This is a genomic window from Streptomyces sp. NPDC058751, from assembly GCF_042746485.1.
In the GTDB taxonomy this organism is placed as follows: domain Bacteria; phylum Actinomycetota; class Actinomycetes; order Streptomycetales; family Streptomycetaceae; genus Streptomyces.
Genome location: NZ_JBHYPZ010000017.1, coordinates 1 through 41,712 on the forward strand (window position 1 = coordinate 1; position 41,712 = coordinate 41,712).

Here is a 41,712-nt window from a genome sequence, read left to right on the forward strand (position 1 = left end):
GGGGCCGTGCCGGTACATCACATGCCCGTCGCCACCGACGGTCACCTCTCCGTCCGACGGCGACGGGCGGATGTACCGGCACGGCCCCGCCCCACCCACCGAACAGATGCCGCACCCGGCACCCCCGCCCGGAGGGCTACGCGGGGATGACAGCCGACACCCGGAACCCACCCGCATCGGTCGGCCCCGACACGAACACACCCCCCAGAGCGGCCACCCGCTCCTTCATCCCCAGCAGCCCGTTCCCCCCACTGGGCAACCCGACGGACGACCCCACCCCCACCTCGGGCGGACACTCGTTCTCCACCTGCATCGCGATCTCGGACACCCGATGCGCCAGCCGCACGTAGGTCTTGGCCCCCGCCGCGTGCTTGTGGACGTTCGTCAACGCCTCCTGCACCACCCGGTACGCCGTCTGCTCGATCTCACGGGCGTACGCCCGCATGTCCCCCTCGACCGACAGCGCCACGACCATCCCCGCCGCCGCCGACTGCCCGATCAGCTCGTCCAGCTCGGCCAGCCTCGGCCCCTCACCGGCACCGGAGGAGTCACCCGCCGCCCGCGAAGCCGCCGCGGCCGCGGCGGCCCCCACCGCCGCCAGCGGCACCGAAGGCACCCGCGCCCGCCCCCCGTCCCCCGTGCGCAGCACCCCCAGCATCTCCCTCAGCTCCGTGAGCGCCTGCCGCCCCATGTCCCCCACCAGGGCGGCGTTCTTCACTGCCTTCTCGGGATCCTTCCGGGCCACGGCCTGGAGCGCCGCCGCGTGCACCACCATCAGGGAGACCCGGTGCGCGACCACGTCGTGCATCTCCCGCGCGATCCGGGTGCGCTCCTCGTTGCGCGCCCACTCCGCCCGCTCCTCCGCCCGCTCCGCGAGGAGCTGCAGCTCCCGCTCCAGCGAGTCCGCCCGCTCCCGCAGGCTCTCCATCAGCCGCCGCCTGGCCCCCATGTACAGCCCCAGCAGCACCGGCGGCGCGGTCATCCCGATCGCCGTCGTGATCGAGGCGAAGGGGACCAGCCAGTTCCCCATCGGCACGTCCCCGTCCACCACGCTCTGGTGCGCCCGGACGAACGTGACGATCAGCATGCCGGCGAAGGACATCCCGGCCAGCGCGGCGGTGATGCGGCGCGGCAGCTCGGACGCGGCGAGCGTGTAGAGCCCGACGAGTCCCATCAGGAAGCCCATCTGGGCGGGCGCGATCGCGATGGACACCAGGACGACCGCGATCGGCCACCTGCGCCGCACCAGCAGCACGGACCCGGCCACCGCCCCGAACACGACGCCCACCGGAGCGGGCAGTCCCGCGTCGTGCGCGAAGCGGACCCCCTCGGTGCCGCACTCGAACGCGGACGCCAGGGCGAGCCCCGCGTCCAGTGCCGCACCGCGCCATCCGACCCACCACCACGGCCCGGTCCCGGCCGCGGTGTGCTCTTCCCCCGTCGTGGTCATGACTCCAGCCTACGGTCGCCCCCCGGACCTTTTCCGGTGAGTTTTACCCACTGGCCCACACCACGCCCCGCCTTCGAACAGAAGCGAAACCTTCCGATATCCCTCGAACTGCTGAATCGATCACCGTTCGACCCCGGAAGCCCGCATTCCGGCCCGACGGTATGCCCATGGCACATCCATCGAGCAAGTACGCGGATTTCGAAGCCCTGCGGGAACAAGCGGTCGCGCTGCGCCGGACGGGACTCAGCCGCCGCCAGATCCGCGACCGCCTGCACATCTACAACAACGACATCCTCAACCGCCTCCTCCAGGGCGAGCCGCCCCCCGACTGGACCAGGCGCCCCCGCGCGAAGGACGACCTCCGCGCCAGGGCCCGCGAGCTGCGCCTCCAGGGCTGGACCTACGACCGGATCCAGGTCGAACTGGGCTGCTCGAAGAGCTCGATCTCCCTGTGGGTACGAGACCTGCCGAAGCCCGAGAGGAAGAAGCGAACCCGGGAGGAGGCTTCAGCCATCGCCAAGCGCGGCTGGGCGGTCACGATGCAGCTGCGCGAGGAGGAGCGTCAACGGACGAAGCAAGCAGCCACGGACAGCATCGGCGAGATGTCCGACCGCGAGCTCTTCCTGCTCGGCGTCGGCCTCTACTGGGCAGAGGGCGCCAAAAGCAAGCCTCACCTCCCCCAGGAGCGAGCCACCTTCATCAACAGCGATCCCGGCATGATCATGGTCTACCTGGCCTGGTTGCGCCTGCTGGGCGTGAGCCCCGATCGCCTGCGGTTCCACGTCCACATCCACGAGTCAGGTGATGTGGAAGGCGCCGAACGCTTCTGGATGGAACTCGTCGGCGGCGATGCTGCAGCGTTCGGCAAGACCAGCCTCAAGCAGCACAACCTGAAGACCAACCGCAAGAACGTCGGCCAGGACTACCGGGGTTGCCTCGTGGTCCGAGTCCTCCAAAGCGCCGACTTGTACCGTCGCATCGAAGGCTGGTGGTCTGGCATGGTGGTAGAAGCCAGGCGGCGAACCGCGTAGGCTTCACCCGGTAATCCCCCGTGGTGTAATAGGTAACACACGTCACTTTGGATGATGTATTTCAGGTTCGAGTCCTGGCGGGGGAGCAATGCTCGGTTCGAACCTTGACTGCGCCACCTTTGGGCTCTGACACCACTGTCAGGGCCCTTCCTCATATCCCTCCCGATACGCCCCGGTATCCTGCGGATGTCCCACCCCCCGTCATCCGAAGCCGAAGGGCAGTCCCGTGAGCACCAATCGCCCGGCAGCCGTCGTCGTACTCGCAGCGGGTGAGGGCACCCGTATGAAATCGGCCACTCCCAAGGTCCTGCACGACATCTGCGGACGCTCCCTCGTCGGTCATGTGCTCGCCGCCGCGCGCGAGTTGGACCCCGAGAACCTGGTCGTCGTCGTGGGTCACGCCCGCGAGAAGGTCGTCGGCCACCTCACGGAGATCGACCCGGGCGTCCGGACGGCGGTGCAGGCCGAGCAGAACGGCACCGGGCATGCGGTGCGGATGGCCCTCGAAGAGCTCGGCGGCGGCGTGGACGGGACCGTCGTCGTGGTCTGCGGCGACACCCCCCTGCTCAGCGGCGAGACCCTGCTCGCGCTGACCTCGACCCACGGCACCGACGGCAACGCCGTCACCGTGCTGACCGCCGAGGTCCCCGACGCCACCGGCTACGGCCGCATCGTCCGCGACGGCGCCAGCGGCGCGGTCACCGCGATCGTCGAGCACAAGGACGCGAGCGACTCGCAGCGCGCGATCCGCGAGATCAACTCGGGCGTCTTCGCCTTCGACGGCCGGCTCCTCGCCGACGCGCTCGGCAAGGTGCGCACGGACAACAGCCAGGGCGAGGAGTACCTGACGGACGTCCTCGGGATCCTGCGCGAGGCCGGGCACCGGGTGGGCGCGTCCGTCGCCGCCGACCACCGCGAGATCGCCGGCATCAACAACCGCGTCCAGCTCGCCGAGGCCCGCCGCATCCTGAACGACCGGCTGCTCACGCGGGCCATGCTGGCCGGCGTCAGCGTCGTCGACCCCGCGACGACCTGGGTCGACGTGACGGTCACCTTCGAGCAGGACGCGATCGTGCACCCCGGGACGCAGCTCCAGGGCGCCACCCACGTGGCCGAGGGCGCCGAGGTCGGCCCCAACTGCCGTCTGAAGGACACCCGGGTGGGCGCCGGCGCCCGTGTCGACAACACCGTGGCCGACACCGCCGAGGTGGGTCCCGAGGCGAAGGTGGGCCCGTTCGCGTACCTGCGCCCGGGCACGCGGATCGGCCTGAAGGCCAAGGTCGGCACGTACGTCGAGACGAAGAACGCGACGATCGGCGAGGGGACGAAGATCCCGCACCTGTCGTACGTGGGGGACGCGACGATCGGCGAGTACTCGAACATCGGTGCCGCCAGCGTGTTCGTGAACTACGACGGGCAGGACAAGCACCACACCACGATCGGGTCGCACTGCCGTACGGGTTCGGACAACATGTTTGTGGCGCCTGTCACGGTCGGGGACGGCGCGTACACCGCGGCGGGCTCCGTCATCACCAAGGACGTGCCGCCCGGCTCGCTGGCCGTGGCCCGTGGCCAGCAGCGCAATATCGAGGGCTGGGTGGCCCGCAAGCGTCCCGGGAGCGCCGCCGCGAAGGCCGCGGAGACCGCCTCCCGGGAACCGCAAGGCGAAAGCTGACCGGAAAACGGCACGTCGCAAACGGCGTACCGTGATAAGTGCACACCCGCACCCCAGCTGAGAAGCCCTCTCGCAACCCAGCTGAGAAGACCTCTCACGCCCACTGAGATGACCTCTGAGGAGACAGTGCTGTGACCGGGATCAAGACGACGACCGGCGAGAAGAAGATGATGTTCTTCTCCGGCCGCGCCCACCCCGAGCTTGCCGAGGAGGTCGCCCACAAGCTGGGTGTCGGGGTCGTCCCGACGAAGGCCTTCGACTTCGCGAACGGTGAGATCTACGTCCGCTACCAGGAGTCCGCGCGCGGCGCCGACTGCTTCCTGATGCAGAGCCACACGGCTCCCATCAACAAGTGGATCATGGAACAGCTGATCATGATCGACGCTCTGAAGCGGGCCTCCGCCCGGAGCATCACCGTGATCGTGCCCTTCTACGGTTACGCCCGTCAGGACAAGAAGCACCGTGGACGTGAACCGATCTCGGCGCGTCTGGTCGCGGACCTGATGAAGACGGCCGGCGCGGACCGCATCCTCACGGTCGACCTGCACACGGACCAGATCCAGGGCTTCTTCGACGGCCCGGTGGACCACCTGTTCGCGCTGCCGATCCTCGCCGACTACGTGGGTGCCAAGGTCGACAAGTCCAAGCTCACGGTCGTGTCCCCGGACGCCGGCCGGGTGCGGGTCGCCGACCGCTGGTGCGACCGTCTGGACGCTCCGCTGGCCATCGTGCACAAGCGGCGTGACAAGGACGTCGCCAACCAGGTCACCGTGCACGAGGTGGTCGGTGACGTGAAGGGCCGCGTCTGCGTCCTCGTCGACGACATGATCGACACCGGTGGCACCATCTGCGCCGCCGCGGACGCGCTGTTCGCGCACGGCGCGGAGGACGTCATCGTGACGGCCACGCACGGTGTGCTCTCCGGCCCGGCGGCCGACCGTCTGAAGAACTCCAAGGTCAGCGAGTTCATCTTCACGGACACCCTGCCGACCCCGGGCGAACTGGAGCTCGACAAGATCACGGTGCTGTCGATCGCCCCGACGATCGCGGACGCGGTGCGTGAGGTCTTCGAGGACGGCTCGGTGACGAGCCTGTTCGAGGAGCAGTAGGCCTCGCTCCCGCCGGTCGCCTAGATCGATTTCTTGTACGGCCTCCCCGCCCCGTAAGCTGTCACAGTTGCTCGGCGAGGGAGGCCGCACTTGTGTGCGGCGGTCCGTTATCGACGCGCTCTTCGTAGCAGGCCGATGGTTTGGCCGGGTGACCTTCTTCCCCAGGATCTACGAGGAGTGAAAATGTCCGAGGTGAAGCTCGCCGCCGAGTCCCGTACCGAGTTCGGCAAGGGTGCCGCCCGCCGCGTCCGCCGCGAGGGCAAGGTTCCCGGTGTCGTCTACGGTCACGGCACGGACCCGGTCCACGTGACGCTTCCGGGCCACGAGCTGCTGCTCGCGCTGCGCACGCCGAACGTCCTGATCTCCCTGGACCTCGACGGCAAGTCCGAGCTGGCGATCCCGAAGGCCGTCCAGCGCGACCCCCTGAAGGGCTTCCTCGAGCACGTCGACCTGCTCCTCGTGAAGCGTGGCGAGAAGGTCGCCGTCGAGGTTCCCGTGCAGACCGAGGGTGAGCTGGCCCCGGGCAGCTTCATCCTGGAGCACGTCCTGAACACCCTGACGGTCGAGGCCGAGGCCACCCACATCCCGGAGTCGGTCACCGTCTCCGTCGAGGGCCTGGAGGCCGGTGCCTCCATCCACGCCAAGGACATCACGCTCCCCAAGGGCACCACGCTGGCGGTCGACGAGGACGCTGTCGTCATCCAGGTCCTGGCCGCGCAGGCCGAGGAGCCCGCCGCCGAGGGCGAGACCGAGGCTGCCGCCGAGGCCTGATTCCCCCCGGAATCTTCATCTGTGTCAGCCGCCGCTCCTGCCGGGAGCGGCGGCTGCCGCGTATCAAGGACACATGGGAGACACGGACGTGACGACCGACGCCAATGCGCCCTGGCTGATCGTGGGCCTCGGCAATCCGGGCCCGGAGTACGCCATGAACCGGCACAACGTGGGTTTCATGGTGGCGGATCTGCTGGCGGAGCGGGTCGGCGGGAAGTTCAAGCGGGCGGGCAAGGCGCAGGCCCAGGTGATCGAGGGGCGGATCGGGCCGCCGGGTCCGGCGAACCGCCGGGTGATCCTGGCCAAGCCGATGTCGTACATGAACCTGTCGGGTGGCCCGGTGACCGCGCTGCGGGACTTCTACAAGGTGCCGACGGCGAACGTCGTGACGGTGCACGACGAGCTCGACATCGACTACGGCGTGCTGCGGCTGAAGCTGGGCGGCGGTGACAACGGCCACAACGGGCTGAAGTCGATGACGAAGGCGATGGGCCCGGACTATCACCGGGTGCGGTTCGGCATCGGGCGTCCTCCGGGCCGTATGCAGGTCGCGGACTTCGTGCTGAAGGACTTCGGGTCGGCGGAGCGCAAGGAGCTGGACTACTTCGTGGACCGGGCGGCGGACGCGGTGGAGTGTCTGGTGATCGAGGGGCTCGAGCGGGCCCAGGGCACCTACAACTCCTGAGGGCGGGTCCGGGGTCGCGGGGGTGCGGGGCGGGTGGCCGACGTACTCGTACAACTGCCGACTTGTCCCCTGCCGGGGTTGACCGGGCGCGCGGCCATGGCCAATGATCCCCGCCATGCGTGCCGTCACCTCACGTCAGAGCGCGTACGCGGTGCTGCGTTTCGGGCAGCTCGCGGCGATGGGCGTGGTCACCGGGCTCATTCTGATCGCGGGCGTCTGGGCCTCCTGGGGCACCGCGCAGCACGTGATGCTGGGCAAGGGCCGGGAGCAGGGCACGATCGCCGTGCGGTCGTGCTCGGGAGACGTCTGCGCGGGGCCGTACACGCCGGTGTCGGCGGGTTCGCGGGCGCGGGCCCGTGTCGTCATCGACCGGTCGGTGGCGGTGGAGAAGGACCGGACGTACACGGTCACGGTGAAGCCCGGCAGTGACGAGGTCGTCCGCAGCGGTCCGGCGGGGCTGCTCTACGCCTGGGTCCCGTTCGGGGGTGCGCTGCTGCTCGCCTCGGTGGTGGTGGCGGGTGGTCTGCGGCTGACCCGCGTGGCCTGGCTGATGGCGGGTACGGGGGTCGCCCTGCTGACGGCGACGTTCCTGGCCCTCTAGTGCCGTGACCGGAAAGGTTTGCCGGGAAGCTCGCGGCGTCCGGTGCGGTGCATCGCAAGGCGGAGCATCGCCCGCGTACTGGACGTACTCGGGTGATGCGACAACGCGGCGAGGTGCCGTGCCGGGCGTCGCGAGCCGGTGAACCTTTCCGGTCACGGCACTAGGCCCTGTCCGGTCGGTCACGGGCGGACGGGAATCGTGCCGGCCCTGGGACCTCACGGACGCACGAAGGCGCCCTCCGCGCTCGTACGGGTACGAGCGCGGAGGGCGCCTTCTCGTGTGTCGGCGGTGCGTCAGCCGGTGTTGCGCAGGCCCGCCGCCACACCGTTGACCGTCAGGAGCAGGGCCCGCGAGAGCAGCGGGTCCGCGGCCTGGCCGGCCGCGGCCTCGTCGCGCTGGCGCTTGAGGAGGGCGACCTGGAGGTAGGAGATCGGGTCCAGGTAGGCGTCGCGGATGGCGAAGGTCTGCTGGAGCACCGGGTTGGTGTCGAGCAGCTTCTCGCCGCCGGTGACCCGCAGGACCTCGCGCACGGTCAGCTCGTGTTCGGCCTCGATGGCGTCGAAGACGTGCTTGAGCTCGTCCGGGACGAGGGTGTCGACGTAGTGGCGGGCGATCCGCAGGTCGGTCTTCGCGAGGGTCATCTCGACGTTGGAGATGAAGTTCCGGAAGAAGTGCCAGTGCTCGTGCATCTCGTCGAGCACGGTGTCCAGGCCCGCTTCGCGCAGTGCCTTGAGGCCGGAGCCCACGCCGAACCAGCCGGGCACGATCTGCCGGGACTGGGTCCAGCCGAAGACCCACGGGATGGCGCGCAGTCCGTCGAGCGAGACGCCCGAGCCGGGGCGGCGGGAGGGCCGCGAGCCCAGGTGCAGGTCGGCGAGCTGGTCGACCGGCGTGGAGGCGAGGAAGTACGTCGGCAGGTCGGGGTCCTGGACGAGTTCGCGGTAGGCGGCGTGGGCGGCGTCGGAGACGACGTCCATGGCGGCGTCCCAGCGGGCGAGGGCCTCGTCGGACTGGCGGGGTGCGGTGTGCAGGGCGGACGCCTGGAGCGTGGCGGCGACCGTCAGTTCCAGGTTCTCCCTGGCCAGGGAGGGGATGAGGTACTTGTCGGAGATGACCTCGCCCTGCTCGGTCACCTTGATCTCGCCCTCCAGGGTGCCCCAGGGCTGCGCGAGGATCGCGTCGTGCGAGGGGCCGCCGCCGCGGCCGACGGTGCCGCCGCGGCCGTGGAAGAGGCGCAGGCGTACGCCGTAGCGGTGGGCGACGTCGCGCAGTCGGCGCTGGGCGCGGTGGATCTCCCACTGGGAGGTGGTGATGCCGCCGAACTTGGAGGAGTCGGAGTAGCCGAGCATGACCTCCTGGACGTCCCCGCGCAGCGCCACGAGGCGGCGGTACGAGGGGTCGGAGAGCATGTCCTCCAGGATGGTGTCGGCGGCCTTGAGCTCGTCGGTGGTCTCCAGGAGGGGCACGATGCCGATCTTGGCCCAGCCGGCGTGCAGGTCGATGAGTCCGGCCTCGCGGGCGAGGACGGCGGCGGCGAAGACGTCGTCGGCACCCTGGCACATGGAGATGATGTACGACTCGATGACCTCGGGCCCGAAGACCTTCAGGGCCTTCTTGACGGTCTCGAAGACGCCGAGGGTCTTCTGTCCGGCGGCGTCGAGGGGCGCGGGGGTGGGGGCGAGGGGGCGGCGGGAGCGCAGTTCCTTGGCGAGGAGCTTGGCGCGGTAGTCGCGCGGCATGTCCGCGTAGCGCCAGGACTCCTCGCCGAGGCGGTCGAAGAGCTGGCCGAGGGCGTGGTGGTGGGCGTCCGCGTGCTCGCGTACGTCCATGGTGGCGAGCTGGAGGCCGAACGCGGCGAGCGTGCGGATGGTGCGGTTCATGCGGCCGTCGGCGAAGAGGCCGCCGCGGTGCTCGCGCAGGGAGGTCTGGATGAGGGTGAGGTCGCACAGCAGTTCGGCGGTGCCGAGGTAGTCGCGGCCGTCCTCGTGGGGCGTGCCCTTGGCCAGGCGGAGCTTGGTGTTCTCCAGCTTCTGCCGGATGCAGGTGGCCTTGAGGCGGTAGGGCTCCTCGGCGTTGAGGCGCTTGTAGCGGGGGCTGATCTCCGGCAGGAGTTCGAGGTCGCTCTGGAGGGACTCCAGGAGTTCCTCGGTCGCGCCGGTGTAGCGGATGGAGTTTGACAGGAAGCCGCGGAGCTCGTCGATGAGTTCCAGGGCGTCGTTGATGCCGTGCTCGTGCTGGAGGATCAGGACGTCCCAGGTGACGGCGGGGGTGACGTTCGGGTTGCCGTCGCGGTCGCCGCCGATCCAGGTGCCGAAGGTGAGGGGGCGGGTGTCGTCCGGGAGGGCGACTCCGACGCGTTCGAGTTCGGCGGTGAGGTCTTCCAGGACGTCGCCGACGGCGCTCGCGTGGAGCTCGTCGAGGTAGTAGATGGCGTTGCGGGCCTCGTCGGCGGGCTCGGGGCGTACGACGCGGAGCTCGTCGGTCTGCCACACCAGGTCGATGTTCTCGGCGAGGCGGGTGTCGTAGCGGCGGCGGTCGGCCTCGATGACCGGGGTCTCCAGGAGTGCGGCGATGCGCCGCAGCTTGTTGAGGACCGAGCGCCGGGCCGCCTCCGTGGGGTGGGCGGTGAAGACGGGTCGGACGTTGAGGTTCTTGACCGTCTGGCGCAGGTGTTCGGGGTCGGCGTCCTTGAGCCGGTCGGCCGTACGGGCGAGGAGGCCGCCCTCGGCGGCGCGCTTGGCGCGCAGCTCGCGGCCGCGGTGCACCTGTTCGGTGACGTTGGCGAGGTGGAAGTAGGTCGAGAACGCTCGGACCAGCTTGGCGGCGGTCTCCAGTTCGGTGCCGCGCAGCAGCTCGGCGGCGGCCTCGCCGTCCTCACGGGTCAGGCGGCGGACCTTTTCGACCAGTTCCAGGAGCTCGGGGCCCTCCTGCCGGACGAGGGTCTCGCCGAGCAGGTCGCCCAGGCGGCGGATGTCGGCGCGCAGTTCGCTGCTGGTGGTCGTGGTCTGGTCGTCGGCACTGCTCACAGGTGCGGCTCCTTGCAGTGGTGAAGCTCGTCTGAAGAGTGGGGAATCTCGTTCGAAGCTCGTCTGGGAGGGAACCCGGGTGACGACCGCGCGCGGCGGGTGCCGCTTGGGGAGGTGGCATCCGGGAAGAAATCAGAACGGACCGCGCTGTCCGACCGATACCAAGGATAGGTGTCCCCTGAGACGCGCAGGCTCACGGGCTCTTGCCGCCGGGCTACGCGCTGACATACTTACGACGCCGTAGGTTACGGACCCGTAGGTATTCCCGTCGGACGGCGGGAGGATCCTGGGTCCGCGCCCGGACACTCCTCCCCGCCGTTCCTCACCCTCGAACCCCACAGGGGACGCCCATGACCACGAGTTCCGATGTGATCGACGACGCCCCGCGGGCGGGCGACGACGTCTCGTCGCCCGCCGCGACGCTCGGCGGCGAGAGAAAGGGGTCGCTCGAACAGATCACGCTCCTCCTCTTCATCGCCGTTCCGTTCCTGGCACTGCTGGCGGCGGTGCCGCTGGCCTGGGGACGGGGGCTGAGCTGGCTGGACGTCGGCCTGCTGGTCTTCTTCTACTACCTGGGCTGCCACGGTGTGACGATCGGTTACCACCGCTATTTCACCCATGGCTCCTTCAAGGCGAGGCGTCCCCTGCGGATCGCGATCGCGATCGCGGGGTCGATGGCGGTCGAGGGTCCTCTGGTGCGCTGGGTGGCCGACCACCGCAAGCACCACAGGTTCTCCGACGCGGAGGGTGACCCGCATTCGCCGTGGCGGTACGGGGAGACGGTTCCGGCGCTGATGAAGGGCCTGTGGTGGGCGCACATCGGCTGGATGTTCGACGAGGAGCGGACCTCGCAGGAGAAGTACGCGCCGGATCTGGTGAAGGATCCGGTGATCCGGGCGATCTCGCGTCAGTTCATCTTCTGGACGATGCTCTCGCTGGCGCTGCCGGCGCTGATCGGCGGTCTGGTGACGATGTCGTGGTGGGGCGCGTTCACCGGGTTCTTCTGGGGGTCACTCGTCCGGGTGGCTCTGCTGCACCATGTGACGTGGTCGATCAACTCGATCTGTCACGCGGTGGGCAAGCGTCCGTTCAGGTCGCGTGACCGTTCGGGCAACGTGTGGTGGCTGGCGGTGCTCTCGTGCGGCGAGTCCTGGCACAACCTCCACCACTCCGACCCCACGTCCGCCCGGCACGGCGTGGACCGCGGCCAGCTCGACTCCTCGGCGCGGATCATCCGCTGGTTCGAACAGCTCGGATGGGCCTACGACGTGCGCTGGCCGTCACGCTCGCGTATCGATTCGCGCCGCAGCGACGACGGGAACGGCTCCCGACGCAAGACGGAAACCGCTGAAGCGGCATGATTGACGGCGTGGCGACCGACTCCAGCAGCACCCCGAGCAGCACCGAAAAGCCGCGGCGCGCGCGTCGCACCCGCATGACCGGCGCCGAGCGCCGTCAGCAGCTGCTGGAGATCGGCCGCACCCTGTTCGCGGCCAAGGGCTTCGAGGGCACGTCGGTGGAGGAGATCGCGGCCAGGGCCGGTGTCTCCAAGCCGGTGGTCTACGAGCACTTCGGCGGCAAGGAGGGCCTGTACGCGGTGGTGGTGGACCGTGAGATGCGGCGGCTGCTGGACATGGTGACCAGTTCGCTGACGGCGGGCCATCCGCGTGAGCTGTGCGAGCAGGCGGCGTTCGCCCTTCTGGACTACATCGAGGAGTACACGGACGGTTTCCGCATCCTGGTCCGTGATTCCCCCATCCCGCAGTCGACGGGTTCGTTCGCGTCGTTGATCTCGGACATCGCCACCCAGGTGGAGGACATCCTGGGCCGTGAGTTCAAGAGCCGCGGCTTCGACCCGAAGCTGGCGCCGCTGTACGCGCAGGCCCTGGTCGGCATGGTCGCGCTGACGGGCCAGTGGTGGCTGGACGTCCGCAAGCCGCGCAAGGCGGAGGTGGCCGCGCACCTGGTGAACCTGGCGTGGCACGGTCTGGACGGTCTTGAGCCGAAGCCGCGGTTGATAGGGCACCGCAAGGCTTAGGAGGGTGGCCGGGAGCCGTGCTCCCGGCCGTCCCGGTTCCCCGCCCCGCTCGGCGGGGCGGCTCCCGGCCCGAGGTGGTCGGGCGCGGTGGGGTCAGGCTTCCTTCCGGGCGACGGCGAACAGCCGGCGGAACGGCAGGACCGTGCCGTGGGGGCGGGCGGGGTAGGCCTCGCGCAGCAGGTCCCGGTAGGCGGTGAGGAAGGCGTCCGTGGCCTCGGGGTCGTCGGCGAGGGCGGTCAGCACGGGCCGCAGGGCGGTCCCCTTCGTCCAGTCGAGCACGGGGTCGGGGCCGGTCAGCAGTTGCATGTACGTGGTCTCCCAGACGTCGGTGCGGCAGCCGGCGGCCTCCAGGCGGTCCAGGTAGACGAGCGGGTCGTGGACCGAGTCGGCGGCGCGGAGGGTGTCGCCGACCAGGCCCTTCCAGCGCGGGGAGGCGGCGAGTTCGCGCAGCAGGGCGTGCAGCGGGGCGTCGGTGTTGTTGGGCACCTGGAAGGCGAGGGTGCCGCCGGGCGCGAGGGCGTCGAGCCAGCCGGGGAGCGAGTCCAGGTGTCCGGGGACCCACTGGAGCGCGGCGTTCGAGGTGATCAGGTCGTACGTCTCGGCGGGGGTCCAGTCGGTGAGGTCGGCGTGGGCGAAGTCGAGCCGTCCGCCGCCGGCGGTGGGGCCGGCGTGCTCCTCGGTCCTGGCCAGCATGTCGGCCGAGTTGTCGTAGCCGGTGATGTGGGCGGTGGGCCAGCGGGCGGCGATCTGGGCGGTGACGTTGCCGGGGCCGCAGCCGAGGTCGGCGATGCGCGCGGGGTCGTGCGGAAGGCCGGGGACCTGGGCGAGGAGGTCGGCGAAGGGGCGGGCCCGGTGCCGGGAGTGACGCAGGTACTGGCCCGGGTCCCAGGTGGGGGTGGCAGCCATGGGTGGCCTCCTCGAAGTCGCCGCGGGGTCGCGGACCGCCGAGGGACGGCGGTGACCGGACCGTTCGGACCTCCAGCCTCACAGAGGGTCTATCTCGACGTCAAGAGACTTGTCTTCAAGAAGCTCCACATCAAGAGACTTCATGTCGACACAACCACTACACTGATCGTCATGGAGGACGAGGTCGATCGGCTGGTCGCTGCGTGGCGCCGGGAGCGCCCGGACCTCGACGTGGAACCGCTCGAGGTGCTCAGCCGGGTGAGCAGGCTGGCCCGGCACCTGGACCGTGCCCGTCGGCTCGCTTTCGCCGAGCACGGCCTGGAGCCCTGGGAGTTCGACGTGCTGACGGCACTGCGGCGCGCGGGTTCCCCGTACCAGCTCTCTCCGGGGCAGCTGCTGACCCAGACGCTCGTCACCTCCGGCACGATGACGAACCGCATCGACCGTCTGACCAAGAAGGGTCTGGTGGAACGCCTCCCGGACCCGAGCGACCGCCGGGGCGTGCTCGTGCGCCTCACGGACGAGGGGTGCGACCGCGCGGACCAGGCGCTGGCCGGCCTGCTCGACCAGGAGCGGGCGATCCTCGCCGAGCTGAGCCGGGCACAGCGCGGTGAACTGGCCGGCCTGCTACGCCAGTTGACCGCCCCGTTCGACAACATCCCCGGTTAGGTCGGCGGGTCCGACACCGGCGCGCCTGGCCAGTGCCACGGCGGCGAGGGTGGAGTGCACACCGAGTTTGCCGAGGACGTTCTGCATGTGGGTGCGGACGGTGTGCGGCGACAGGAACAGCCGCTCCGCCACCGCCTTGCGCCCGAGCCCGGCGACCATGCACCGCAGCACCTCGCGCTCGCGGGGCGTCAGCGACTCGACGAGCCGCTCGCTCTCGGTGCGGTGCTTGCGCGCGGCGGTGAGCTCGCGGAGCACCCCGGTGAGCAGGGCGGGCGGCAGGTGGGTCTCGTCGCGCAGCACGCCCCGTATGACGGTGAGCAGCCGCGACAGCGAGCAGTCCTTGGCGACCCAGCCCGAGGCCCCGGCCTGCAGGGCGAGCGCGGCCCGGCACGGGTCGTCCTTCTCGGCCAGTACGACGGTCCGTACGCCCGGCTGTCCGGAGCGCACTCCGGCGACCAGCGATATGCCGTCGACCAGGCCGTCCTCGTTGCCCTCCTGGACGGGTACCGCCGGGCGCATGCCCGGCAGGTTGCCGCCCAGGTCGGCGTCGACGAGCAGTACGTCGAAGCGGCGGCCCTCGGCCGCCGCGCGTTCGAGGCAGCGCAGCGCGGCCGGACCGCTGCCGGCCGCGGACACGTCGACGTCGGGCTCGGCCGCGAGCGCGGCGGCGAGCGACTCGGCGAAGATGCGATGGTCGTCGACGACCAGTACTCGGATGCGAACCACAGAAACCCCCACTGTCGGGGGACGATCCGTACGGGTACGGCGCCCGAGGTGATCCCGGGCCCGCTTGGGACCCGGAGAACGGGGTGCCCTTTGCCGCACGGCCGCCGCCGTGCTGGAAGTGCTACCCCCCCTTCGGGCGTCGTACCCGACCGTCTCGCCCCCTGATCAGCACCGGCCCCCACCGGCACCGTTCATCAGAGTACGGGCGGGGGCGGAGAGCGGAAGGCAATTTGCAGAACTGGTTGGCCAGCGCGTTTATGGTGAGCCGTATGTTTCGTATCGAGACAGGAGACGACAAGGAGCGTCGGGATCTGCTCCGCAGACGGCTGCTGGACACGAACACGGCGGCGTCCCCGGAACTGCGCGCGCTGCGCGGAACCCCGGCCGAGCGGGAACTCCCGCTCCAGGTGTGGGCCTTGGAGGAGGACGGCGGTCTGGCCGGCGGTCTGGTGGGCCACACCTGGACGACCTGGCTGCACGTCACCTACCTGTGGGTCGACGGCCGTCACCGCGGAACGGGCCTGGGCAGCCGGCTCCTGACCGAGGCCGAACAGGCCGCCGCCGCACGCGGCTGCGCCGCGGCCCGCGTGGAGACCTGGGACTTCCAGGCCCCGGACTTCTACCGCAGGCACGGCTACGAGGTGGTGGCCGCGATCCCCGACTACCCGCCGGGGATCACGGAGTACACCTTGACGAAGCGTTTCAGCCCCTCCGGCCCAAGCCCCAGCCCTCCGGCATGAGCCCCAGCCCCTCCGGCCCAAGCCCCGCCCCTCCGGCGTAAGTTCCAGCCCCTCCGGCGTTTGAGGAGCGGGGGCCCGGGGGCGGAGCCCCCGAACAAGGGACGGGCAGGGGCGGAGGGGGCGAAAGAAGCCGTGGGTCAGCCGATCCGCCGGGCTCCCGCCGAAGGCACCGCCGGGAACACCCGCGGAGCGGTGAAGCCCGCCGCGGCGAACGCTTCCGTGATCGCCTTGGTGATCGAGTCGACGTCGGCCGCTTCGAGCAGCACGACAGCCGACCCCCCGAACCCACCCCCCGTCATCCGCGCCCCGAGGGCCCCGGCGGAGTTCGCCGCCGAGACGGCGAGATCCAGCTCGGGACAGGAGATCCGCAGATCGTCCCGCAGCGAGGCGTGACCGTCCGTCAGGACCGGCCCGATCGCCCGGACGTCACCCGCGTCCAGCAGGGAGACGACCCGGTCGACCCGGTGGTCGTCGGAGACGACGTGGCGGACGTAGCGACGCACGCGCTCGTCGGAGAGACGGGCGAGGGCCGCGTCGAGCTCCTCGTGAGCGACATCGCGCAGGTGGGAGACGCCGAGCTGCCGCGCCCCCTCCTCGCAGCCCTCCCGCCGCTCGGCGTACGCCCCGTCGCCGAGCGCGTGCTTCACCCGGGTGTCGACGACGAGGAGTTCGAGGCCCTGGGAGGCGAGGTCGAAGGGGATCTGGCGGATGGAGAGGTCACGGCAGTCGAGGTGCAGGGCGTGCCCCTCGGTGCAGCACGCCGACGCCGTCTGGTCCATGACCCCACAGGGCACGCCGACGAAGTCGTTCTCCGCGCGCTGGGCGAGCCGTGCCAGCTCGGGCCGGGTGAGCCCGAGTCCGTACAGCTCGTCGAGGGCGAGGGCGGTGACGACCTCCAGGGCCGCCGAGGAGGACAGCCCGGCGCCGGTGGGGACCGTGGAGGCCAGGTGGACGTCCGCGCCGCCGACGGCGTGGCCCGCCTCGCGCAGCGCCCACACGACACCCGCCGGGTAGGCGGCCCAGCCGGTGTCCGACCGGGGCGTCAGCTCGTCGACGCGCAGTTCGACGACGGGTCCCTCGATGTCCGCCGAGTGCAGCCGCAGCACGCCGTCGGACCGGCGGGACACCGCCGCGACCGCCGTGTGCGGCAGTGCCAGCGGCATCACGAACCCCTCGTTGAAGTCCGTGTACTCGCCGATCAGGTTGACCCGGCCGGGCGCCGCCCACACGCCCTCGGGCGCGGCGCCGTACAGCGCCTCGAAGCCCTCACGTACCCCTGCCTGCTCCACCCGCTCCACCCGTTACCCCTTAGCCGTGTTCTTCTGTGCGAACTCCCACGCGTCCGCGACGATCCCCGCGAGGTCCGCGCGGGACGGGTTCCAGCCGAGCCGCTGCCGTGCGGTCTCGGCCGAGGCGACCAGGATCGCCGGGTCCCCGCCGCGGCGCGGTGCCACGACCTCGGGGATCGGGTGTCCGGTCACCTGGCGCACCGTCTCGATGACCTCGCGGACGGAGAAGCCGTTGCCGTTGCCGAGGTTGCAGATCAGGTGCTCGCCGGGGGCCGCGGCCGTAAGGGCCAGCAGGTGCGCCTCGGCGAGGTCCGCGACGTGGATGTAGTCGCGGACGCAGGTGCCGTCCGGCGTCGGGTAGTCGTCGCCGTAGACGGAGATCGCGTCGCGGCGGCCCTGCGCGACCTGGAGGACGAGCGGGATGAGGTGCGACTCGGGGTCGTGCCGCTCACCGCTCTCGCCGTAGGCGCCGGCCACGTTGAAGTAGCGGAGGGAGACGGCGCCGAGTCCGTGCGCCGCCGCCTCGCCGGTGATCATGTGGTCGACGGCGAGCTTGGAGGCGCCGTAGGGGTTGGTGGGCCGGGTCGGGGCGGACTCCGTGATCGGGGTGGTCTCGGGTTCGCCGTAGGTCGCGGCGGTGGAGGAGAAGACCAGCGTGCGCACTCCGGCGTCGCGCATGGCGGCGAGCAGGGCCATGGTGCCGCCGACGTTGTTGTCCCAGTACTTCTCGGGCTTCACCACGGACTCGCCGACCTGGGAGAACGCCGCGAAGTGCAGGACGGCGTCGTAGGAGGGGTCCAGCCATTTGGCGGCGTCGCGGATGTCGCCCTCGACGAACGTGGCACCGGCGGGCACGCCCTCGCGGAATCCCGTCGAGAGGTTGTCGAGGACGGTGACCGTGTGACCCGCCTCGATCAGGTGGCGCGCGACCACACTGCCCACATAGCCGGCTCCACCTGTCACCAGGTACTTCCCACTCATGTACTCGCTACCTCTCGCAGTCGCTGAGCCGCGGTCTCCGGCGGCACGTCGTTGATGAACACGTTCATGCCGGACTCGGAACCCGCGAGGAACTTCAGCTTGCCGGAAGTGCGGCGAATGGTGAAAAGCTCGAGGTGGAGGGCGAAGTCGTCCCGGTTGACGCCTTCGAACTCCTCCAGCGGGCCGAAGGGAGCCTGGTGCCACGCCGCGATGTACGGCGTCGGCGGCTCGCCCGTCCCGTCCTTCCCACCGCCCTGTCCGTCGAAGATCCGGTCGAAGCGCCTCAAGAGTTCCAGGTAGACCTGGGGGAATTCTGTGCGCGCGTCCTCGTCGAGGCCGAGCAGGTCGGGCACGCGGCGGCGCGGGTAGAGGTGGACCTCGTAGGGCCAGTGGGCGGCGTACGGGACGAAGGCGATCCAGTGGTCGCTCGACAGGACGACCCGCGATCCGTCCGCGGTCTCCCGCGCGAGGACCTCGTCGAACAGGTTCTCCCCGCCGGTCGCCTCCTTGTGCTCGGCGAGGGAGCGCAGCATCAGCGCGGTGCGCGGGGTGGTGAAGGGGTAACCGTAGATCTGCCCGTGCGGGTGACCGAGCGTCACGCCGATCTCGGCGCCGCGGTTCTCGAAGCAGAAGACCTGCCGTACGGAGGGCAGATGGGAGAGTTCGGCGGTGCGGTCCGTCCAGGCTTCCAGGACGAGGGCCGCCTGCGCCTCCGTCAGGTCCTTGAAGGAGGCGTCGTGGTCGGAGGTGAAGCAGACGACCTCGCAGCGGCCGGAGTCCCCGGCCAGCGAGGGGAAGCGGTTCTCGAACACCACGACGTCGTACGAGGACTCGGGGATCTCGCTCAGCCGGTCGCCCGAGGACGGGCACAGCGGGCACTCGTCCGCCGGGGGGTGGTAGGTGCGCCCCTGGCGGTGCGAGGCGATCGCCACCGAGTCGCCGAGCAGCGGGTCGCGGCGCACCTCCGAGGTGGTGACGGTCGGATCGAGCGGACGTCGGTCCACCGCGTCGCGCACCCGGTCGTCGCCCGCGTCGTAGTAGATGAGCTCACGACCGTCGGCGAGCCGGGTCGAGGTCTTCTTCACAGTCGGACTCCCCATCAGCACCCGATCAAACCTTCAAACATAACCGAACACAACAAACCACAAGCCACCATCACAGTCAACGTCACAATCAAACAAAGGTCACCATCAGGAGGGTGTGCGCGCCGGATTCGGCGGCACGCCCCGGCTTGATGGGCGCACGAGACGAAGCGAGTTCTGATGCGATCCCCCACACAACCGCCCGGACCGGGCATCCTGCTCGCCGCCGAGCTGCGTCTCCCCACGAACGCACTCGACTACACGATCCTCGGCATCTACTTCGTGGTCGTCCTGGGCATCGGCTTCGCGGCCCGGCGCTCGGTGCGGACGAGCCTCGACTTCTTCCTGTCCGGGCGCTCACTGCCCGCCTGGATCACCGGCCTGGCCTTCATCTCGGCCAACCTGGGCGCCACCGAGATCCTCGGCATGGCCGCCAACAGCGCGCAGTACGGCGTCTACACCGTGCACTGGTACTGGATCGGCGCCATCCCGGCGATGGTCTTCCTGGGCCTGGTGATGATGCCGTTCTACTACGGCTCCAAGGTCCGCTCGGTGCCCGAGTTCCTGCTGCTGCGCTTCGACAGGTGGGCACACCTGCTGAGTTCGGTCCTGTTCGCCTTCGCCGCGGTCCTCATCGCCGGCGTCAACCTCTACTCGCTGGCGATCGTGGTCGAGGCGCTGCTCGGCTGGCCGCAGTGGGTGGCGATCGTGGTCGCCGGGTTCTTCGTCCTCGCCTACATCACCCTCGGCGGTCTCTCGTCCGCGATCTACAACGAGGTGCTCCAGTTCTTCGTGATCCTGGCGGCCCTGATCCCGATCGCCGCGCTCGGCCTGCACCGGGTGGGCGGCTGGGGCGGTCTGACCGACTCCCTGGAAGAGACCCACGGCGCCGACTTCACGACGGCCTGGGGCGGCACGGGCATCGGCAGCGCCAACCCGCTCGGCGCCAACTGGCTGACGATCGTGCTCGGTCTCGGTTTCGTGCTGTCCTTCGGCTACTGGACGACGAACTTCGCCGAGGTGCAGCGCGCACTGTCGGCGAAGAACCTCTCCGCGGCCCGGCGCACCCCGCTCATCGCGGCCTATCCGAAGATCTTCATCGTCTTCCTGGTGATGATCCCGGGTCTGGTGGCCGCCGTCCTGGTCCCGAGGATCGGCACCCCCGGCTCGGACCTCCAGTACAACGACGCGATCCCGTACCTGATGCAGGAGCTGCTGCCGAACGGTGTCCTCGGCATCGCGGTGACCGGTCTGCTGGCCGCGTTCATGGCGGGCATGGCGGCCAACGTCTCGTCCTTCAACACGGTCTTCACGACCGACATCTGGGCCAAGTACGTGGTCAGGGGCCGCGAGGACGGCTACTACGTCCGCTTCGGCCGGCTGATCACGGTGATCGGCGTCCTGGCGTCGATCGGCACGGCCTTCCTGGCCTCGTCCTTCTCCAACATCATGAGCTACCTCCAGACGCTGTTCTCCTTCTTCAACGTGCCGATGTTCGCGGTCTTCATCATCGGCATGTTCTGGAAGCGGGCGTCGGTGAAGTCGGGTTTCTGGGGCCTGCTGGCCGGTACGACGGCGGCGATGGTGAACTACTTCGTCTTCTACAAGCGGGGCGTCATCGGCTTCCCCTCCGACCAGGGCGCCAACTTCGTCTCCGCGATCGCCGGTTTCGTGGCCGGCGGCGTGGTGATGCTGGGGGTCTCGCTCTTCACCGCCCCCAAGCCGGCGCGGGAGCTGGAGGGCCTGGTCTACGGCACGGTGTCCCCCGGCATGGCCGAGCCGCCGGCCGCCGGTGACGACGCCTGGTACCGCAGTCCCGCGCTGCTGGGCTGGGGCGCGGTGATCCTGGCGGCCGCCTGCTACGTCCCGTTCTCGTTCTGACGTGTTGCGCCCCGCTTCGGTCCGCTTCGACGAGGGAGAATGAGGAAACCATGTCCGACTATTCGGAAGACGACGTCCAGCGCGAGGTCACGGAACTGGAGAAGCGGTCCGCGACCGCGGCCCGGCTGTTCGACATCCGCCGCATCATCGGCGGTCTGTTCGTGGTCTACGGCGTCATCGTCACCGTCGCCGGCATCACGGCCTCCGACGCCGACCTCGCCAAGGCCGGCGACATCAACATCAACCTGTGGACCGGCCTCGGCATGCTCGCCCTGGGCCTGTTCTTCCTGACGTGGCTGTGGCTACGGCCACTTCCGGCACCGGCCCCGGAGTCCACGGCCGAGGAGTCCCCTCCGCCGTCGGCCTGATCCCCGCCCGGGGCCGGAGTCCGCTCCGGTCCCGGCCCGCTCCGGGGCGTCCGCACAAAGCGCTTTACCCCACCGCGCCTCCGTGATCGACTACATCTTGACATGTACAGGCGGTCTCTGGGGAGGGGCCGTGGGGGCAGAGGAGCATCAGTGACGAACACCGCCGCGGCGGAGACGGTTCAGCCGTGCCCGGAATGCGGGACCGAGATCCGCGGGGACGACCGGTTCCCCCTGTGGTGCGCCGGTTGCGACTGGAACGTCGATCCGGAACGGCCGGAGGAGAAGCGGGGCCGGATCGCCAGGGCTCGGCGGGCCCTGGCACAGCGGCACGGTGAACGACTGCTGGCCGAACTGAGCGCCGGCGGGACCCTGCGGGCCCGGCGGGACCCCTCGGCCGTCCTCGCCTTCGCGGTCGCGCTCGTCGTCCACGGTCTGACCCTGGCGCTGACCGCGGGCGGCGCCTGGTTCCTCGTCCGGGGATGGGGCGACTGGGGAATGGTGCCCGGCGTCCTCCTCCTCGCCCTCGGTTGGTCGCTGCGGCCCCGGCTGTCCCGGCTGCCGGAGGACAAGCCCGTCCTGCGGCGTGCCGACGCCCCCGAACTCTTCGCGCTCACCGACGAGGTCGCCCGCGTGATCGGCACCCGCGGCGTCGACGCGATCGCCGTCGACGCCGAGATCAACGCGAGCGTGCAGAGCTACGGCGTGCGCGGGCACCGGCTCCTCACGCTGGGGCTCCCCCTGTGGGAGGTCCTCACGCCCCAGCAGCGCATCGCCCTGCTGGGTCATGAGATGGGCCACTACGTCAACGGGGACACCCGGCACGGCACTGTCGTCGCGACCGCCTGCCGGTCGCTCGCCACCTGGTACTACTACTTCCTGCCCATCGGTGATCCGAGGGGGCACGAACGGATCGTCAACCTGCTCTACATCGTGCCCCGACTGCTCGTGCGCGGAGTGTTCACGGTCCTCACGGGGCTGACCCTGCGCGCCGCCCAGCGGGCCGAGTACCTCGCCGACCGCGTGGCCGCCCGCGCGGGGTCGACGCAGGCCACCCTGGAACTGATGGACCATCTGCTGATCGCGGACTCGGCCGCCGTGACGCTGCAGCGCGAGGTCAATCTTGCCGCGCTGAAAGGACCGTGGGGCGGGGAACAGACAGCCGCCCGGGCGGACGGGCTGTGGGAGCGTCTAGCCGCGGACCTGGCGTCCGTGCCGGAACACGAGCGCGAGCGCCAGCGCCGGGCCGGCACCCTGCGGGGCCACAGCGTCGACGAGACCCACCCGCCGACCCATCTGCGCCACGCCTGCCTGCTGATCGGCGAGCCCACCCCCCCCCCCGGCCGTCACGACCGACGCCGAACGGGAGAGCCAGATCGCCACGGAACTGGCCGACGCACGCACGAAGGTGGCCCGGCAGATCATCCGGGACGGCTACTGACCCCGTTCAGGGGCGAACAGGTCGGCCGGGTCGGTCACGTGGACGGCCCGCTCCGACCAGACCTTGAGCTGCTCCAGATCGGAACACGCCTGCACGCGAAGCCGGGTGGAGTCAGACACCTCGATGCCGCGCAACTCCAGGATCCGCAGGATCATCTCGATGCGATCCTCGATACGCCCTTCGACGCGCCCTTCGTCCCTCAGCTGATCCGCGACCGGATTCTGGAAGAAGTAGTTCACCGGAGCCATCAGGTCCCTCCAAATCTCCTTCGCCCGGGAATCCACCAGGCCGGACGTCACAAGCTGCGCCAGCAGAGCTGCACCTGCCGGTTCGATGGCCTCCAGAGCCGCCGCGAGTGGTGCCAGTATCGCAGCGACACCTGGCCCTTTACCATGTGTAATCGCCGAAAGCACCGCGAGCGACACATCCTGCGCCGCCTCCTTCTCATCGGTGATCACAGGCACCTGGTCCGGCCCGAGAACCATCGGCCTCACGACGAGCGAGGACCAACCGGGCAGACCGAACCGGATGGGCTGGGCCGCCCAACGCGCGGTGGAACTGCTCTGGGTCATCACGATCAGCACCGGTTCACAGCGGTACTTCTCGTAGAGGTACGAGAGGTAGTACGGCCAACTTCCCCGCTTCCTCTCGTCCTTCTTGCCCTGCGACTCCAGCACCAGCAGGAAGTCACCGCTCTCGGTGTGCACCCGCACCAGGCTGTCCACCCGCCGCTCGACCGGCTCGATCTCGGTCAAGTCCGTGTTGACCACCGTGAAGCCGCACGGTTCCGGGAACGGCACGTGGAACAGCTTCTGGAAGTTGCGGATCAGCCCGGCCGTGTCCTTCTGGCCGAAGTGATGCATCGCCTCGTGCGACGAGCTGACCATCGGACCTCCTTTCGATCTGGCGTGATCAACGAGCTAGGCCGCGGACAGGTCACACCACACGTACTTGCCGGTGTCGCCGCCCTGCCCCAGCGGGTGCCAGCCCCAGTCGTCGGCGCAGGCCCGGACGAGAACCAGGCCCCGGCCCGCCTCCGCGTCGGGAGCCGCCTCCAGGTCGTACGGCGGCGGCACCGGGCTCGCGTCCCAGGCGCCGATCCGCAGCACCCCGTCCCGCCGGCGCAGCCGTAGGGCCGCGGGCCCCTTCGTATGGCGTACGGCGTTGGAGACCAGCTCCGCCGCCAGCAGCTCGGCGACGTCCGCGAGGCGGATCAGGCCGTGCAGGGTCAGGATCAGGCGGACGGTTCGGCGGCAGACCGTCACCGCGCGGGTGTCGTGGGGGATGTGCAGGCTGTAGGTCCAGGGTTCGGTTGTGGGCATGGCTGAACTCCGGTTCGGGTGTGGGGAGTCGAGAGTTCGCTGGGGCGCGGGCGGTGGCAGTGTCACGGCCGCCGTGGCAGGGCGGAGTGGTGCGCTTCCGGGTACCCCGGGGTTCCGCAGCGTGTGCGTCGCGTCACCGACGGTATGGGTAAAATTTGGGCCCACGCAAGCCGCTGCCGTAATCTTCCCCCCGAAGGTGTCACTGTCCCCGGGCAGTTGGGGCGAGGGAGGAAGCCATGCCGCGCAGACGGCAGCCGACCGCACGCCAGGAGCGCCTGGGCATCGAACTACGGAAACTGCGCGAGGCCGCAGGGCTCAAAGCACGCGAGGCGGCGGCACTGATCGGGTCCGACTCGGCCCAGATGAGCCAGATGGAGTCCGGCATCGCCGGGGTGAGCGAGGAGCGGGTACGCAGTCTCGCCGCTCACTACTCCTGCGCGGACGGGGAGTTGATCGAGGCGCTGGTGGGAATGGCCACCGACCGGACACGCGGCTGGTGGGAGGGGTACCGGGGCCTGCTGCCCACGCCGTTCCTGGACCTGGCCGAATTGGAGCACCACGCAACACACCGGCTCGACGTGGAGTTCCTGCACGTCCCCGGGCTGTTCCAGACGGAGGACTACGCACGCGCCGTCTTCTCGTACCGGGTTCCCCGACTGCCCGGAGACGAGATCGAGTTGCGGGTCCGCCACCGAATGGAACGCAAGGCGGTCATCGCGAGACCCGCTCCCGTCCCGTACAGGGCGGTGATCCACGAGGCGGCCCTGCGCATCAGAGTCGGCGATCGGAGAGCGGCCGGCCGCCAGCTGACGAGCGTCCTGGAGCTCTCCGAAGCGAACCACATCACCGTGCGCGTCATCCCCTTCGAGCTCGACGGCTTCGCCGGGGCCACGAACGCGATGATGTACGTCGGAGGTGCCGTGCCCAAGCTGGACACAGCTGTGCGGGACGCACCTCATGGCGCGGGGTTCATCGATTCCGAGGCACAACTGGGCACCTTTCGAACGCTCTTCCATATGGTGGAGGCCGTGTCACTCGAACCCACCCGTTCGCGTGACTTCATCCACCAGCTGGCGAAGGAACTGTGAGGGCCTGCCGTGACCAGCCCCGACAACTGGCAGAAGTCGTCGTTCTCCGGGAGCGGGGACGGCAACAACTGCCTCGAACTCGCCACCACCCCCGGCACCGCCTACCTCCGTGAGAGCGACACCCCCGCCACCCGCATATCGACAGCCCCCGGTGTCCTCGTCCACTTCCTGAACCACATAAAGAACGGGACCGGCGTGGAAGGCTGAGCCCCATGACCGACAAACTCACCGTCAGCGTTCTCGGCACCGGGATCATGGGGGCCGCGATGGCCCGTAGCCTCGCCCGGGCCGGGCACGGCGTCCGGGTCTGGAACCGCACCCGGGACAAGGCCGAGCCGCTGGCCGCCGACGGCGCGCACGTCGCGGACACCCCGGAGGAGGCCGTGCGGGGCGCCGACGTCGTCCTGACCATGCTCCACGACGGCCCCGCCGTCCTCGACGTCATGCGCCGGGCGGAACCGGGGCTGCGGAGCGGGGCCGTCTGGGTGCAGTCCACGACCGCCGGGACCGAGGCGATCGGCGAGCTCGCCGGGTTCGCCGCCGCACACGGGCTCGTCTTCTTCGACGCGCCCGTCCTCGGGACGCGCGCCCCCGCCGAGGCCGGGCAGCTCACCGTGCTCGCCGCCGGCCCGAGCACGGCCCGCGACACCGTGACGCCCGTCTTCGACGCCGTCGGCGCCCGCACGGTGTGGACCGGCGAGGACGGCGCGGCGGGCAGCGCCACCCGGCTCAAGCTCGTCGCCAACGGCTGGGTCCTCGCCGCCACCGCCGCGACCGGCGAGACGCTCGCCCTGGCCAAGGGCCTCGGCGTGGACCCGCAGGACTTCTTCGGCCTCATCGCGGACGGGCCGCTCGACATGGGCTATCTGCACGCCAAGGCAGCCCTCGTCCTGGAGGACCGGCTGTCCCCGGCCAGCTTCGCCGTCACCACCGCAGAAAAGGACGCCCGCCTGATCGTGGAGGCCGGGCGACGGAACGGCGTGCGGCTCGACGTCGCCGAGGCCGCCGCCGAACGCTTCCGTCGCGCCGGCACCCTCGGCCACGGGGACGAGGACATGGCCGCCGCGTACTTCGCGAGCTTCGAGGAGGGGAAGCCCCCCTCCCCGTAGCCCCGGGACTCGTGGACCCCGTACGTCTCAGCGGGTGTTGTCCGTGTACCCGCGCGGGGTCTGGGCCGGGATCGGACCCGCCCGGTCCAGGAGTCCCGTGCGGGCCGCGAGCGCCGCCGCCTCCAGGCGGGAGCCCACGCCCAGTTTCATCAGGACCCGCTGGACGTGCGTGCGGGCCGTGGACGGGGCGATGCCCATGCCGGCCGCGATGAGCCTGGTGTCCTCGCCGTCGGCGACCCGCACCAGGACCTCCACCTCGCGGGGCGTGAGCATCTGGAGCAGCCGCTGTCCCTCGTCGTCGGGCTGGGCGGCGGGATTGAGCAGTTCGCCGAAGGCGCCCTGGAGCAGTTGCGGGGCCACGGCCGCCTCACCCGCCCTCGCCTTCATGATCGCGCGCTCGACCCCCTCGATGCGCTCGTCATGACGTACGTAGCCGGAGGCGCCGGCGGCGAACGCGGCGGCGATCCCGCGCGGGTTCGGCACCGGCCCGAGCACCAGCACCGCCACCTGCGGGCGCTCCTTCTTGATCCGCACCACCGGGTCGAAGATCCCCGGCTCGGCGGGTGTCGCCGTACCGATCAGGCACACCTCGGGCGCCCTCGTGATCACCAGTTCCGCCGCCCCCGCGGCGGGCGCCGCCGCGGCGAGCACCCGGTGCCCGCGCAGCTTCAGTGCCGAGGCCAGCGCCTCGGCGAGCAGTCGGTGGTCATCGACCACCATGAGCCGGACTCCCATCAGGCAACCCCCCAGTCCCCCCAAGCATCCCCACTGGTTCCCCGTGGATATAGGAGCCCCCCGGCTCTCCATCCCCCGGAAGCTACACGCTTGTTCGACGTTGCGCTTCCCCTACTGGAGAGAAGTGCCCCGGAATATCGAAATCCCACCCAATAGGAAGTGATGCGGGGTACGCGTGCGGCCCCGCCCCTGACCAGGGACGGGGCCGCACACGGTGTTTCGGCCGAACAAATCGATCCGGAGAACCGATCACCGCATTCTTTCGAAGGTGATCACTTCGGTTCACTCGAAAGGTGACGGTTACTTCGTTCCGAAGGCGATCGCCAGGTAGTCCTTGTCCGTCGCGGAGGTCGGCTTGTCCGCGTAGACCTGGGCCATGTACAGCCGGCCGTCGCGGTAGAGGATCTCGGCGTAGTCCGGGAGCATGCTCGCCTCGGCGTCGCGCGTCGACTGGGTGGCCGGGTTCTCCATCAGCTTCGTCTCCTTGAAGGAGGTTCCGTCGATGGAGACGATCTGCCCGCCCTTGTCGTACGGCGGCCGCTTGTACGCGAGGAGGCTGGTGCCGTCCATGCGCAGCGGGGTGATGCTGTAGCCGTCGCCCGCGTCCGCGCGCTGGCCGGTCTGCTTCCCGGTGGCCAGGTCGAAGGCGACGATCTCGTTGGTCCGGCTGTAGTCGCCGGTGCCCTCGTGCTCCTCCGTCGGGATGTACAGCCTGTCGTTGCCGACGGCGAGCGACTTGCAGAACTCGATCCTGGTGATGCCGTCGCACTTGGCCGCGTACGTCTCGCCGGGCGCCGAGATCTTCGCGCGCAGCTTGCCGGTCTTGTTGTCGATGGAGAAGAAGTCCGAGATGCCGCTGCCGTCACCGGCGGAGTCGCCGACGTCGGCCGCCACGACCAGCGGGTCGGTGGAGACGACGCTCGCGTACTCGATGCCGGGCGACATCTTGTACTCGGAGACGACCTTCCCGGACTTCGGGTCGATGGTCTGGATGTGGAGCTGGCGCGTGCTGCCGTACTCGCCGCACTTGCGGACCGCGACCAGCTTCTCGCCGCCGCCGTAGCCGGAGTCGTAGCAGGTGTCGCCCGACTTCGGCGCCCACAGCGCCTTGCCGGTGGAGATGTCGAACGCGCCGCCGCCGCCCGTGCTGCCCGTGGCGACCGTGTTCCCGCTGATCGTCACGTTGTCGAGGTTGATCTCCTGGTCACCGGACTTGACCGTCCGGGTCCAGAGTTTCGCTCCCGCGTCGAGGTCGATGGCCGCGAGCTGGGTGCACCCGTGCGAGGGCTGCGTCTTGGTGGGCATGGCCGGCTCGTAGATGATCGCCGAGCGGTTGGAGTCCGTGCTGTGCCGGCTGGCCTGGCACACGGGGCCGGGGAGCTTGATCGTCCAGGTCTTGGCGCCGGTGCTCGGGTCGTAGCCGTTGATCTCGGCGTTGCCGGTCTTGGCGTACACCTCGTCGGTGAGCCAGGAGCCGGACGTCGTCACGCTCGTGACGCCCTTGGGCACGGCCGGCGCGGGGATCTGGAACAGCAGCGCGGAACTCGTGTCGGCCGGGACCTTCTCGCCGCCGTCGCCGCCCTTCTTGTCGCCGTCCTTGCCGTCGCCGCCCTTGCCGCCGGTGCCGCCGCTCGTGCCCCCGGCGTTGCGGGTGTCGTCCTTGCCGGAGTTCTGCGAGTACAGGACACCGCCGCCGACGATCAGCGCGATGGCCACCACGGCCGCCACGATGATGAGCAGCTGGCTGTTGAGCTTGCCGCCGCTCCCCTGCGGGGCCTGCGGCTGCATCGGCATGGTCTGCGGCTGCGGGTAGCCGTACGGGCTCGGCTGGCCCGCGGCGCTGTACGGAGCCTGCGGCTGGCCCGGGTAGCCGTAGCCCGGCTGGGCCGGGTAGCCGTAGCCGTGGCCCGGCTGTCCGGGGGGCGGCGTCTGCGGATAGCCGTACGGCTGCTGCGGGGACGCGGGCGGGGGCGTCTGGGGGTGGGGGTAGCCGTAGCCGGGACCCGCGGCGGCCGGCGGAGGCGTCGGCGGACCGAAACCGCCCGCGGGCGCGTCCTGCGGAGCGCCGAAGCCCGGTGCGGGCGGGGCGGCCTGCGGGGGCGGGTCCTGGGGTGCGCCGAAGCCCGGTGCGGGCGGGGCGGCCTGCGCGGACGCGTCCTGCGGGGGCGGGGCCTGCACGGCGCCGAAGGTCTTCGTGGGCGTGTCCTGCACGGGCGCGTCCTGTGCCGGCGCGTCCTGTGCCGACGCGTCCTGCGCGGGCGCGTCCTGGGATGCGCCGGAACCCTGCGCGGGCGTGTCCTTCACCGCGCCGAAGGTCTTCGTGGGCGTGTCCTGCACGGGCGCGCCCTGTGCGGACGCGTCCTGTGCCGGCGCGTCCTGGGGTGCGCCGGAACCGCCGGGCTCGGGGGCTTCCCCGCTCGGGCTCTCCTGAGAGCCCGGGGAGGGTTCCTGCGGTGCGCCGAAGCCCTTCGGGGGCTCGTTCGGCGGCGGGGGCTGGCTCATGACGTGAATACCTCGGAATGCGTGGGGACGGCGGGCCTGTGCGCGTACGGGACGCGGGGAAACGGGACGGGGGCGTCGGTCACTTGCCGTAGGCCAGCATGAGCTTCTCCTTCGCCTCGTCGTTGCCCGTCAGCCGGGTCGTGGAGATGTAGAAGCGTCCGTCCACGAAATCGACGGCCTTCGAGTAGAAGCCGGACTCGATGGCCGCGGTGCCCTGCGGGTTCTGGAGCAGCTTCACGGGCGTGTGGCCGGAGCCGCCCGTCGGGATCGACACCACGCGGCCACCGCCGTCGTAGGACGCCTCGACGTAGGCGATGAGCCCGCCGCCCTCCGTCTTCATCGGCATCATCGTCGCGTCCGTCGGGGACTTGACGCGCCACTTCTCCTTGCCGGTCGCCAGGCTGAACGCGACGATCTCGTTGGGGCCGGTCTTCGCCTCGGTCGGCAGGTAGAGCGTGTCGGCGTCGGCGACCGCGCCGAAGCAGCCCGTCAGTTCGCGGGCGAGGATCGCGAAGCCGCACTCGGGCGCGAGGCCGTCGTCGCTCTTGAGCTGCGAACGCAGCTTGCCGTCGTCGTTCAGCGCGGTGACGTTCACCGTCTTCTTCGTGTCGTTGGTCAGGTAGAGCACGACCGGGTCCACGGAGTAGGCGCGTCCGACCCGCCAGCCCTTGGGCATCTTCGTCGTCCACCGGGCCTTGCCGGTGGCCGGGTCCAGTTCCTGCACCTCGTCGTGCTCGGTGCTGGTGCCCGCCCCGCAGGCCGAGACGGCCAGCAGCTTGGAGCCGCCCGCGAATCCCGCCGGGTAGCAACTGGTGCCGTACTTCTTCTTGTCCCACAGCTTCTTGCCGCTGGTGACGTCGTAGGCCGTGCCCGACATCGAGCGGCCGACCGTCAGCGTCTTCCCGGTGAGGGACAGTTCGAGCGAGAGCGTGCTGTCGAACAGTTCGCCGTCCGCGACCTTCGCGCTCCAGCCCTTGGCGCCGGTGTTCAGGTCGACCTGCTGGAGCTGGTTGCACTTCGCGCTGCTGGAGGAACTGCTCATGTAGGCGATGACGATCTTGTCGTCGGCCGTCTTCTGCGGGGTGGCCGCGCAGATCTTCTCCGGGAACGCCAGGGCGTCCCAGACGGGCTTCCCGTCCTCGACGCCGTACGCGAAGAGCTGCTTGTACGCGGCCTTGACCGCCGTCTTGTCGGTGATCCACATCCCGGCGGCCTCGGCGCCCGAACCGGGCGCGTCGGGGGCCGACTTGTACCAGAGGACCTTCGCCTCGCCCGCCTTGCGGTCGGCGTTCAGGTCGTCGTCCTCCTCGCCGCCGTCACCGCTGCCGTCGCCGGGGTTGACCGGGGCGTCGGAGGCGGGCGAGGACGCGGACGGGCTGGGGCTCGTGCTGTGCTCCGCGACGGGCTTCTTGTCGTCGTCGCCGCTCGTGACGGCCCATACGGTGCCGCCGACGACGAGCAGACCCGCCACCGCGGCGGCGATGACGAGCGCGGGCTTCCCCTTGAACGGGTTCTTCGGGCCGCCGCCGGGCTGCGGGACGCCGGGTGCGCCCGGGTACGGCGCCTGGGGCGGATAGCCGTACCCCGGCTGCTGCCCGTATCCGTAGGGCCCGGGCTGGCCGTAGGGCCCCGGCTGCTGCGGCTGTCCGTACGGGCCCTGCTGGGTGTAGGGGCCGGGCTGCTGCGGGTATCCGTAGCCGGGCTGCGGGGGCGGGGTGCCCTGGGGCGGCTGCGCGGGAGGAGGGGGCGTGCCCTGGGGCGCGGGGGGCGTGTTGGGGGGCGTGCCCTGTGGCGCGCCCTGGGGTGCACCGAAGCCGGCCTGTGAGCGCGGGTCCGGCGAGGTGCCGGCACCACCCGTCGACGGCTGTTCCTGCGGTGCTCCGAAACCGCCCTGCGGCGGCTGACTCGGCGGCTGACTCATCAGCGCGTCCCCCTCTTCACTGATGTGACCCCCCACCGGTGGCGCCGGATTCGCGCCTCGTCCGGTGGATCTCAGACTGTTCTCAGACCGCTCTTTCTATCACTCTGGGGGGCGCGGACAGGGGGCCGGTGTGCGCCCTGTTCCCAAGGGAGGACCGGGCTGTGATGCCGTCGTTACGCGTCTTCACGGGCCCTTCACGCCGGGCGCCCGGGGTGAGTTCACCACCGCGGGACGGGCCCGGCGGGAGCGCTTTCGACAACTCGGGGGCGCCTTAAGGGACTTGCGAGCCCTTCTGGCGGGCCGTGCGCGCCGGCCACGCACGCCGGACGGGCGTCGGGGACGTGCGGCACCGGACAAATGCGCCAAACGTAGGGAACGGGCGGTGTACGCGCCGGGCGTACGCGCCGGGCGCGCGACACCCCCGCGCTCCTGGGCGCGCCACCCGCCGGGACCGCCGCGGCCCCGGCGGGCACCGTGCGTCGGTGCCCGCCGGGGCCGGGTGGCCGCTCCTGCGTGTCAGGCGTCTTCCGCCAGCTCCAGCCAGCGCATCTCCAGTTCCTCCCGCTCGCCCGCCAACCCGCGCAGTTCGGCGTCGAGTTGTGCGACCTTCCCGAAGTCGGTGGCGTTGTCGGCGATCTGGGCGTGCAGCTTCGTCTCCTTCTCGGAGATCTTGTCGAGCTGCCGCTCGATCTTCTGGAGTTCCTTCTTCGCGGCGCGGGCGTCGGCGGCCGACGCGGTCTTCGCCGGGGCGGGGGCGGCGGCGAGCACGGTGGCCGCGGCCGCCTCCTCCATCTTCTTGCGCCGCTCCAGGTACTCGTCGATACCGCGCGGAAGCATCCGCAGGGTGCCGTCGCCGAGGAGCGCGAACACGTTGTCCGTGGTGCGCTCGATGAAGAAGCGGTCGTGGGAGATCACGATCATGGAGCCGGGCCAGCCGTCGAGGAGGTCCTCCAGCTGGGTGAGGGTCTCGATGTCGAGGTCGTTGGTGGGCTCGTCGAGGAAGAGGACGTTGGGCTCGTCCATCAGCAGGCGCAGGATCTGCAGCCGACGGCGCTCACCACCGCTGAGGTCCCCGACCGGGGTCCACTGCTTCTCCTTGTTGAAGCCGAACGTCTCGCACAGCTGCCCCGCGGTCATCTCGCGTCCCTTGCCGAGGTCGACGCGGTCGCGGACGGACTGGACGGCCTGGAGGACCCGCCAGGTGGGGTCGAGTTCGCCGACCTCCTGGGAGAGGTAGGCGAGCTTGACGGTCTTGCCGGTGACGATCCGGCCGGCCGCGGGCTGCTTCTCGCCCTCGGTGCGGGCGGCCTCGGCGAGGGCGCGCAGCAGGGAGGTCTTGCCCGCGCCGTTGACGCCGACCAGGCCGATCCGGTCGCCGGGGCCGAGCTGCCAGGTGAGGTGCTTGAGCAGGACCTTGGGCCCGGCCTGCACGGTCACGTCCTCCAGCTCGAAGACGGTCCTGCCGAGCCGGGAGTTGGCGAACCGCATCAGCTCGCTCTTGTCGCGGGGCGGCGGCACGTCGGCGATCAGCTCGTTGGCGGCCTCGACGCGGAAGCGCGGCTTGGAGGTGCGGGCGGGTGCGCCGCGCCGCAGCCAGGCCAGCTCCTTGCGGACCAGGTTCTGCCGCTTGACCTCCTCGGTCGCGGCGATGCGCTCGCGCTCGGCGCGGGCGAACACGTAGTCGGAGTAGCCGCCCTCGTACTCGTAGACCGCGCCCTTCTGCACGTCCCACATGCGGGTGCAGACCTGGTCGAGGAACCAGCGGTCGTGCGTCACGCAGACCAGGGCGGAGCGGCGCTCGCGCAGGTGCTGGGCGAGCCAGGCGATGCCCTCGACGTCCAGGTGGTTGGTGGGCTCGTCGAGGACGATCAGGTCCTGCTCCTCGATGAGCAGCTTCGCCAGCGCGATGCGGCGGCGCTCGCCGCCGGAGAGCGGGCCGATCACGGTGTCGAGGCCCTGCGGGAAGCCGGGCAGGTCGAGACCGCCGAAGAGGCCCGTCAGCACGTCCCTGATCTTGGCGTTGCCCGCCCACTCGTGGTCGGCCATGTCCCGGATGACCTCGTGGCGCACGGTGGCCGTGGGGTCGAGCGAGTCGTGCTGGGTGAGCACGCCGATGTGCAGGCCGCCGGAGTGGGTGACCCGGCCGGTGTCGGCCTCCTCCAGCTTGGCGAGCATGCGGATCAGCGTGGTCTTGCCGTCGCCGTTGCGGCCGACGACACCGATGCGGTCCCCCTCGCTGACGCCGAGGGAGACTCCGTCGAGCAGTGCACGGGTGCCGTACACCTTGCTGACGGACTCGACATTGACCAGGTTGACGGCCATTTCTCTCCTGAACAAGGGGGACGATCGACCCTCAAGGGTAGTCCGCGCGGCGGACGTCCCCCGCCGCGCGTTCCGCATCCCCTCAGCCGAGCACGGTCGCTCCGGGCGCCGGCGACCGCGTGACGCGGACCGCCCGGCAGGTGCCCGAGGCGAGGAGCGCCCGGCCGACGGCCTGCGCGGACTCCGCGTCCGGGGCGAGGAACGCCGTGGTCGGGCCGGACCCGGAGACGAGCGCGGTGAGCGCGCCCGCCGCGCGGCCCGCCGCGAGGGTGTCGGCGAGGGCCGGGAAGAGGGAGAGGGCCGCGGGCTGGAGGTCGTTGGAGACGGCCTGGGCGAGGGCTTCGGCGTCGCCCTTCGCCAGCGCGTCCAGCAGGTCCTGCGAGGCGACCGGCTCGGGAACGTCCCGGCCCTCGTTCATCCGGTCGAACTCCCGGAAGACCGCCGGGGTCGACAGGCCCCGCTCGGCCATCGCGAACACCCAGTGGAAGGTCCCGCCGACCTCCAGGAGGCGCAGCTTCTCGCCCCGGCCGGTGCCGAGGGCCGCCCCGCCCACCAGGGAGAACGGCACGTCGCTGCCCAGCTCGGCGCAGATGTCGAGGAGTTCCTCGCGCGGGGCGTTCGTGCCCCACAGGGTGTCGCAGGCGAGCAGCGCGCCCGCTCCGTCGGCGCTGCCTCCGGCCATGCCGCCCGCGACGGGGATGTCCTTGGCGATGTGGAGGTGCACGGCGGGGTCGACGCCGTACCGGCGGGCGAGTTCGAGGGCGGCGCGGGCCGCGAGGTTCGTGCGGTCCAGGGGCACCTGGGCGGCGTCCGGGCCCGCGCAGGTGACGCGCAGCTCGTCCGCCGGGGTGACCGTCACCTCGTCGTACAGGCCGACCGCGAGAAAGACGTTGGCCAGGTCGTGGAAGCCGTCGGGGCGTGCGCCGCCGACCGCGAGCTGGACGTTGACCTTGGCAGGGACGCGTACCGTCACCGTCTCCGTCACGGCTGGGTCGACTCCTCGTTCTCGGGGGCGGGCTCGGGGGCGTACTGCCGGCCTGCGGCTCCGCTCCCGGTGGCGTCACTGTGGTCCGCCGCCACGCGGTTCTCCGCGATCCGGACGAACTCCTCGACGGTCAGGGACTCCCCGCGGGCCTGCGGCGAGATGCCGGCGGCGACGAGCGCGGCCTCGGCGGCAGGGGCGGAGCCGGCCCATCCGGCGAGGGCGGCGCGCAGGGTCTTGCGGCGCTGGGCGAAGGCTGCGTCCACCGCGGAGAACACCTCGGCCTTGGTGGCCGTCGTGCTGATCGGCTCGGTGCGCCGGGTGAGCGCCACGAGACCGCTGTCGACGTTGGGCGCCGGCCAGAAGACGTTGCGTCCGATGGCGCCGGCCCGCTTCACGTCGGCGTACCAGTTCGCCTTCACCGACGGCACGCCGTAGACCTTCGAGCCGGGCGGGGCGGCGAGCCGGTCGGCGACCTCCGCCTGCACCATCACGAGGGTGCGCTCGATGGTCGGGAAGGTGTCGAGCATGTGCAGCAGGACGGGCACGGCGACGTTGTACGGGAGGTTCGCGACCAGCGCGGTGGGCGGCGGGCCCGGCAGTTCCCTCACGTGCATGGCGTCCGAGTGCACCAGCGCGAAGCGGTCGGCGCGCTGCGGCATACGGGCCTGGACGGTCGCCGGGAGCGCGCTCGCGAGGACGTCGTCGATCTCGACGGCGACGACCCGGTCCGCCGTCTCCAGCAGGCCGAGCGTCAGCGAGCCGAGGCCGGGGCCCACCTCCACGACCACGTCGTCGGGCCGCACCTCCGCGGTCCGCACGATGCGGCGCACGGTGTTCGCGTCGATCACAAAGTTCTGGCCGCGCTGCTTGGTGGGCCGTACGCCGAGGACGTCCGCGAGTTCGCGGATCTCGGCGGGGCCCAGGAGGGCGTCGGAGGTGGGGCTGCTCACGAGCCAAGGGTACGGGGGGCCGGGCCCCGGCCGTGCGCCACGGCCCCGCGGCACGGTCTCCGGCGTGCGGCCGCGGGGCGGGGGCAGCGATGCGGGGGCAGCGGCGCGGCCGTGGAGCGGGGCCGGCGGTGCGGCCGCGGGGACGGGGTCAGCGGTGCAGCCGTCGCCCGCAGTGGGGCCAGGGGCTCGCCCCTCGGCGCAGGTACAGCTTCTTGGCCCTGCGTGTCTGTTCCGCGGCCGGGGCGTCCTGGGGGCGTCCGGCGCCTCCGAGGGTGCGCCAGGTGCGGGTGTCGAACTGGTAGAGGCCGCCGTAGGTGCCGGACGGGTCCACGGCGCGGGGCCGGCCGCCGGACTCGCACGCGGCGAGGCCCGCCCAGTTCAGGTGGTCGGCGCCGCCGCGGTACCGCGGGCGCGGCTTCGTGCCGACCCGGACCACCCGGGCCCGCGGCTTCCGCACCACCTCGGACCGTTCGAGCCGGGGGCGCTGTCTCACCCCGTTGACGGTGCGCAGGGTGTAGGTGAGGCGCCGTGTTCCGTACCGGCCGGGCTCCTCGACGACCTCGACGCCCTTGAACAGCGAGGGGTCGTCGACCCGCCGCACCTTGAACGGGATCCGTTTCTCGCGGACCTCCCTGGTGCCGGTGACGCGCAGGACGGTGACCGTCTGACCGTCCCGCGGGAAGCTCCCGGACGGCACGGAGGTCGTGTCCTGTCCGCGCAGGGTGATCCCGGCCCCCCGCACGGCCTCCGCGACGCTCGCCGCGTTGGTGCGGATCGTCCGTGCCCGGCCGTCGGCCATGATCGTGACCGCGCGTTCGGTCCGTACGTCGAGCTCCAGTCCCTCGCGCCCGATGCGCAGGGAGCGCGAGGCCGACAGGTGGGCGCCCTCCGCGCGCACCCCCAGCCGGCCGAGCGCCCCGTCCACGGTGTGCGCCGTCGTCCACACCCTGTGCCGCTCCCCGTCGATCGTGAGGTGCACCGGGCGTCCGTAGCGCACCGCGATCTCGTCCCCGTCGGCGAGGGCGGTGCCGGGGGGCGGCGCGACCATGTCGTGCGGGCCCACCTGCACGCCTTCGTCGGCGAGCAGTTCGGTCACGTCGTCCGCGAAGGTGTGCAGGGTGCGCGGTCTGCCGTCGACGCTGAGCTCGACCGCCTTGTCGTTGGCGACGAACGCGGAGGTGCCGCCGGCCAGGAAGGCCACGACCAGGGCCTGCGGGAGCAGTCGGCGCAGGGAGTCGGGGCATTCCAGGAACCCTTTGCGCCGGGCGGCGCGACGCGCCTCGGCCCGGCCGCCCGTACCGCGCCCCGGGGCCCGCCCGTCGGTGGTTCCGCCGGGTCCGGTGCCGGTTCCGGCCCCGGTCCCGGCGCCGTCGACCGGGGGCGCGGCGGCCGGGGGGCCCGGTGGCGGACACGGCAGGCGGGGCTCGGTCGGCGCGTCGGGCGAGACCGGCACGGTGGGCGCACCGGCCGGGGCGGCGCCGGTGACGCCGATGACGACGGTGGTGGCTTCGGGGCCACCGGTCGGTCCGTACGTCTTGTACGGCTCGTAACGCGAGCTGCTCATGACGACACGCTCCAGGGTCCGGATCGGGCGTCCAGAACCTAACCGAGCGATGTCACTCTCCAAAGCAGCGCGACTACTCCGTGTCGCGACTCTTTCTCGCCCGGAACCCGGGCGCAACCGGGGAGGGAACCGGGAAACGCTGCGGGTCAGTAATCGAACGCCCGGGCCGTGTTGGCCGAGATCGCGGCCGCCAGGGTGTCCTCGTCGATCCCCCGCACCTCGGCCATGGCGCGCACCGTGACCGGAATGAGATACGGCGCGTTGGGCCGTCCGCGGTACGGCGCGGGGGTCAGGAAGGGCGCGTCGGTCTCGACGAGGACGAGTTCGAGCGGGGCCACGGCCAGCGCGTCGCGCAGCGGCTGGGCGTTCTTGAAGGTCATGTTGCCGGCGAAGGACATGAAGTATCCGGCGCGGGCGCAGACCTCGGCCATGTCGGCGTCGCCCGAGTAGCAGTGGAAGACGGTCCGCTCCGGGGCGCCCTCCTCGGCGAGGACCCGCAGGACGTCCGCGTGGGCGTCGCGGTCGTGGATGACCAGGGCCTTGCCGTGCCGCTTGGCGATCTCGATGTGGGCGCGGAAGGAGCGCTCCTGCGCCTCCATGCCCTCGGGTCCGGTGCGGAAGAAGTCCAGTCCGGTCTCGCCGACGCCCTTCACGTGGGGCAGCCCGGCCAGCCGGTCGATCTCGGCGAGCGCCTCGTCCAGCGCCGCGTCACCGCCCGGCTGCCGGGCTCCCTGCCGGGACCAGCCGTCGGGGTCGCCCAGCACGATGCGGGGCGCTTCGTTGGGATGGAGGGCGACGGTGGCGTGGACGGCGTCGTGCGTGGCCGCCGTCTCGGCCGCCCAGCGTGAGCCCTTCACGTCGCAGCCGACCTGGACGACCGTCGTGACTCCGACCGAGGCGGCCTTGGCGAGGGCGTCCTCGACCGTGCCGGACTGCATGTCGAGGTGGGTGTGCGAGTCGGCCACGGGGACGCGCAGGGGCTCGGGAAGCGGGGGCGCGGCGTTCTTGTCGGCGGCGGAGGAGGCGGAGGAAGGCATGCCCCCGATCCTACGAAGGGGGCACGCCCGGTCTCACCCGGCGGGAGCGGACGGGCCGTCCGGCGGTCGGCCTCACCTCGCCGGAAGCGGGCGGGCCCTTCCGGGGACCGGCCTCACCTCGCCGGAAGCGGGCGGGCCGTCCCGCGGGTCCCGCCCGCCGGGGTCAGCCCGCCCGGTGGTGCTGGAACGGGTGCAGCAGGTCCGACAGGTGCCAGTGGCGCGGCTCCTTCGAGGCGTCGGCGGGCCCGGCCTGCGCGTCGGCGGGCCCGGCCTGCGTCTCCCCCTCCGGGCCGCCCCCGGACCGGCGCGGTGCCTGCCGCCGGTGGCGGGGCGCCGCGGAGAGCAGGGAGTCGCGGACGGAGGACACCTGGCCGGCGCGCATGATGCGCACGACGTGGCTGTCGCAGTTCAGGCAGGTGGGCCGGCTGAGCGGCGACGGCACGACCTCGCCGCCCGCCACGTACACCACGTACTCGGCGCCCTTCGCGTCGCGGTGGTGCTCGATCTCGTACGCCTGCTCCCAGCCGTTCCCGCAGCGCATGCAGGCGAAGGAATACGACTCGTGGACGACGGCCGACGCCGTGCCGCGGCGCCCGGTCTGTTCGGTGACCTGACCGGCGGCGACACCGCCGGGCTGTCCTGTGGTCTCACTCATGCCAGCTCCTCTTGTCCGCTGGACAAGCACCTCCGTCGGCGGGATTCCCCTGGACCGCGCCGACCCGCCGGAGGCGAGGGGCGGGTGCGCCCCTTCGTCCAGTGGACGCTTCTCCCGGCGCGAACGCATCCGGCCTGTCGAGTGTTGGAGGCGTTTTGGCCTTTCCTTGTGGGAACGCTCCCGTCACACGGCCTGGTCTTTGCTTTTCACGATAGTCCTTTGCCCTTCTATGGGCCGCTTCGTCGGGCGTCCTTCCCCGTGGACCGCTTCACGGACCGCTTCACGCGCCGCTCCGTTCGGCGTTCTTCGCCGCCACGACCGCGTCGAAGACGTCCCGCTTGGGGATCCCCGCCTCGCCGGCGACGGCGGCGATGGCCTCCTTGCGCCGCTCCCCCGCCTCCTCGCGCACCCGCACCCTGCGCACCAGCTCGGCGGCGTCCAGCTCCTCGGCCGCCCTCTCGGGGGCGCCCTCGACGACCACGGTGATCTCGCCGCGGACACCCTCGGCGGCCCAGGCGGCCAGCTCGCCCAGCGGGCCGCGCTTGACCTCCTCGTACGTCTTGGTCAGCTCGCGGCAGACGGCGGCCCGCCGCTGGGTGCCGAAGACCTCCGCCATGGCGGCGAGGGTGTCGTCGAGCCGGTGGGGCGCCTCGAAGTAGACGAGCGTGCGGCGTTCCTCCGCGACCTCCCGCAGCCGGGACAGGCGCTCGCCCGCCTTCCTGGGCAGGAAGCCCTCGAAGCAGAAGCGGTCGACGGGCAGGCCGGACAGCGCGAGCGCGGTGAGCACGGCGGAGGGGCCGGGGACGGCGGTGACCTTGATGTCCTTCTCGACCGCGGCCGCGACCAGCCGGTAGCCGGGGTCCGAAACGGACGGCATCCCCGCGTCGGTCACGAGCAGGACCCGCGCCCCGCCGGCGAGCGCCTCGACGAGTTCCGGGGTCCGGGCGGCCTCGTTCCCCTCGAAGTACGACACGATCCGCCCCGTGGGCTGGACGCCGAGGGCCTGGGTGAGCCGGCGCAGCCTGCGGGTGTCCTCGGCGGCGACGACGTCGGCCCCGGTCAGTTCCGCCGCCAGCCGGGGCGGTGCGTCGGAGATGTCGCCGATGGGAGTGCCTGCCAACACAAGGATTCCTGTCACGGTCCCATCCTCGCAGGGGTGCGGTCCGGCAAGCTCGTCCGGCCGGAAGGACCCATGCACGGGACTCCCACAGAGCTGTTCCCTACGATGGCGCGGTGACCAGTACCGCGTCCTCCACGGACACCCGGCAGGGCCAGGCCGCCGACGCTCAGCGGCCGTCGTGGCAGCAGAGGCTGCGCCGCTTCGGCTACACGGCGCCGCCCCGAAGTGATGTACGCGACCGGCTCGTGCCGCCGTACGCCCAGCCAGGCCCCGGGATCTGGGCCGCGCTCGGGCTGCGCCAGGGGGTCGCGGACCGTTTCAACCGCTGGTCGGGCTGGACGGGCCCGCTCCTGGTGACCCTGTTCGCCGGGTTGCTGCGGTTCTGGAACCTGGGCAGTCCGAAGGCGGTGATATTCGACGAGACGTACTACGCGAAGGACGCCTGGGCGCTCTTCCACCGCGGCTACGAGGTCAACTGGGCCAAGGAAGCCAACAGTCTGATCCTGCAGAACAACGGGAACGTGCGGGTCCCGAGCGACGCCGCCTACGTCGTCCACCCGCCGGTCGGCAAGTACGTCATCGGGCTCGGCGAGTGGATGTTCGGCTTCAACCCCTTCGGCTGGCGCTTCATGACGGCGCTGCTCGGCACGCTGTCGGTGCTGCTGCTGTGCCGGATCGGGCGCCGGCTGTTCCGCTCGACGTTCCTCGGCTGCCTCGCGGGCCTGCTGATGGCGGTGGACGGCCTGCACTTCGTGATGAGCCGCACCTCGCTGCTCGACGGTGTGCTGATGTTCTTCGTGCTGGCGGCCTTCGGGGCCCTGGTCGTGGACCGCGACAAGGCGCGGGCCAGGCTGGCCGCCGCGCTGCCCGTCGACGAGTACGGCTCGGCCCGTCCCGACGCGCACGTCGCCGAGACGACCCGTCTGGGCTGGCGGCCCTGGCGCTGGACGGCGGGCCTGATGCTGGGCCTGGCCATCGGCACCAAGTGGAACGGGCTGTACGTCCTCGCCGCGTTCTGCGTGATGGCGGTCCTGTGGGACGTGGCCTCGCGCCGGGTCGCGGGCGCCCGGCACCCCTACCTGGCGGCGCTCAGGCACGACACCGGCATCACGTTCCTGGCCACGGTCCCGGTCGCGCTGTCCGTGTACCTGGTGTCCTGGACCGGCTGGATCATGTCGGCGGACGACGGCAAGGGCGGCTACTTCCGCAACTGGGCCGCGACGGACGGCAGGGGCGGCAACTGGACCTTCCTCCCGGACTGGCTGCGCAGCCTGTGGCACTACGAGCACGAGGTCTACAAGTTCCACGTCGGGCTGTCGTCGCCGCACACCTACCAGTCCAACCCGTGGAGCTGGCTCGTCATGGGCCGCCCGGTCTCGTACTTCTACGAGTCCCCGCTGCCCGGCAAGGACGGCTGCCCCGCCGACGCCGGCGGCAAGTGCGCCCGTGAGGTGCTGGCGCTCGGCACGCCCCTGCTGTGGTGGGCCGCCTGCTTCGCGATCCTCTACGTGCTGTGGCGCTGGGCCTTCCGCCGCGACTGGCGGGCGGGCGCCATCGCCTGCGGCGTCGCGGCCGGCTACCTCCCCTGGTTCATGTACCAGGAGCGCACGATCTTCTTCTTCTACGCCGTCGTCTTCCTGCCGTTCCTCTGCCTCGCCGTGGCGATGATGATCGGCGCGATCCTCGGCCCGCCCGGCTACGCGGAACGCCGGCGCGTCATCGGCGCGGCCGGAGCGGGCGTCCTGGTCCTCCTGATCCTCTGGAACTTCATCTACTTCTGGCCCCTGTACACGGGAACGGCGATCCCGATCGAACAGTGGCGGTCACGGATGTGGCTGGATACCTGGGTGTAGACCGACCCGACTGGCCGAAAAGAAACGCGGAGGGGGGGGCGCGGTCCCCGTTGGAAGGTTAGCCGCCCCCGGTTGGGGGAAAG

35 protein-coding genes, 1 tRNA gene and 1 pseudogene are annotated in these 41,712 nt (G+C 71.1%); 18 read left to right on the forward strand and 19 right to left on the reverse strand.

Annotation, left to right across the window (positions count from 1 at the left end):
• Positions 1-136: 136 nt before the first annotated feature.
• On the reverse strand, positions 137-1,450 hold the full coding sequence (locus ACFW6B_RS17360) for a sensor histidine kinase (RefSeq protein ID WP_386596807.1): 1,314 nt from the start codon (positions 1,448-1,450) through the stop codon (positions 137-139).
• 167 nt (positions 1,451-1,617) lie between these two features.
• Here ACFW6B_RS17360 and ACFW6B_RS17365 point away from each other — a divergent pair, with 167 nt between their 5' ends.
• From ACFW6B_RS17365 to ACFW6B_RS17395, 7 genes are all read left to right on the forward strand, one after another.
• Positions 1,618-2,481 carry a hypothetical protein gene (locus ACFW6B_RS17365; RefSeq protein ID WP_386596809.1) on the forward strand — a complete coding sequence of 288 codons (864 nt, stop codon included), beginning with the start codon at positions 1,618-1,620 and terminating at the stop codon, positions 2,479-2,481.
• A 14-nt stretch (positions 2,482-2,495) separates the two neighbouring features.
• Positions 2,496-2,567 (forward strand) — tRNA-Gln (locus ACFW6B_RS17370).
• A gap of 140 nt (positions 2,568-2,707) precedes the next feature.
• Positions 2,708-4,156 (forward strand): bifunctional UDP-N-acetylglucosamine diphosphorylase/glucosamine-1-phosphate N-acetyltransferase GlmU, encoded by a 1,449-nt coding sequence (gene glmU, locus ACFW6B_RS17375; RefSeq protein ID WP_386596811.1) that lies wholly within the window; start codon positions 2,708-2,710, stop codon positions 4,154-4,156.
• Between the two features lie 131 nt (positions 4,157-4,287).
• Complete coding sequence (locus ACFW6B_RS17380; RefSeq protein ID WP_151471324.1) at positions 4,288-5,265, forward strand: ribose-phosphate diphosphokinase; 978 nt, start codon at positions 4,288-4,290, stop codon at positions 5,263-5,265.
• A gap of 183 nt (positions 5,266-5,448) precedes the next feature.
• On the forward strand, positions 5,449-6,036 hold the full coding sequence (locus ACFW6B_RS17385) for a 50S ribosomal protein L25/general stress protein Ctc (protein ID WP_386596814.1): 588 nt from the start codon (positions 5,449-5,451) through the stop codon (positions 6,034-6,036).
• 73 nt (positions 6,037-6,109) lie between these two features.
• On the forward strand, positions 6,110-6,721 hold the full coding sequence (gene pth / locus ACFW6B_RS17390; RefSeq protein WP_386596816.1) for an aminoacyl-tRNA hydrolase: 612 nt from the start codon (positions 6,110-6,112) through the stop codon (positions 6,719-6,721).
• Positions 6,722-6,824: 103 nt separating this feature from the next.
• Complete coding sequence (locus ACFW6B_RS17395) at positions 6,825-7,322, forward strand: hypothetical protein (RefSeq protein ID WP_386596818.1); 498 nt, start codon at positions 6,825-6,827, stop codon at positions 7,320-7,322.
• A gap of 293 nt (positions 7,323-7,615) precedes the next feature.
• Here the strand turns inward: ACFW6B_RS17395 and ppc are convergent, their stop codons facing one another.
• On the reverse strand, positions 7,616-10,348 hold the full coding sequence (gene ppc, locus ACFW6B_RS17400; protein WP_386596820.1) for a phosphoenolpyruvate carboxylase: 2,733 nt from the start codon (positions 10,346-10,348) through the stop codon (positions 7,616-7,618).
• A gap of 350 nt (positions 10,349-10,698) precedes the next feature.
• On the opposite strand from ppc, the gene ACFW6B_RS17405 reads away from it, so the two are divergent.
• Both ACFW6B_RS17405 and ACFW6B_RS17410 read left to right on the forward strand, forming a co-directional pair.
• Positions 10,699-11,709 carry an acyl-CoA desaturase gene (locus tag ACFW6B_RS17405; protein WP_386596823.1) on the forward strand — a complete coding sequence of 337 codons (1,011 nt, stop codon included), beginning with the start codon at positions 10,699-10,701 and terminating at the stop codon, positions 11,707-11,709.
• Complete coding sequence (locus tag ACFW6B_RS17410) at positions 11,706-12,386, forward strand: TetR family transcriptional regulator (RefSeq protein WP_386596825.1); 681 nt, start codon at positions 11,706-11,708, stop codon at positions 12,384-12,386. The genes ACFW6B_RS17405 and ACFW6B_RS17410 overlap by 4 nt, the downstream gene beginning before the upstream one ends.
• A 93-nt stretch (positions 12,387-12,479) precedes the next feature.
• Here ACFW6B_RS17410 and ACFW6B_RS17415 read toward each other — a convergent pair whose 3' ends face one another.
• A complete protein-coding gene (locus ACFW6B_RS17415) occupies positions 12,480-13,292 on the reverse strand; it encodes a trans-aconitate 2-methyltransferase (protein ID WP_386596827.1) in 813 nt (270 codons plus the stop codon).
• Between the two features lie 171 nt (positions 13,293-13,463).
• On the opposite strand from ACFW6B_RS17415, the gene ACFW6B_RS17420 reads away from it, so the two are divergent.
• Entirely contained in the window at positions 13,464-13,961 is a 498-nt protein-coding gene (locus tag ACFW6B_RS17420; protein WP_103553555.1) for a MarR family winged helix-turn-helix transcriptional regulator, read from the forward strand.
• Here the strand turns inward: ACFW6B_RS17420 and ACFW6B_RS17425 are convergent.
• Positions 13,920-14,687, reverse strand: coding sequence for a LuxR C-terminal-related transcriptional regulator (locus ACFW6B_RS17425; RefSeq protein ID WP_386596830.1), 768 nt, complete (start codon positions 14,685-14,687; stop codon positions 13,920-13,922). The genes ACFW6B_RS17420 and ACFW6B_RS17425 overlap by 42 nt on opposite strands.
• A gap of 257 nt (positions 14,688-14,944) precedes the next feature.
• Here ACFW6B_RS17425 and ACFW6B_RS17430 point away from each other — a divergent pair, with 257 nt between their 5' ends.
• A complete protein-coding gene (locus tag ACFW6B_RS17430; protein WP_386597120.1) occupies positions 14,945-15,427 on the forward strand; it encodes a GNAT family N-acetyltransferase in 483 nt (160 codons plus the stop codon).
• A 137-nt stretch (positions 15,428-15,564) separates the two neighbouring features.
• On the opposite strand, the gene galK is transcribed toward ACFW6B_RS17430, so the two are convergent.
• From galK to galT, 3 genes are read right to left on the reverse strand one after another with little or no spacing between them, the layout of a single operon-like run.
• Positions 15,565-16,716, reverse strand: coding sequence for a galactokinase (gene galK, locus ACFW6B_RS17435; protein WP_386596833.1), 1,152 nt, complete (start codon positions 16,714-16,716; stop codon positions 15,565-15,567).
• Positions 16,717-16,728: 12 nt separating this feature from the next.
• A complete protein-coding gene (gene galE / locus ACFW6B_RS17440; RefSeq protein WP_386596835.1) occupies positions 16,729-17,697 on the reverse strand; it encodes a UDP-glucose 4-epimerase GalE in 969 nt (322 codons plus the stop codon).
• Complete coding sequence (gene galT / locus ACFW6B_RS17445; RefSeq protein WP_386596837.1) at positions 17,694-18,782, reverse strand: galactose-1-phosphate uridylyltransferase; 1,089 nt, start codon at positions 18,780-18,782, stop codon at positions 17,694-17,696. The genes galE and galT overlap by 4 nt, the downstream gene beginning before the upstream one ends.
• Positions 18,783-18,959: 177 nt before the next feature.
• Here galT and ACFW6B_RS17450 point away from each other — a divergent pair, with 177 nt between their 5' ends.
• From ACFW6B_RS17450 to ACFW6B_RS17460, 3 genes and pseudogenes are all read left to right on the forward strand, one after another.
• Positions 18,960-20,660 carry a sodium:solute symporter family protein gene (locus ACFW6B_RS17450; protein ID WP_386596839.1) on the forward strand — a complete coding sequence of 567 codons (1,701 nt, stop codon included), beginning with the start codon at positions 18,960-18,962 and terminating at the stop codon, positions 20,658-20,660.
• Positions 20,661-20,710: 50 nt separating this feature from the next.
• On the forward strand, positions 20,711-21,028 hold the full coding sequence (locus ACFW6B_RS17455; protein ID WP_386596841.1) for a hypothetical protein: 318 nt from the start codon (positions 20,711-20,713) through the stop codon (positions 21,026-21,028).
• A 495-nt stretch (positions 21,029-21,523) separates the two neighbouring features.
• Positions 21,524-22,270 (forward strand): annotated as a pseudogene (locus ACFW6B_RS17460) (M48 family metallopeptidase); the annotation flags it as partial.
• 189 nt (positions 22,271-22,459) lie between these two features.
• Here ACFW6B_RS17460 and ACFW6B_RS17465 read toward each other — a convergent pair.
• Together ACFW6B_RS17465 and ACFW6B_RS17470 are read right to left on the reverse strand one after the other, a co-directional pair.
• Positions 22,460-23,353 carry a hypothetical protein gene (locus ACFW6B_RS17465; protein ID WP_386596843.1) on the reverse strand — a complete coding sequence of 298 codons (894 nt, stop codon included), beginning with the start codon at positions 23,351-23,353 and terminating at the stop codon, positions 22,460-22,462.
• A 33-nt stretch (positions 23,354-23,386) separates the two neighbouring features.
• Complete coding sequence (locus tag ACFW6B_RS17470; protein WP_386596845.1) at positions 23,387-23,788, reverse strand: ATP-binding protein; 402 nt, start codon at positions 23,786-23,788, stop codon at positions 23,387-23,389.
• Positions 23,789-24,024: 236 nt separating this feature from the next.
• Between ACFW6B_RS17470 and ACFW6B_RS17475 the strand changes: the two genes are divergently transcribed.
• Genes ACFW6B_RS17475 through ACFW6B_RS17485 form a run of 3 tightly spaced genes read left to right on the forward strand, consistent with a single transcriptional unit; the run spans position 24,025 to position 25,985 of the window.
• Positions 24,025-24,876: a helix-turn-helix domain-containing protein gene (locus ACFW6B_RS17475; protein WP_386596847.1), complete on the forward strand. Its 852-nt coding sequence runs from the start codon at positions 24,025-24,027 to the stop codon at positions 24,874-24,876.
• A 9-nt stretch (positions 24,877-24,885) separates the two neighbouring features.
• Positions 24,886-25,083, forward strand: coding sequence for a DUF397 domain-containing protein (locus tag ACFW6B_RS17480; protein ID WP_386596849.1), 198 nt, complete (start codon positions 24,886-24,888; stop codon positions 25,081-25,083).
• A 5-nt stretch (positions 25,084-25,088) separates the two neighbouring features.
• Positions 25,089-25,985: an NAD(P)-dependent oxidoreductase gene (locus ACFW6B_RS17485; protein ID WP_386596851.1), complete on the forward strand. Its 897-nt coding sequence runs from the start codon at positions 25,089-25,091 to the stop codon at positions 25,983-25,985.
• 27 nt (positions 25,986-26,012) lie between these two features.
• On the opposite strand, the gene ACFW6B_RS17490 is transcribed toward ACFW6B_RS17485, so the two are convergent.
• From ACFW6B_RS17490 to rsmI, 10 genes are all read right to left on the reverse strand, one after another.
• Positions 26,013-26,720: a LuxR C-terminal-related transcriptional regulator gene (locus ACFW6B_RS17490; RefSeq protein WP_386596853.1), complete on the reverse strand. Its 708-nt coding sequence runs from the start codon at positions 26,718-26,720 to the stop codon at positions 26,013-26,015.
• A gap of 300 nt (positions 26,721-27,020) precedes the next feature.
• Positions 27,021-29,222 (reverse strand): PQQ-binding-like beta-propeller repeat protein, encoded by a 2,202-nt coding sequence (locus ACFW6B_RS17495; RefSeq protein ID WP_386596856.1) that lies wholly within the window; start codon positions 29,220-29,222, stop codon positions 27,021-27,023.
• A 79-nt stretch (positions 29,223-29,301) separates the two neighbouring features.
• Complete coding sequence (locus tag ACFW6B_RS17500; protein WP_386596858.1) at positions 29,302-31,143, reverse strand: PQQ-binding-like beta-propeller repeat protein; 1,842 nt, start codon at positions 31,141-31,143, stop codon at positions 29,302-29,304.
• 516 nt (positions 31,144-31,659) lie between these two features.
• On the reverse strand, positions 31,660-33,465 hold the full coding sequence (locus ACFW6B_RS17505) for an ABC-F family ATP-binding cassette domain-containing protein (RefSeq protein ID WP_386596862.1): 1,806 nt from the start codon (positions 33,463-33,465) through the stop codon (positions 31,660-31,662).
• 82 nt (positions 33,466-33,547) lie between these two features.
• Positions 33,548-34,450, reverse strand: a complete 903-nt coding sequence (locus ACFW6B_RS17510; RefSeq protein WP_386596864.1) for a 4-(cytidine 5'-diphospho)-2-C-methyl-D-erythritol kinase — start codon at positions 34,448-34,450, stop codon at positions 33,548-33,550.
• Positions 34,447-35,400, reverse strand: a complete 954-nt coding sequence (rsmA, locus tag ACFW6B_RS17515; protein WP_386596866.1) for a 16S rRNA (adenine(1518)-N(6)/adenine(1519)-N(6))-dimethyltransferase RsmA — start codon at positions 35,398-35,400, stop codon at positions 34,447-34,449. Before rsmA ends, ACFW6B_RS17510 begins: the two co-directional genes overlap by 4 nt.
• Positions 35,401-35,548: 148 nt before the next feature.
• Positions 35,549-36,964 carry a ubiquitin-like domain-containing protein gene (locus tag ACFW6B_RS17520; protein ID WP_386596868.1) on the reverse strand — a complete coding sequence of 472 codons (1,416 nt, stop codon included), beginning with the start codon at positions 36,962-36,964 and terminating at the stop codon, positions 35,549-35,551.
• A 146-nt stretch (positions 36,965-37,110) separates the two neighbouring features.
• Positions 37,111-38,001, reverse strand: a complete 891-nt coding sequence (locus ACFW6B_RS17525; protein WP_386596871.1) for a TatD family hydrolase — start codon at positions 37,999-38,001, stop codon at positions 37,111-37,113.
• Positions 38,002-38,164: 163 nt separating this feature from the next.
• Entirely contained in the window at positions 38,165-38,656 is a 492-nt protein-coding gene (locus tag ACFW6B_RS17530) for a hypothetical protein (protein WP_386596873.1), read from the reverse strand.
• A gap of 280 nt (positions 38,657-38,936) precedes the next feature.
• Positions 38,937-39,794, reverse strand: a complete 858-nt coding sequence (gene rsmI, locus ACFW6B_RS17535; protein ID WP_386596876.1) for a 16S rRNA (cytidine(1402)-2'-O)-methyltransferase — start codon at positions 39,792-39,794, stop codon at positions 38,937-38,939.
• Between the two features lie 95 nt (positions 39,795-39,889).
• Between rsmI and ACFW6B_RS17540 the strand changes: the two genes are divergently transcribed.
• On the forward strand, positions 39,890-41,629 hold the full coding sequence (locus ACFW6B_RS17540; protein ID WP_386596878.1) for a dolichyl-phosphate-mannose--protein mannosyltransferase: 1,740 nt from the start codon (positions 39,890-39,892) through the stop codon (positions 41,627-41,629).
• The last annotated feature ends 83 nt before the right edge of the window (positions 41,630-41,712 follow it).

Bases quoted from the DNA above. Each gene is read 5' to 3' on its own strand.
- ACFW6B_RS17415 (WP_386596827.1), bottom strand. From the start codon at position 13,292: ATGGCTGCCACCCCCACCTGGGACCCGGGCCAGTACCTGCGTCACTCC.
- galE (WP_386596835.1), bottom strand. From the start codon at position 17,697: ATGAGTGGGAAGTACCTGGTGACAGGTGGAGCCGGCTATGTGGGCAGT.
- ACFW6B_RS17450 (WP_386596839.1), top strand. From the start codon at position 18,960: ATGCGATCCCCCACACAACCGCCCGGACCGGGCATCCTGCTCGCCGCC.
- ACFW6B_RS17465 (WP_386596843.1), bottom strand. From the start codon at position 23,353: ATGGTCAGCTCGTCGCACGAGGCGATGCATCACTTCGGCCAGAAGGAC.
- ACFW6B_RS17360 (WP_386596807.1), bottom strand. From the start codon at position 1,450: ATGACCACGACGGGGGAAGAGCACACCGCGGCCGGGACCGGGCCGTGG.
- ACFW6B_RS17395 (WP_386596818.1), top strand. From the start codon at position 6,825: ATGATCCCCGCCATGCGTGCCGTCACCTCACGTCAGAGCGCGTACGCG.
- ACFW6B_RS17420 (WP_103553555.1), top strand. From the start codon at position 13,464: ATGGAGGACGAGGTCGATCGGCTGGTCGCTGCGTGGCGCCGGGAGCGC.
- ACFW6B_RS17520 (WP_386596868.1), bottom strand. From the start codon at position 36,964: ATGAGCAGCTCGCGTTACGAGCCGTACAAGACGTACGGACCGACCGGT.
- ACFW6B_RS17470 (WP_386596845.1), bottom strand. From the start codon at position 23,788: ATGCCCACAACCGAACCCTGGACCTACAGCCTGCACATCCCCCACGAC.
- ACFW6B_RS17530 (WP_386596873.1), bottom strand. From the start codon at position 38,656: ATGAGTGAGACCACAGGACAGCCCGGCGGTGTCGCCGCCGGTCAGGTC.
- pth (WP_386596816.1), top strand. From the start codon at position 6,110: ATGGGAGACACGGACGTGACGACCGACGCCAATGCGCCCTGGCTGATC.
- ACFW6B_RS17385 (WP_386596814.1), top strand. From the start codon at position 5,449: ATGTCCGAGGTGAAGCTCGCCGCCGAGTCCCGTACCGAGTTCGGCAAG.
- ACFW6B_RS17455 (WP_386596841.1), top strand. From the start codon at position 20,711: ATGTCCGACTATTCGGAAGACGACGTCCAGCGCGAGGTCACGGAACTG.
- ACFW6B_RS17485 (WP_386596851.1), top strand. From the start codon at position 25,089: ATGACCGACAAACTCACCGTCAGCGTTCTCGGCACCGGGATCATGGGG.
- ACFW6B_RS17430 (WP_386597120.1), top strand. From the start codon at position 14,945: ATGGTGAGCCGTATGTTTCGTATCGAGACAGGAGACGACAAGGAGCGT.
- ACFW6B_RS17475 (WP_386596847.1), top strand. From the start codon at position 24,025: ATGCCGCGCAGACGGCAGCCGACCGCACGCCAGGAGCGCCTGGGCATC.
- ACFW6B_RS17490 (WP_386596853.1), bottom strand. From the start codon at position 26,720: ATGGGAGTCCGGCTCATGGTGGTCGATGACCACCGACTGCTCGCCGAG.
- ACFW6B_RS17495 (WP_386596856.1), bottom strand. From the start codon at position 29,222: ATGAGCCAGCCCCCGCCGCCGAACGAGCCCCCGAAGGGCTTCGGCGCA.
- ACFW6B_RS17500 (WP_386596858.1), bottom strand. From the start codon at position 31,143: ATGAGTCAGCCGCCGAGTCAGCCGCCGCAGGGCGGTTTCGGAGCACCG.
- ACFW6B_RS17505 (WP_386596862.1), bottom strand. From the start codon at position 33,465: ATGGCCGTCAACCTGGTCAATGTCGAGTCCGTCAGCAAGGTGTACGGC.
- ACFW6B_RS17405 (WP_386596823.1), top strand. From the start codon at position 10,699: ATGACCACGAGTTCCGATGTGATCGACGACGCCCCGCGGGCGGGCGAC.
- ACFW6B_RS17365 (WP_386596809.1), top strand. From the start codon at position 1,618: ATGGCACATCCATCGAGCAAGTACGCGGATTTCGAAGCCCTGCGGGAA.
- ACFW6B_RS17525 (WP_386596871.1), bottom strand. From the start codon at position 38,001: ATGCCTTCCTCCGCCTCCTCCGCCGCCGACAAGAACGCCGCGCCCCCG.
- ACFW6B_RS17410 (WP_386596825.1), top strand. From the start codon at position 11,706: ATGATTGACGGCGTGGCGACCGACTCCAGCAGCACCCCGAGCAGCACC.